Genomic DNA, 56,872 nt, shown 5'->3' with positions numbered 1-56,872 from the left:
TACGTCATCCAGCAGGTCGGCCTCTTCCCCCACCGCACGGTGCTCGACAACACCGCCACCGTCCCCCAGCTGCTCGGCACGGGCCGGGCGCGGGCACGGGCCCGGGCCGCCGAACTCCTCGAACTCGTGGGGCTGGACCCGTCCGTCCACGGCCCGCGCTACCCCGAGCAGCTCTCCGGCGGGCAGCGCCAGCGGGTGGGCGTGGCCCGCGCGCTGGCGGCGGACCCGCCGGTGCTGCTGATGGACGAGCCCTTCGGCGCCGTCGACCCGGTGGTGCGCGAGCGCCTCCAGAACGAGTTCCTCGCCCTGCAGTCGCGGGTGCGCAAGACGGTGCTGTTCGTCACCCACGACATCGAGGAGGCGGTGCGCCTCGGCGACCGCATCGCCGTCTACGGGCAGGGCAGGATCGAGCAGTTCGACGCCCCGGCCACCGTCCTCGGCGCCCCCGCGACGGAGTACGTGGCCGGGTTCGTGGGCGCCGACCGGGGGCTGAAGCGGCTCGCGGTCACCCCGCTCGCACGAGTCGACCTGGAGCACCCGGCGGTGCTCCGTCTCGGCGACCGGCTGCCGGACGGCGCCGAGGGCCCCGCGGTCGTGCTCGACGACGCCGGGCGGCCCTACGGATGGATCCCGGCCGAGGAGGTGCGGCCCGGCGGAGAGGTCCGCGACCGCGTCCGCCGGATGGACGCCCGGGTTCCGCTCGGTTCCCCGCTCAAGCAGGCGCTGTCCCTGATGCTCCGGCACGACGCCGGATGGATCGCGGTGGTCGACCCCGAGGACGGCGACCGCTACGCCGGGGTGCTGACGCCCGCGCGTCTGCACCGGGCGCTCCGGCGGTCGGTCGGCGCCCAGGCGCCGACCGCCGAGGACGGCTCCGCGGGCCCCGCGGCCGGGTCCGGGGCGGCCGGACCGGAAGGTCCGGGCCGGGGCTGATACCGGCCGTTCGCCGGGATTTCCCCCGCGTGCGGATGAACCCTGCCGGGGCGGGTGCCGTCATAGAAGGCGCCATCGCCCGGACCGCACCCCCCGAGGTCCGGGCGCACGACCTCATCGGAGTCACGCGAGCGATGTCCGCAACGGTAGACAGGGACGCCCCACGGCCGGACCCGGGACCACCGAAGGGCGCCCGGCGACGGCTGCGCGGCCCCCGCCCCGAGTCGGCGCCCGCGATCGTCGGTGCCGCCTGCACCTTCGTGGGCCTGGTCGACATCGCCGCCGGGGTGTTCCCCCGGTTCCGGCACAGCCGGGTGCACACCGTCGCCGAGGTGCTGCCCGGGGCGCTCGGCCCGTTCGCCGCGGCGCTCTCGCTCAGCGCGGGCATCCTGCTGCTCCTGCTCGCGCACGGCCTCCGGCGCCGCAAGCACCGGGCGTGGCGGGCCGCGGTGGTCCTGCTGCCGCTGGGCGCCGCCGCCCAGTTCGCCTACCGGCACTCCCCCGTCGGCGTGCTGCTGTCGCTGGCCCTGCTGTGGCTGCTGGTGCGCCATCGCCGGCAGTTCGCGGCCCTCCCCGACCCCCGCAGCCGGTGGCGGGCGCTGGCCAACTTCGTCTCCATGGGCGCGGGGTCGATCCTCCTCGGCCTGGTGATCGTGAGCGCGCACCCGGGCAGGACCCCGGGCAGCCCCGGTCTCGCCGACCGGCTGGAGCACGTCATGTACGGGCTGTTCGGCGTCGAGGGCCCCCTCGCCTACACCTCAGGCGCCTCCGGCACCGTCGCGTACTCGCTCGGCGCCCTGGGACTGCTGACGGCCGTCACCACGGTGTACCTGGCACTGCGGCCCGAGCACCCCGCGGCCCGGCTCACCCCGGAGGACGAGGAGCGCCTGCGCGCCCTGCTCGCCGAGCACGGCGGCCGCGACTCCCTCGGCCACTTCGCGCTCCGCCGCGACAAGGGCGTCGTCTTCTCCCCGAGCGGCAAGGCCGCCGTCTGCTACCGGGTGGTGTCGGGGGTGATGCTCGCCGGGGGCGACCCCATCGGGGACGTGGAGGCGTGGCCCGGCGCCATCGAGCGCTTCATGGACGAGGCCACGGCGCACTCCTGGACCCCGGCGGTGATGGGCTGCTCCGAGACCGGTGCACGGGTCTGGACGCGCGAGACGGGCCTGGACGCGCTGGAACTGGGCGACGAGGCGGTGGTGGACGTCGCGGATTTCTCCCTGGCGGGGCGCGCCATGCGCAACGTGCGCCAGATGGTGGGGCGGATCGAGCGCGCCGGCTACCGCACCCGCGTACGACGCGTCCGTGACGTCCCGGCCGAGGAGCTGGAGCGGATCCGCCGCGCCGCCGCCGACTGGCGCGGTACCGACACCGAGCGCGGGTTCTCCATGGCGCTCGGCCGCATCGGCGACCCGGCGGACGGCGACGCGGTCCTGGCGACCGCGCACAAGCCGGGCGGCGGCGGACCCCACGGCGACCTGAAGGCCGTCATCCACTTCGTCCCCTGGGGGGCCGACGGGATGTCGCTGGAGCTGATGCGCCGGGACCGCGCCGCGGACCCGGGCATGAACGAGCTGCTCATCGTCGCGGCGCTGCGCAGCGCACCCGCGCTGGGCGTGGCGCGGGTCTCGCTCAACTTCGCGATGTTCCGCGCCGCGCTGGCCCGCGGGGAGCGCATCGGCGCGGGACCGGTGCTGCGGACCTGGCGCGCGCTGCTGGTGTTCCTGTCGCGCTGGTTCCAGATCGAGTCGCTGTACCGCTTCAACGCGAAGTTCCGGCCCCGCTGGGAGCCCCGCTTCGTGGTCTTCCGGGGCTCCCGCGACCTGCCCCGGATCGGCCTGGCGGCACTGCGCGCCGAGGGCTTCGTCGACCTCTCCCTCCCGCGGCCCCTCGCCCGGCGGCGGCCCGCCCGGGAGCCTGCCCCCTGCGCACACCTCCCCGTCGCCGCCCGGGCCCCGGGGGACGCCGCCGGGCCCCCGGAGGGCGGGGCGTCCCGGACCAGGGCCGCGTGACGGCGCCGCCCCCGAGGGCGTCCGGCGGCCCCCGCCGGAACCGGCCTCCCGGCCGCCTGACCGGCTCGGCCCCGTCCGAACGGAAGACCTAGGCTGGGAGCATGAAGAGCTCAAGCGGACGGGGTACGGCCGACGGCCTGCCGGAGTGGGACCGCTGCGCGGTCATGGGAGTCGTCAACGTGACACCCGACTCCTTCTCCGACGGAGGCCGCTGGTTCGACACCACGGCCGCGGTCAAGCGCGGCCTGGACCTCGTCGCCCAGGGCGCCGACCTGGTCGACGTCGGCGGGGAGTCCACCCGGCCGGGCGCCACCCGGGTCGACGAGGAGGAGGAGCTTCGCCGGGTCGTCCCGGTGGTGCGGGGGCTGGCGTCCGAGGGTGTCGCCGTCTCGGTGGACACCATGCGCGCCTCGGTGGCCGAGCGGGCGGTGGCCGCCGGGGCCCGGCTGGTCAACGACGTCAGCGGCGGTCTCGCCGACCCGCGGATGGTGCCCGTGGTCGCCGCGGCCGGGGCGCCCTTCGTGGTGATGCACTGGCGCGGCTTCAGCGCCGACATGAACAGCCGCGCCGTCTACCGCGACGTGGTCGCCGAGGTGACGGCCGAGCTGGCGGAGCGGCTGGACGCGGTGGTCTCGGGCGGCATCGCCTTCGAGCGGCTGGTCGTCGACCCCGGTCTCGGCTTCGCCAAGAACGCCGAGCACGATCTCGCGCTCCTCGCCGGTCTCGACGCGCTGCGGGCCCTGGGGCGCCCGGTGCTGGTCGCCGCCTCCCGCAAGCGGTTCCTGGGGCATGTGCTGGCCAAGGAGGGCACCGCCCCGCCCGCCCGGGAGCGCGACGCGGCCACCGCCGCGGTCTCCGCGATCGCCGCGCACCGGGGCGCCTGGGCGGTCCGGGTGCACGAGGTGCGGGCCACCGCGGACGCCGTCCGCGTCGCCCGGGCCGTCGAGGGCGCCGCCCGGTGAGCCGTACCGACGCGGAGCGGGTCGAGTCGGCCAACACCGCCTTCTACGAGGCGATGGAGCGGGGGGACTTCGAGGGGCTGTCGGCGCTGTGGATGGACGACGGCGTCGTCTGCGTCCACCCGGGCTGGCCGGTGCTCTCCGGGCGCGGCGAGGTCCTGCGCTCCTACGCCCTGATCATGGCGAACACGGAGTACATCCAGTTCTTCCTGACCGACGTCACGGTCGACGTGGCCGGCGACACCGCCCTGGTGACCTGCACGGAGAACATCCTCAGCGGGGGGCCGGCGGAGGAGGCGGGCGAGCTCGGGCCGCTGCTGGGGCAGCTCGTCGTCGCCACCAACGTCTTCCGCCGCACGCCGGGCGGCTGGAAGCTCTGGTCCCACCACGGCTCCCCCGTGCTGGCGGACTCCGACGGCGAGGAGGAGGACGGCCCCTCCTGACACCCCGGAGGAGGTTCGTCCCTCCCCTCGGGGGGTAGGCGCCGCTGACCCGGTCTCCTCACGACCGGGCCCGGCGGGACCCCGTGGGCGCGGGCCGTCGGTGCCCGGCGGTAGATTCGACGTCGGGTACCGCGCCACCCGCACGTGGCGCGCACCCGTCCGCCAGCAGAGAAAGCAGGAGTGATTCGCGTGGATCGTGTCGCGCTGCGCGGCCTCAAGGCCCGCGGGCACCATGGCGTCTTCCCCCGTGAACGGGAGGAGGGCCAGACCTTCATCGTGGACCTGGTGCTCGGCCTGGACACCCGCCCGGCGGCGGCCGACGACGACCTGGCGAAGACCGTGCACTACGGCGTGGTGGCGGAGGAGGTCGTCGCGGTCGTCGAGGGCGATCCGGTCGACCTGATCGAGACGCTGGCGGAGCGCATCGCCCGCCAGTGCCTGAAACACGACGGTGTCGAGGAGGTCGAGGTCGTGGTCCACAAACCGGACGCACCGATCACGGTCCCCTTCGACGACGTGACCATCACGATCACCCGGAGCCGAGTATGAACCAGGCAGCGAGCGACCCGACCGTGCAGCCGGTGCCCGCGTCCGTGGTCGAGCAGGTGGACGCCGCGGACGTGACCCTGTCCAACCCGAAGCAGGCCGTGATCTCCCTCGGGTCCAACCTCGGCAACCGTCTGGAGACCCTGCAGGGCGCCGTGGACCTGCTGGAGGACACGCCGGGGCTGCGCGTCAAGGCGGTCTCCCCGGTCTACGAGACCGAGCCCTGGGGCGTGGAGCCCGGCAGCCAGCCCTCCTACTTCAACGCCGTCGTGGTGGTGCGCACCACGCTGCCGCCGTCCTCGCTGCTGGAACGCGGCCAGGCGATCGAGGAGGCCTTCCACCGCGTCCGCGAGGAGCGCTGGGGCCCCCGCACGATCGACGTGGACATCGTGTCCTACGCGGACGTGGTCTCCGACGACCCGGCGCTCACCCTGCCGCACCCCAGGGCCCACGAGCGGGCCTTCGTGCTGGTCCCGTGGCACGACGTGCAGCCGGAGGCGCAGCTTCCGGGCCGCGGCGCGGTGGCCGAGCTGCTCGCCGGGGTCGGCGACGGCACGGTCCACGCCCGTGCCGACCTGGAACTGCGGCTGCCCGAGTAGTCGTTAGGCTCGTACGGGGCGATCACCGTCCCGTACGGGCGCGGCCCGGTACGGGCGAGGCGGACCAGGCCCCGTACGGACGAGGTGGACACGGTGAAGGGCGGCTCGCAGCGGTGAGGCAACTACGGCTCGGAATGCTGGCCGGGATCTTCGTCGCGGCCGGAGTCCTCTCCTGGGGCGGCGCCCGCCTGTGGGACGCGCTCGGCACGCTGCCGAGCGTCCCGCTGGCCGCGCCGATCGTGCTCGCGGTGATCGCCACCGTGCTGGCGGCGACGGCCCTCTCGCTGCGCAACCGCCTGAAGGCGCAGCGCGAACGGCGGCCCGGCGCCGAGGGCGTGGAGCCGCTGATGGCCGCGCGGGCCGTGGTGTTCGCGCAGGCCAGCGCCCTGGTAGCGGCGCTGGTGAGCGGGATGTACGGCGGCGCGGGGGTCTTCCTGCTGGGGTCGCTGGACGTTCCGGCCCGGCGCGACCAGGCGATCTACGCGGGCTTCGCGGTGGTGGCCGGGATCGCGGTCATCGCGACCGCCCTCTGGCTGGAGCGGGTCTGCAAGCTCCCGGAGGACGGCGACGACGACAACGACCCCAAGGCCAGCGCGGCCTGATCCGCCCGGCCCGGACGGGGAAGGGCGAAGGGCGGCGGCCCGGACCTCCCCGCGGCGCGGGAGCCGCCGGCCCGCCCCGGTGTCACGGAACGGGCGGGGCGCCCCGGGGGTCAGCGGGCCATGATCAGGCTCATGGCCTCGTTGCGGGTGGCCACGTCGCGCAGCTGCCCGCGGACCGCCGAGGTGAGGGTCTTGGCGCCGGGCTTGCGGATGCCGCGCATCGACATGCACATGTGCTCGCACTCGACGACCACGATCACGCCGCGGGGCTCCAGGATCTCCATCAGCGAGTCGGCGATCTGGGTGGTGAGCCGCTCCTGCACCTGCGGGCGGCGGGCGTAGACGTCCACCAGGCGGGCCAGCTTGGACAGGCCGGTGATCTTGCCGGTGGTGGAGGGGATGTAGCCGACATGCGCCACGCCCCTGAAGGGGACCAGGTGGTGCTCGCAGGTCGAGTAGACCTCGATGTCCTTCACCAGCACCATCTCGTCGTGGCCCAGGTCGAAGGTGGTGGTGAGCACGTCCTCGGGCTGCTGCCGCAGGCCCGCGAAGATCTCCTTGTAGGCCCGCGCCACGCGCGCCGGCGTCTCGCGCAGGCCCTCGCGGTCCGGGTCCTCCCCGACGGCGAGGAGCAGCTCCCGCACGGCGTTCTCGGCCCGCTTCTCGTCGAACTCGGCGATCGAACGCTCGCCGTCCAGCGTCACCGGGTCGGTCATCTGTGCCTCGTTCCTGTCTGCTCGCAGCGCGGGCATATGAGAATGCCGCGCCCCCCAGGCTAGAGCCCGGGGGGCGCGGCAGTCATTCCGGGGCAGTGCCCTGGCCTGGGGCTCAGGCCTCGGGACGCTCCTCCGCTACCGGCTCGGCCGGTGCCTTGGTGAGGTCCGTCACCGAGGGGGCCGCTCCGTTCGCCGCGCCGTTGGTCAGTGCGAGCTCCTTGGGGGAGAGCACCGGCGGGCGGGTGGAGGGAGTGCGCCGGGAGGAACCGGTCCACGCCGGACGGGCCGGGCGCTTCACGATCGGGGCGAAGATCTCGGCGATCTCCTCCTTGCCCAGCGTCTCCCTCTCCAGCAGCTGGAGCACCAGGTTGTCGAGGACGTCGCGGTTCTCGACGAGGATCTCCCACGCCTCGTTGTGCGCGGACTCGATGAGCTTCTTGACCTCCTCGTCGACCAGTGCGGCGACCTCTTCCGAGTAGTCGCGCTGGTGGGCCATCTCGCGGCCGAGGAAGGGCTCGCTGTTGTCGCCGCCGAACTTGATGGCGCCGAGCCTCTCGGTCATGCCGTACTGCGTGACCATCGCCCGCGCGGTGGCCGTGGCCTTCTCGATGTCGTTCGCCGCGCCGGTGGTCGGGTCGTGGAAGACGAGCTCCTCCGCCGCCCGGCCGCCCAGCATGTAGGCGAGCTGGTCGAGCATCTCGTTGCGCGTGGTCGAGTACTTGTCCTCGTCCGGAAGGACCATGGTGTAGCCCAGCGCCCGTCCGCGCGACAGGATGGTGATCTTGTGGACCGGGTCCGAGTTGGGTGAGGCCGCCGCGACCAGGGCGTGACCGCCCTCGTGGTACGCGGTGATCTTCTTCTCCTTGTCGGACATGATCCGGGTCCGCTTCTGCGGCCCCGCCACCACGCGGTCGATCGCCTCGTCCAGCGACTGGTTGTCGATGAGCTTGCGGTCGCTGCGCGCCGTGAGGAGCGCGGCTTCGTTCAGCACGTTCGACAGGTCGGCACCGGTGAAGCCGGGCGTCCGGCGGGCCACGGCGCCGAGGTCGACGTCCGGGGCGACCGGCTTGCCCTTCTGGTGGACCTTGAGGATCTCCAGCCGCCCCTGCATGTCCGGGCGGTCCACGGCGATCTGCCGGTCGAAGCGGCCCGGTCGCAGCAGCGCCGGGTCGAGGATGTCGGGCCGGTTGGTGGCGGCGATGAGGATCACGCCGCCCTTCACGTCGAAGCCGTCCATCTCGACGAGCAGCTGGTTGAGCGTCTGCTCCCGCTCGTCGTGGCCGCCGCCGAGGCCGGCACCGCGGTGGCGGCCGACGGCGTCGATCTCGTCGACGAAGACGATCGCCGGGGCGTTGGCCTTCGCCTGCTCGAAGAGGTCCCGGACCCGGGAGGCGCCGACACCGACGAACATCTCGACGAAGTCGGAACCCGAGATCGAGTAGAACGGGACGCCCGCCTCGCCGGCGACGGCGCGCGCGAGCAGGGTCTTGCCGGTTCCCGGCGGGCCGTACAGCAGCACGCCCTTGGGGATCTTGGCTCCGACGGCCTGGAACTTCGCCGGCTCCTGGAGGAACTCCTTGATCTCGTGGAGCTCCTCGACCGCCTCGTCCGACCCGGCCACGTCGGCGAAGGTCGTCTTCGGGGTGTCCTTGGTGATGAGCTTGGCCTTCGACTTCCCGAAGTTCATGACGCGGGAGCCGCCGCCCTGCATCTGGTTCATCAGGAAGAGGAAGACCACCACGATGAGCAGCAAGGGCAGCAGGGAGAAGAGCACCGAGACGAAGGGGCTCTGCTTCGAGACCGAGACCGTGTAGCCCTTCTCGATCTCACCCGCCTCGAACTTCTCCTGCAGCTTGTCGGCCAGGTCGACGCCCTGGGTGCCGATGTAGCTGGCCTGCACCTTGGTGCCGCCGTCTACCTTCTGGCCCTCCTTCAGCTCGATCTTGACGAGCTGCTCGTCGCCTGTGGTCAGCTTGGCCTGCTGGACCTGGTTCCTGTCGATCGCCTGGACGACCTTGCCGGTGTCCACCGTCTTGTAGCCGCCGGACGAGCCGACGACCTGCATCAGCACGACCACGGCGAGGACGGCCAGCACGATCCACATGACCGGCCCACGGAAGTATCGCTTCACGTCCATCCATACGGAGCGAGAACGCCCCGTCCCTCCTGCCCGTAGTGAAATGCCGCTGTTGACTCGTTTATGCGACTGCTATGAGAAATGACAACTGTTCTTCGGACGGTACCCCAGCTTCGGCACCGGCGACCGCCTTCCCTTGCACCAACGGCGGAAAGGCGGGCTGGGTTCCCCAGCGTGCCGGCGGCTCAGCCCCCGTAGACGTGCGGGGCGAGTGTGCCCACGAACGGCAGGTTGCGGTACTTCTCGGCGTAGTCCAGGCCGTAGCCGACGACGAACTCGTTCGGGATGTCGAACCCGATCCACTTCACGTCGATGGCGACCTTCGCCGCGTCGGGCTTGCGCAGCAGGGTGCAGACCTCCAGGGAGGCCGGCTCGCGCGACCCCAGGTTGCTCAGCAGCCACGACAGCGTCAGGCCCGAGTCGATGATGTCCTCGACGATCAGGACGTGCCTGCCCTTGATGTCGGTGTCGAGGTCCTTGAGGATCCGCACCACGCCGGAGGACTGCGTGCCCGCGCCGTACGACGACACGGCCATCCAGTCCATCGTGACGGGGGTGGCGAGCGCACGCGCCAGGTCCGCCATCACCATCACCGCGCCCTTGAGGACGCCGACGATGAGCAGGTCCTTGCCCGCGTACTCCGCGTCGATCTTCGCCGCCAGCTCGGCCAGCTTGGCGTCGATCTCTTCCTTGGTGATGAGCACCGACTGGAGGTCGCTGCCCATGTCCTTCTCGTTCACCCGCGTCGCTTTCTGTCTCGGCGGTTCACCCTTGCCGAATGACCAGTCTGCCACCCTGGCGCAGCACCTGGATCCGCCCGGGCAGATTGATGGCCCGCTGGCCCCGCCAACCGGTGATCAGGCGGTCCACCTCCTCGATGTGGCGGGCGAAGAGGGAACCGGCGGGCGACCCCGCCTCGATCACGGCCCGGCGGAGCACCCGGCGGCGCACGGCGGGGGGCAGCGCGTAGAGCTTGGCGCACTCCAGGCCGCCGTCCGCGGTGCGGACCCCGGCGGCCGCCTCGGCCGCCCAGGCGTCGAGGGCGTCGGCGTCGTCGCGGGAGAGCTGGGCGGTCCGGGCAAGCGCCTCCACGACGCCCTTGCCCAGCGCCTTCTCCAGGGCCGGCAGGCCCTCGTGGCGCAGCCGGGAGCGCGTGTAGGCCGGATCGGCGTTGTGGGGGTCCTCCCACACCGGCAGCGACTGGACCATGCACGCCTTGCGGACCGTCTGGCGGTCGATCAGCAGGAACGGGCGCCGGTAGCGGCCCGCCGCCCCCGAGACGGCGGCCATACCGGAGAGCGAGCGGATGCCGGATCCCCGGGCGAGCCCGAGGAGCACGGTCTCGGCCTGGTCGTCCCGGGTGTGCCCGAGGAGCACGGCGGCGGCCCCGAGGCGCTCGGCGGCCGCGTCGAGCGCGGCGTAGCGGGCGTCGCGGGCGGCGGCCTCGGGGCCGCCGGCGCGCCCCACGCGCACGGTGGCGGTCTCGACGGGGTCGAGGCCCAGCGCGGTGAGGCGGGCGGCCACCTCGGCGGCGCGGAGGTCGGAGCCGGCCTGGAGTCCGTGGTCGACGGTGACGGCGCCGGCGCGGACGGAGAGCTTGGGGGCCTCGAAGGCGAGGGCGGAGGCCAGTGCCATGGAGTCGGCCCCGCCGGAGCAGGCGACGAGCACCAGGGGAGGGCCGTCGGCGGGCTCCGGGGCGCGGGAGCCGGCCCCGACGGCGTGCCGGGCGTGCTGGGTGAGGACTTCGTTCAGGACGCGGCGGACCGCCAGGCGTATCGCCGCGACCGCAGGATGGGGACCCATGTCCGGTGCCCTTCGTGGAGTGTCGGGAGGGGTGTCGGCCCGAGGACGGTGCGGGGCCGGCGAACCGGCCGCCCGCATTCGTCACTCAGAGTGCGTCGATGGTGACAGAGCCGAGCCAATACCCGAGCATTGCACGCCTATCCAACGCCTACGGTCCCTCGGACGGGTGATTGGAGGGGCGCTCTCGTGCCCCCGGCGACCCGCCGTTCGCGACCCCGCACCCGCGGTTCACGATTCCGCCCTGCGGTGCACCCGCGCGACCCAGTCCGCCGGTTTGGCGATCTCCGCCTTGGTGGGGAGGGTGTTGGGCGAGGTCCACACGCGGTTGAAGCCGTCCATGCCGACCTCCTCCACGACCGCCCGGACGAAGCGCTCGCCGTCGCGGTACTGGCGGAGCTTGGCGTCGAGGCCGAGGAGCTTGCGCAGGGCCAGGTCGAGACGGCCGGCGCCACGGGCGCGCCGCTGCTGGAACTTCTCCCGGATCTCGGCGACCGAGGGCACCACGGCGGGCCCCACCCCGTCCATCACGAAGTCGGCGTGCCCCTCCAGCAGCGACATCACGGCCGTCAGGCGGCCGAGGATCTCGCGCTGGGCGGGCGTCTGCACCAGCTCGACCAGGGACCTGCCCTCGTCCTCCTCGCCCTCGGGGCGGGCCCCCGCCAGCGACTGGGCGGCCTCCCTCAACCGCTCCAGGACGGTCATCGGGTCCACGTCGGTCTCCGCGAGGAACGACTGGATCTCGCCCTCCAGGTGGTCGCGCAGCCAGGGCACACCGGTGAACTGGGTGCGGTGCGTCTCCTCGTGCAGGCAGACCCAGAGCCGGAAGTCGTGCGGGTCGACGCCGAGCTCCCGCTCGACGTGCACGATGTTCGGGGCCACCAGCAGCAGCCGTCCGCCCCCGTTGCCGCCGGGCCCCGCGGGAGCACCCTCGGGGAGCGAGCGGCTCGCCGGGGCGAAGGTCTCGTACTGGCCGAGGACCCGGGAGGCGAGGAAGGACAGCAGCATTCCGAGTTCCACGCCGGTCACCTTGCCGCCCACGGCACCGAGCACGGCGCCGCCGGCCGTGTCGGAGCGGCGCTCGCGCATCTTGTCCAGCAGGGGGCTGAGCAGTTCCCGGAAGCCCGCGACATTGGCCCTGATCCAGCCCGCCCTGTCCACGACGAGGACCGGTGTGTCCCGTGGCGTCACCCCCTCGGGGACCATGCGGGTGAAGGCGCGCACATGCTCCTCCGACGCCTTGGCGTGCCGCCGCAGCTCCGCGACGACGGCGCGCGCCTCGTCCCGGCTCGCGTCGGGCCCGGGCCGCACGAAGCGGGTGGCCGTCGCCACGGCGAGGTTCCAGTCGACCATCTCGGCACCACCGATGCTCGTCATGCGTCAACCGTACGTTCTCCACCGGTGCCGCGTGGAGGTGTCGGCGGTGCCCACCCACCGGGGCGCGGCGCCCGGTCTCACTCCAGCAGCGCGGCCGCCAGGCGGTCCAGCGCGGGCCGGGCGGCGTAGGGCGAGGGGGTGTCGCCGGCCAGGAAGGCGAAGGCGAGCACGCGGCCGTCCGGGGCGGCCACGGTGCCCGCCAGGGTGTCGACGCCGGTGAGCGTGCCGGTCTTGGCCCGGACCAGCCCGGAGCCCGGGGAGGCGGCCGGGTAGCGGTCGCCGAGGGTGCCGGTGAATCCCGCCACGGGCAGCCCGGTCAGCACCGGGCGCAGCTCCGGGTGCTCCGGGTCGGCCGCCGCGGCGAGCAGGGCCGTGAGCAGTTCGGCGGTGGCCCTGTCCCGCCGGTCGAGGCCGCTGCCGTCGGCGAACCGGGTGCCGGCCAGCGGCAGGCCCAGCCGGCGGAGCTGGTCGGTGACGGCCCGCTCCGCGCCGGCGAAGTCGGCGGGGCGGCCGGCGGCCACGGCGGTCTGCCGGGCCAGCGACTCGGCGATGTCGTTGTCGCTGTGGGTCAGCATCCGCTCGACCACCTGGGCCAGGGGGGCGGAGAGGACCTGGGCCACCGGCACGGCCTCCTCCGGCGCGCGGCCCGGCGCGGGAGTGCCCTCCACCCGTACGCCGTGCTCGCTCAGCCGGTCGGCGAAGACGCGGGCGGCCTCGCCGGCCGGGTCGGCCGAGCGGGTGGCGGGTCCGGTGCTCGCGGGGTCGTTGCGGCCCTGGTCGACCATGAGCGCGCTGACCGGGGCGATGTTGTCGTTGGGGCCGATGGGGTGCAGGCGGGCCCCGGGGTAGAGGGCCGTGTCGTAGGCGATCCGCACCGCCTCGGCGCCCCGGTCGCCGAGGGCGCGGGCGGTGCGGCCGGCGAGGTCGTCCAGGCGGTCCCGGTCCAGGGTGGCGTCGCCGCCGCCGACGAGCGTGACCACCCGCACCTCGCCCGGGACGGCCACGACGGTGGTGGGGACGCGGTGGTCGGGGCCGAGCGCGCCCAGGGCCGCGGCGGCGGTCGCGATCTTGATCGTGGAGGCCGGGACCATCGGCCGGGAGGCCCCCGCTCCGTAGAGGCGGCGGCCGGTGGCGAGGTCGACGACGCTCGCGGTGGGGGCGGAGCCCAGCGCCGGGTCCGCCAGCAGCGGGGCGAGAGCGGTCGCGAGGCCGTCGGCGGCGGCGCCCGGGGCGTCCGCCGGAGCGGCGCGGGTGCCGCCGAGGGGGTCGAGCACCGGGGGTGCGCTCGGAGCGGGCGGCGGGCGGTGGGCGGCGGACGCGTCGTGATGTGCGCCACCCGGGTCGGCGCGGACGGCCGCCCATCGGCGCTCGGCCGTACGCTGGCCCGTGTCCCAGGGTCCGGCCAGGGTCACCGCCCCGACCGACAGGACGAGCCCGACCACGGCGGCACCCGTCGCGAGCTGCCATGTTCCGACCTTCGGCACCCCGCACCAGCCCCTTTCGCGATCACACCTGTGCGTGAGGGACACTTAACCACCAGATTCGCGTCTTGCTATGTCTTGATCATGGAGGAGCCACCCGTGGAGTTCGACGTCACCATCGAGATCCCGAAGGGTTCGCGCAACAAGTACGAGGTGGACCACGAGACCGGTCGGATCCGCCTGGACCGTCGGCTCTTCACCTCGACCAGCTACCCGGCGGACTACGGCTTCGTCGAGAACACCCTCGGTGAGGACGGCGACCCGCTGGACGCCCTCGTCATCCTGGACGAGCCCACCTTCCCGGGCTGCCTGATCACCTGCCGGGCCATCGGCATGTTCCGGATGACCGACGAGGCCGGCGGCGACGACAAGCTGCTGTGCGTCCCGGCGTCGGACCCGCGCGTCGAGCACCTGCGCGACATCCACCACGTCTCCGAGTTCGACCGCCTGGAGATCCAGCACTTCTTCGAGGTCTACAAGGACCTGGAGCCCGGCAAGTCCGTCGAGGGCGCCAACTGGGTCGGCCGCGCCGAGGCCGAGGCCGAGATCGAGGCCAGCTACAAGCGCCTGGAGGCGCAGGGCGGCGCTCACTGACGCTCCGCCGCAAAGCCCCGGTCGCGGGCGGGACACACAGGTGTCCCGCCCGCGACGCGTACCTCCCCTTGTCCGCGCCCATACTGGGCAGGAGTGCCGGGCAGAGGGCAGGAGCGAGAGGGAGCGAGGACGGCGAGTGGTGGCGGAGTCCGAGGGTCCGGAAGACCGGAAGCCTCAGTCCGACGAGGCGCACAGCGCCTTCGCCCCGCCGGTGGGCGTGGAGCACCGGGAGGCCCCGGAGGAGGACCATCCCAGTTCCGAGTTCTCCGTGCCGAAGGGCTTCCTGGCGGACCCCGTGCAGGCCGAGCCGGAGGGTTCGGCCTTCGCCCCGCCGTCCACGTACAGTGCCCGGACCTCTCCTCCGGCGTTCACCCCCGCGCACGGCACGGCCCTGGTCAGGGTGACGCACAACGCCCCCTGGCAGGACCGGATGCGGGCGATGCTGCGGCTGCCGGTCGGGGAGCGCCCGGTGCCGGACACGGTGCCGCGGGCCGACGAGGAGGGGCCGGCGGTGCCCCGCGTGCTCGACCTGACCCTGCGGATCGGCGAGCTGCTGCTCGCGGGCGGAGAGGGCGCCGAGGACGTGGAGGCGGCGATGTTCGCCGTCTCCCGCTCCTACGGGCTGGACCGCTGCGAGCCCACGGTCACCTTCACCCTGCTGTCGATCACCTACCAGCCGTCGCTGGTGGACGACCCGGTGACGGCGAACCGCACCGTGCGCCGCCGCGGCACGGACTACACCCGGCTGGCGGCCGTCTACCGCCTGGTGCACGACATCAGCGTCGAGGAGTCGGACGTCACCCTGGAGGAGGCGTACCGCAGGCTCGCGGAGATCCGCCGGAACCGGCACCCCTTCCCCGGCTGGGCGATCACCCTGGCGGGCGGGCTGCTGGCCGGGTCCGCGGCCGTGCTGGTCGGCGGTAACGTCATCGTCTTCCTGGCCGCGGCGATCAGCGCGATGCTGGGGGACCGCCTGGCGTGGCTGGCGGCGGGGCGGGGCCTGCCGGAGTTCTACCAGTTCGTGGTGGCGGCGATGCCCCCGGCGGCCTTCGGCGTGGGGCTGAGCCTGTCCCCGCTGGACGTCCGGGCCTCCGCGGTGATCACCGGTGGCCTGTTCGCCCTCATCCCGGGGCGGGCGCTGGTCGCGGCCGTGCAGGACGGCCTGACCGGCTTCTACATCACGGCCTCGGCCCGTCTGCTGGAGGTCGGCTACCTGGTCGTCGGCATCGTCGTGGGTGTGCTCAGCGTGCTCTACCTCGGGTTCGCGCTGGACGCCGGGCTGCAGCCGGAGACCGCGCTGCACAGCGTGGACCGCCCGGAGGTGCAGACGCTCGCGGCGATGACGCTGTCGCTGTGCTTCGCGGTCATGCTCCAGCAGGAGCGCCACACGGTGTGGCTCGCGACCCTCAACGGGGGCGTCGCCTGGGTGGTGTACGGGGCGCTGGCGATCCAGGGCGACGTCTCGCCCGTGGCGGCCACCGCGGCGGCGGCGGGACTGGTGGGCCTGTTCGGCCAGATGCTGGCGCGCTACCAGTTCACCTCGGCGATGCCGTACGTGACGGCCTCGATCGGTCCGCTGCTTCCCGGTAGCGCGCTGTACTTCGGGCTGCTGTCCATCGCGCGGGGCGACCTGAACGACGGGCTGGGCTCGCTGAGCAAGGCCGCGGCGCTGGCGCTGGCCATCGCGATCGGGGTCAACCTGGGCTCCGAGGTGACCCGGCTCTTCCTCCGGGTGCCGGGTGCGCCCGGCGAGATCCAGCTGCCCGGCGGGCGCCGCGCGGCCAAGCGGACCCGCGGCTTCTGACGCGCGTGCCGGGCGGTCCGCCCCCGGCACGCGCGCGAGCCCCCGCGGGGCGGGGGCTCGGGCGGCGGTACCGGGTACGGGCGGGCGGTGTCAGCGGCGGGCGTGGCGGCCGCGCTGCGGGAAGGGGGGCGTGTCGTCGTCGCCGTCCGCGGAGCCCTCCGCGGCGGCCTTCCTGTTCTTGGAGCGGGCGCGCAGCAGCTCGACGGCGATCGGGACCACGGAGATCAGCACGATCAGGATGAGGATGGCCTCGATGTTCTGGTGCACGAACTCGACCTTGCCGAGCGCCGCGCCGAGCAGCGTCACCCCGGCGCCCCACAGCACGCCGCCGATGATGTTGAAGGTCACGAAGGAGCGGTAGTTCATCCGGCTCACGCCGGCGATGATCGGCGTGAAGGTGCGCACGATGGGCACGAAACGGGCGAGGACCAGGGACTTGGGGCCGTACTTCTCGAAGAAGTCGTGGGCCTTCTCGACGTTCTCCTGCTTGAAGAAGCGCGAGTCCGGGCGCTTGAAGAGCGCGGGGCCCACTTTCCGGCCGAAGAGGTAGCCCACCTGGTCGCCGATGACCGCGGCCACCACGATGAGGGTGCAGACCAGCCACAGCGGCATGTCGATCTTGCCGGTGGTCACCAGCAGACCGGTGGTGAAGAGCAGGGAGTCGCCCGGCAGGAAGAAGCCGATCAGGAGGCCGGACTCGGCGAAGACGATGACCAGGACCCCGATCAGCCCGAACGTGGTGATCAGGTAGTCCGGGTCGAGCCAGCTCGGTCCGAGCGCAAGGGTGTTCACGAGGTCCGGGCTCCTGTGGTGTAAGTCGTTCGGGACAGTAGGCGGCCCAAAACTATCAACGCACGATGAACGCCTTCGGTTCCACCGGGTACCGGGATGCGGTCCGGGCCGGTGGGCCCGAAGCTGGGCCCATGGGTATCGAGGACTACGGCGGCGGGCAGAGCCCGGGCGTCGACGTGCTGGTGGTCACGACGGACGAGGTGCCCGGGTACCGGGTGGAGCGGGTGGTCGGCGAGGTCTTCGGCCTGACCGTGCGCTCGCGGCACCTGGGGAGCCAGATCGGCGCCGGGCTGAAGTCGATGGTCGGCGGTGAGCTCAGGGGGCTGACGAAGACCCTGGTCGAGACGCGCAACCAGGCCATGGCGCGCCTGGTCGACCAGGCGGCGGCGCGGGGCGCGAACGCCGTGCTGGCCTTCCGCTTCGACGTGACGGAGGCGGCGGACGTGGGGACCGAGGTGTGCGCCTACGGCACGGCGGTGGTGATCGCGCAGGTCTGAGGTCCGTCCGGGGGCGCGGAGGGACTCGCGTTGCGGGCGGTGCCCGCCGAGGCGAGCCTGGGTCCCATGGCACTTCACCAAGGTTCCCCCGGTGCGCGCGGTGAGGACGACCCCCGGCGGCGCCGGCTGGCGCTGAACCCCTTCTTCGGGGAGGCCGACCCCGTCGGCGACATGACCGCGGCTCCGCCCGTCCACCGCCTGCCCGACGGGCCCATGGCGCCGTCGACCGCCTACCAGCTGGTCCACGACGAGCTGATGCTGGACGGCAACTCGCGCCTCAACCTGGCGACCTTCGTCACGACGTGGATGGAGCCCCAGGCCGCGGTGCTGATGAGCGAGTGCCGCGACAAGAACATGATCGACAAGGACGAGTACCCGCGGACCGCGGAGCTGGAGCGCCGGTGCGTGGCGATGCTGGCGGACCTGTGGCACGCCCCCGACCCGACGGCGGCCGTCGGCTGCTCGACGACGGGTTCCAGCGAGGCGTGCATGCTCGCCGGGATGGCGCTGAAGCGGCGCTGGGCGCGGCGGAACGCCGACCGGTACCCGGCGCGGGCGCGGCCGAACCTGGTGATGGGCGTGAACGTCCAGGTGTGCTGGGAGAAGTTCTGCACCTTCTGGGAGGTGGAGCCGCGGCTGGTGCCGATGGAGGGCGACCGCTTCCACCTCGACCCGCAGGCCGCGGCCGAGCTGTGCGACGAGGACACGATCGGCGTGGTCGCCGTCCTGGGCTCGACCTTCGACGGCTCCTACGAGCCCGTGGCGGAGGTCTGCTCGGCGCTGGACGCGCTGCGGGAGCACACCGGGGTGGACGTGCCGGTCCATGTGGACGGGGCTTCGGGGGCGATGGTGGCGCCCTTCCTCGACCCGGACCTGGTCTGGGACTTCCGGCTCCCGCGCGTGGTCTCGATCAACACCTCGGGCCACAAGTACGGGCTGGTCTACCCGGGCGTCGGCTGGGCGCTGTGGAGGTCCTCGGAGGCCCTGCCGGAGGAGCTGGTCTTCCGGGTCAACTACCTGGGCGGCGACATGCCGACCTTCGCGCTGAACTTCTCCCGCCCGGGGGCTCAGGTGGTGGCGCAGTACTACACCTTCCTGCGGCTGGGCCGGGAGGGCTACCGGGCGGTGCAGCAGGCGGCACGGGACGTGGCCTCGGGGCTTGCCGGGCGGATCGGCGGCCTGGAGGACTTCCGGCTGCTCACCCGGGGCGACCAGCTGCCGGTGTTCGCCTTCACCACCGCGGACGGCGTGGGGGCCTTCGACGTCTTCGACGTCTCGCAGCGGCTGCGCGAGCGGGGCTGGCTGGTGCCCGCGTACACCTTCCCGGCGAACCGGGAGGACCTGTCGGTGCTGCGGATCGTGTGCCGCAACGGCTTCTCGGTCGACCTGGCGGACCTGCTGCTGGACGACCTGGACCAGGTGCTTCCCGAGCTGCGGCGGCAGCCGGGGCCGCTGGCCCGGGACCGCTCCGCCGCGACGGCCTTCCACCACTGAGCACGCCGCCGGGGCGCTCAGCGGCCGTCGCCCTCGTGGGGGATCCCGGTGGCGTAGGGGTTCTCCTGCCCCTCGGCCAGCACGCCGACGAACGGCCCGCCCTCCCCGGCGAAGGTGTAGGCGCCGGCCTCGATGCGGGCGATCAGCCCGCGGGTCCAGGCGGAGCCCCCGTCCGCGGAGGCGAGCCAGAAGTCCATGATCTCGCCGATGTGGCCCAGCGAGGCCGTCCCCTCCGGGGGCGTGTAGTACTCCGTGACCGACGAGCGCCACTCCTCGATGGCGCGCACCCGGGTGCGCAGCAGCTCGACGGCCTCGGCGCGGGGCAGGTCGACGATGAAGCCGAGCGCCGCGGACAGCACGTCCGTCCGCTGGTCGTGGGCGGCCAGTGACTCCCGGAGCAGGCCGAAGTACTCCTCGGTGCCCCGGGGGGTGAGCTCGTACTCGGTCCGCGGGGGGCCGCCCGCGTCGGAGGGCGCGGTCTCGTGGGCGCGCAGCAGGCCCTGCTTCGCCATCTGCTTGAGCGCGTGGTAGATCGAGCCGGGCTTGGCGTTGGACCACTCGTGGGCGCCCCAGTACTCCAGGTCGTTGCGCACCTGGTAGCCGTGGGCCCGTCCGTGCTGCCGCACGGCGCCGAGCACCAGGAGCCGGATCGCTGACATCTGCCGGGGTCCCCTTCTCATCACGTGTGACCGGCCCGGCCCGTATGACGGAGAGGACCGTCCCGCTCCCGCCGTGCCGTCCGGCCGGTGGTCGATTTCTACACCGCCCTGGGCTTCGGGACGACCTGCCTCCGGACCGGGCCCTCCCCCACGCCGCGGTCCGCTGCCCGGCCGAAGTCCCCTTCCACGGTATGGCGGGCCGTGAGCCCGCGGCCCGCCGTACTCCGGCCGCTGCGCGGTCACCGGGGGCGTGGACGGCCCGTACGCCGCCTTCCGCGCCGGTCCGGAGACGGCGCACGGTGGTCCCGCGCGGCGGGGTGCCGCGCCCGGGAGCGCTTGAGGACATGCCGTACGGCGGGCGCCAGTCCCCGACGGCAACACCGTCCGGGTCGGTCGGCCCTCGGCGGGGACCCGGACCGGGCCGCCCGGGCCCGAAGGGCCCGGTGCGCCCGCCCTGCGCCTCGCGGGCCTCCTCGCCGACTCCGGGGAGGACCTCCCGGGCGCCGCCCGGGCCGTGGAGCGGACCCTCGCCCGGCGGGATCCCCGGCCCGCCGGCCCGCGGAGCCGCGGCGGCTGCCGGTGCTCCGCGCCCACCGGCCCTGCGCCTCGGTGGCGCGGGCCCCGCCCGGGAGGCACCGGCGCAGGCCGCCGCGATCGAGACGGCCGCCGCGGAGCGCGGAGCGGCGGCGGGCACAGCAGCCCTGCCGGGTGGGCCGGGGGGCCGCGGGCCCGGGGCGGTGCGGGCGCGGCGCCCCGGGCCCTCGCCTCAGCGCCCGGCCTCGGCCAGGTCGATCAGGGCGAAGGCGTCCTTGCCGTCCAGGGACTCGCGGATGATGTCGGCGTGGCCCGCGTGCCGGGCGAACTCCTCGACCAGGTGCAGCAGCAGCGCGCGCAGCGACATCCTGCCGTCCGCCGGGAACCAGGGTGCCTCGGGGAGCGGGAACTCCTGGTCCAGGCTCGGCGCCGAGCGGATGAACTCCTCGGTCTCCTGCGCCACCCCGTCCCAGAACGCCAGGAAGCCGGGCACGGTCTCGTCCCCGACCAGCCGGAAGCCCTCCTCCCAGGTCTCCGGGGTGCGCTGCCGCTCGTTGGGGCGCTGCTGGGCCAGCCGCAGCCAGTTCAGTTCGACCTCGGCGACGTGCTTGAGCAGGCCGGACAGCGACAGCCGGCTCGCGCTCGGCCGGCTGGCGGCCTGCTCCTCCGTCAGCCCGAGCACCGAGCGCCGGATCGCCGCCCGCTGGCCCTCGACGTACGCGAGCAGGGCGCCGCGCTCGTCGCCGGGTGCCTCCGCGGGAATGTGGGTGACCATGGTGGTGCCGCCTTCCGATCAGCGCCGGGGTCCTCTCCCCTGCTGCACCTGCCACGCTACGGAGCATTGCGGACAGGTTCTGTCCGCTAGGGAACCGGGGCGGTCGCGGACGCCCCGAAGGGACGCGCGGCCCGGTGGAGCGGGGGGCGCCGCCCACGGCGAGGCCCCGCCCCCCGGGCAGGACCTGGCGGGGCGGGGCCCGGGGGCTCGCCGACGTGCGGCGGAGCCGGCGCGCCGTGCCGGAAGCGCCTCAGAAGGGGAAGCGCGAGCGGCCGTGCTGCACCGAGATCCACTTCTGCGTCGTGAAGGCGTCCAGCATGGCGTCGCCGTTGAGGCGGCCGAGACCGGAGTGCTTCTCCCCGCCGAACGGGACGATCGGCTCGTCGTGCACGGTGCCGTCGTTGATGTGGATCATGCCCGTGTGGATCCGCTTGGCGATCCGCACACCGCGCTCCACGTCCCCGGTGTGGACGGCGCCGCTCAACCCGTAGGGGGTGTCGTTGGCGATCCGCACCGCCTCGTCCTCTCCCTCGAACGGGATGAGGAGCGCCACGGGGCCGAAGATCTCCTGGCTCAGGACGGGTGCGCCCTCGGGAATGTCGGCGAGCACCGTCGGGGAGACCAGGTTCCCCTCCACCGTGCCGCGCACCAGGGCGGTCGCCCCCGCCGCGACGGTCTGCTCCACGACGGCGGAGACGGCCTCGGCCTGGGAGGCGTTGATCAGCGGGCCGATGTGGGTGGCCGGGTCGGCCGGGTCGCCGACGGCGAGGGTCCGCACCTTGGCGACGAACTTCTCGGTGAACTCCGCCTGGAGCGAGCGGTCGACCAGGATGCGGTTGGCGGCCATGCACACCTGGCCCTGGTGGACGAAACGGCTGAAGACGGCCGCGTCCACCGCGTAGTCGACGTCGGCGTCGTCGAGCACGATCAGGGCGCTGTTGCCGCCCAGTTCGAGGATGGCGTGCTTGAAGTGGGCGGCGCAGACGGTCGCCACGTGGCGGCCCACCCGGTCCGAGCCGGTGAAGGAGATGGCCTTCGGGACGGGGTGCTCCAGCAGCGCGTCACCGATCTCGGCGATGTCGGTGACGACGACGTTGAGCAGGCCGGCGGGCAGGCCGGCGTCCTCGAAGACCTTGGCGACCAGGGTCCCGCCGCAGACGGGCGTGTTCTGGTGCGGCTTGAGCACCACCGCGTTGCCGAGCGCGAGGGCGGGGGCCACCGACTTGACGGACAGCAGGAAGGGGAAGTTGAACGGGCTGATGACGCCCACGACGCCGACCGGGACGCGGTAGACGCGGTTCTCCTTGCCGTCGGCCGGGGAGGGCAGGATGCGCCCCTCGGGCCGCAGGGCCAGCTGGACGGCCTCGCGGAGGAACTCCTTGACGAGGTGGAGTTCGAAGGCGGCCTTGAGGTGGGTGCCGCCGAGCTCCGCGACGATCGCCGCGGCGATCTCCTCCTCGCGGTCCTCGATGATCCGCAGCGCCCTCTCGAAGACCCCCCGGCGGGTGTAGGGGTTGGTCTCGGCCCAGGCGGTCTGCGCCCGCTCGGCCGCCCGGTACGCCTGGTCGACCTCCTCGGCGGTGGCCACCGTGATCGAGGCCAGCTTCCCGCCGTCGTAGGGGTTGAAGTCGATGATGTCCCAGGAACCGCTGCCCGGCTTCCATTCGCCGTCTATGTACTGGAGTGCCAGGTCGCTGAAGAAGGACATGTGATCACTGCTCCATGGGCAGGGGCGGCGGGGGCGCCGGCGCGCGTCAAGGTGTCTGATGCTTCGTCATCGTACGCATGTTTCAGGCGAGTTGAAGGAGACCGCGGAGCAGGTCGCGGGTGCCGGCGGCATCCGGGCTGTCCTCGCACAGACGCTCCATGACCCGGGCGTACTGGGCGACGTCCTCGCGCTTGTCGAGGTAGAGGGCGCTGGTCAGCTGCTCCAGGTAGACCACGTCGGAGAGATCGGACTCGGGGAAGCTCAGCAGGGTGAACGCCCCGCTCTCGCCCGCGTGCCCGCCGAATCCGAAGGGCATCACCTGGAGCGTGATGTTGGACTGCTCGGACACGTGGATCAGGTGCCTCACCTGGTCCTGCATCACTCTCCGGTCACCGTAGGGGCGGCGCAGCGCCGCCTCGTCGAGGACGACGTGCAGCAGGGGGGCGTTCTCCGACACCAGCGCCTTCTGGCGCTCCAGCCGCAGGGCGACCCGCTTGTCGATCTCCGACGTGGAGGCTCCGGGCATCCCGCGGGACACCACCGCGTGGGCGTAGGACTCGGTCTGCAGCAGCCCGTGCACGAACTGGACCTCGTAGATGCGGATCACCGAGGCCGCGCCCTCCAGGCCGATGTAGGTCTGGAACCAGCCCGGCAGCACATCGCCGTAGCTGTGCCACCAGCCGGCGACGTTGGCCTCCCTGGCGAGCCCGAGGAGCGAGGCGCGCTCCGCCTCGTCGCCCACGCCGTAGAGGGTGAGCAGGTCCTCCACGTCGCGCGCCTTGAAGCTCACCCGGCCCAACTCCATGCGGCTGATCTTGGATTCGGAGGCGCGGATGGAGTACCCGGCCGCCTCCCGCGTGATACCCCGGGACTCCCTCAGGCGCCGCAGCTGGGACCCCAGCAGGATGCGCCGGACGACCGACCCTCCACCCGGCCCCTCGCCGCGGGGGTCGCCCCATGCGGGCGACGCCGCCCCTGACACTCCTGCCGTCACGACCCGAACCCTCCCCATCCGTACACCACTTCACTGCGTCCGATCGTCGCCGAGTGCCTCCCGAAACCCAAGAGCCGGATTCTGCCACCAAAAGGCTTCAGCCTGTACTCGTGCGGTTACGGAAAGAGTAGACAGTGCCGCCGGGCCTCCCGACCGGCCTGTGGAAGAAATGAGCAGCAACCGCCACGGGCGCGGACAGGTCCGGCGCGTGCACGTGCATCTGCCCTTGCATCTGCCCTACGCATTGGGAACGATGGTGCTCGCGCACCTGCGTGCTCGTTCGTGTCGTAGCGCCACAGCAGCGAATCCCGGGAGTGCCTCGCATGGGGACGAATCGATCGACCATGCTCGCGCCGTTAAGGCAGGGGCTCTACCCGACCGACCCCTCGACCGCGGCCACCTCCGCCTCCTGCGCCCTGCCGCCCCGCCACGAAGCGGTGCGCGGCGCACGGCAGTTCACCCGGGCGACGCTCGGCCAGTGGGACCTCGCGCACCGCTTCGACGACGTGGCGCTGGTCGTCTCCGAACTCGTCACCAACGCCCTGCGCCACGCGCTGGCCCCCGAGGGCGGGCCGACCCGGCCCGGGTGCGAGGCACACGAGCAGGCCGGCGAGACACCGGTGCGGCTGCACCTGATGCGCTGGACGGGGCGCCTGGTGTGCGCGGTGCGCGACCCCAGCGACGAGGGCCCCACCGCCCGGCAGGCGGAGGAGGACTTCGCCGCCGAGTCGGGGCGCGGGCTGCTGCTGGTGGAGTCCTTCAGCGACGGCTGGGGCTGGCATCCGCTCGCCGGGGCGCTGCGGGGCAAGGTCGTCTGGGCGCTCTTCCGGCTGGGATGAGGCGCACCCCGCCGGACCGCGCCGCGGCCCTGCGGGGCCCCCGGGCGGCACCGGCCGGGCGCCCCGGCGCTCAGGCCACCAGGTGGTCGAACTCGCCGTCCTTGGCCCCGAGGAGCAGCGCCTCTATCTCCGCCGTCGTGTACACGAGTGCGGGACCTTCCGGGTGCCGCGAGTTGCGCATCGCCACATCGCCGCCGGGCAGCTTGGCGAACTCGACGCAGGAGCCCTGGGAGTTGCTGTGTCTGCTCTTCTGCCAGACGACCCCCTGAAGCTCCGTGGCCGCCATGCCGCTGTACACGTGGTGCACAAGTCGCTCCCGGGGTACAAGGTGCAGGTGTCAACTACGCCGGATCATAGCCGCGTTCATATGCCATGTGCAGAAGCCAATGCACGGGTCGATGCACGTGCACAGGGGGTGTTCCCCCGGTTACACGCTCCGCCCGGCCCGCGGCAGGCTCCCCGTTCCTCCCCCGCCCGCGGCCCGGTTGTGGAGATCCGGCGAGGGCCCCCGGAAGCACCCGCGGGGCCCTGGTAGCTTTGCGCGGTCTCTCCGACACCACCCAGGGGGAACCTCCATGCGCACCACCGCTCTTCGCACGGCGGCCGCCACCGCGACCGCCCTCGCGGCCCTCGTCCTGGGCGGCTGCGCAAGCGGCGACGAGGCGGCGGACGGCGAGGACAGGGACGCAGCCCCCACGACGCCCGCCGCCACCGCCTCGCCCGATCCGACCGGCGTCCAGGACGGCGGGGCGGACGGCGCCGCCGGGGGCATCGAAGGCACCTGGGCCGGACTGACCGACGCCAAGCCCGTCGTGCTCTCCCTCACGCGGGGGAAGGTGGCCCTGCTGGCCGAGGGCCGCGCCTGCACGGGCGACGTCACCGGCACCGGCCCCTGGAAGCTGACACTGACCTGCTCGGACGGCAGCACCGACCGGACCTCGGGCACCATCCGGCCCGGGGACGGCACCACGCTGCTCGTCGCCTGGGACGGCGGCACGGAGGACACCCTGCGCAGGAGCGAGGGCGGTTCGCTCCCCGAGGGCCTGCCCACGGCGCTGCCCACCCCCTGAGCCCCGGCGCCGCCGCCCGCCCGGGCCCGCCTGCCGCCCCCGCCCGCGGCGCCCCGCGGCGCCACCGGATCCCGCCGCGTCCCGGGACGCTGTCGGCGGCGGGAGGTACCGTCCCTCCATGGCATCCCGACTGGATCTCACGCTGGACTGCGCGGACGCCGAACGGCTGGCCGCCTTCTGGCGCACCGCGCTGGGCTACGTCGACGAGCCCCCGCCCCCGCCCTTCACCACACGGGAGGAATGGCTGGCCCAGTTCGAGGAGGACGAGGAGGACGGGCTCGGCGGCGCCTGGCTGTGCGACCCCGAGGGCAGGGGCCCCCGGCTGAGCCTGCTGGAGGTCCCCGAGCCGAAGAGCGCCAAGAACAGGCTGCACCTGGACATCCGCCTCCCCGGCCACGGCACCGCCGCGGAGCGCTGGGCCCGCATCCGGGACGAGGCCGGGCGCCTGGCCGCGGCGGGCGGCACCGTCCTGGAGACCTTCGACGGGCACCATGTCGTCATAGCCGATCCCGAGGGCAACGAGTTCTGCGTCGCCGCCGGCCCGGCCTGAACCGCCGTGCGCGTCGGGCTCTTCGCGACCTGCCTCGCGGACACCCTCTTCCCCGAGGCCGCACGGGCCACCGCCCTGCTCCTCGCCCGGCTGGGCCACGAGGTGGTGTTCCCCCCGGAGCAGACCTGCTGCGGCCAGATGCACGTCAACACCGGCTACCAGCGCACCGCCCTCCCTCTCGTGCGGCAGTTCGCCGGACTCTTCCGGGACCCCGCCGTGGACGCGGTGGTCCTGCCTTCCGCCTCGTGCACGGGCTGCGTCCGCCACCAGCACGCCCAGGTCGCCGCACGGTACGGCGACCCGCGCCTGGCCGCCGCGGTGGAGGAGGTGGGCGCCAAGACCTACGAGCTCACCGAGCTGCTCGTCGACGTCCTGGGCACCACCGACGTGGGCGCCTGGTTCCCGCACCGCGTGGCCTACCACCCCACCTGCCACTCCCTGCGGATGCTCCGGTCGGCAGACAGGTCGCTGGCGCTGCTGCGGTCCGTCGAGGGCATCGAGCTCCTCCGGCCGCCCCGGGACGACTCCTGCTGCGGCTTCGGCGGGACCTTCGCCCTGAAGAACGCCGCGACCTCCACCGCGATGCTCGGGGACACCCTGGACCGCATCGCCTCGACCGGCGCCGAGGTCTGCACCGCCGCGGACTCCTCCTGCCTGATGCACATCGGCGGGGGCTTCTCCCGCCTGCGGTCCGGCCCGAGGACCCTCCACCTCGCGCAGATCCTCGCCGCCACCCGCGACGCGCCCCACCCCCTGACCGAGGAGGCCGCCCGATGACCCGCCCCTCCCGCCCCGGCGCCGCCGCCGGGTCCGGGGACGACCCGCCGGAGCGCCCGCTTCCCGGGACACCCGCCCCGCCCCCGCACGCTCCGCCGGGCACCGGCCGCCTGCGCGGCGACACGCCCTTCCCCCGGGCGGCCCGCGCGGCCCTCGGCGACCACACCCTCCGGGACAACCTGCGCCGCGCGACCGGCACCATCCGCGCCAGGCGGCTGGCCGCCACCAGGGAACTGCCGGACTGGGAGCGGCTGCGCGACGCGGGCGCCGCGCTCAAGTCCGAGGCCCTGGACCGCCTGCCCGAGCTGCTGCCGCAGCTGGAGGCCGCGTTCACCGGGCGCGGCGGCACCGTGCACTGGGCCCGCGACGCGGCGGAGGCCAACGCGATCGTCACCCGCCTGGTCCGGGAGACGGGCTCCGAGGAGGTCGTCAAGGTCAAGTCCATGGCCACCCAGGAGATCGGACTCAACGAGCACCTGGCACGGCAGGGCATCACCGCATACGAGACCGACCTGGCCGAGCTGATCGTCCAGCTCTCCGGCGACCGCCCCTCCCACATCCTGGTCCCCGCGATCCACCGCAACCGGGAGGAGATCCGCGGGATCCTCCGCGACGGCATCCCGGATGCCGACCCCCGGCTCGGGTCCGACCCGGCGGAACTCGCCGCCGCGGCACGGGCCCATCTGCGCGAGAGGTTCCTCACGGTGCCCGTCGCCGTCTCCGGAGCGAACTTCGGCATCGCGGAGACGGGCACCCTGTGCGTGGTGGAGTCGGAGGGCAACGGCCGGATGTGCCTGACCCTGCCGCGGACGCTGATCACCGTCATGGGCATCGAGAAGGTGGTCCCGCTCCACCGGGACCTGGAGGTCTTCCTGCAACTGCTGCCCCGGTCCGCCACGGGCGAGCGGATGAACCCCTACACCTCCCTGTGGACCGGGGTCACCCCGGGCGACGGGCCCCAGGAGGTCCATCTGGTCCTCCTCGACAACGGCCGCACCGCGGCGCTCGCCGACCCGCTCGGCCGCGGTGCGCTCGGCTGCATCCGCTGCTCCGCCTGCCTCAACGTCTGCCCGGTGTACGAGCGGGTGGGCGGCCACGCCTACGGCTCCACCTACCCGGGGCCGATCGGGGCGGTGCTGAGCCCGTACCTGGCCGGGATGCACGCCACCGGGGACGATCCGAACCGCACCCTCCCCTACGCCTCGACGCTCTGCGGGGCCTGCCTGGACGCCTGTCCGGTACGGATCGACCTCCCCGCGATGCTGGTCGACCTGCGCCGCCGCCACACGGAGGAGGCCGGGCGCACCCCGGAGGCGCTCGCGATGCGGACCGCCGGGGCCGTCATGCGGCGGCCGCGGCTCTACACGGCCGCCCAGCGGACCGCCGCCCGGCTCGCCCGCGCCGCCGCGAGGCGGGAGGGGCGGATCACCCGGCTGCCACCGCCGCTCGCCGGCTGGACGGAGGCCCGGGACGCACCCGTGCCCGCGCGCGATGCCTTCCGGTCGTGGTTCGCCTCGCCGGAGGGTGCCGCGGCGATGCGCGCCGCGGCACGCGAGGGCGAGCGCCGCCGCGCGGCACACGAGGGGCCGGGCGGCGGCGCCCCGGCGGACGGGCACGACCGGCGCGAGGAGGAGCGGTGAGCGGGCCGACGGCACGGGAGGCGGTGCTCGGGCGCATCCGGGACGCCCTGGCGCTGGCGCCCCCGGGGCGGCAGCCCGTCCCCCGCGCCTACCGCACGGGCCGCACGCTGCCGGACGACGAGCGGCTGGCGCTGTTCACCGGGCGGCTGGCCGACTACCGGGCGGGCGTCCGCGTCTGCACCGCCGCGGCCACGGCCGAGGCCGTGGCGGGGGCCCTGGACGCCCACGGGGCCCGGCGCGTCGGGGTCCCGCCCGGACTGGACCCGGCCTGGCTGGAGCGGTTCGGCGGGGAGGTCCTGGTCGACTCGGCCGCGGTCTCCCCCCGCATGCTCGACGGCCTCGACGCCGTGGTCACGGCCTCCGCAGCGGCCTGCGCCGAGACCGGTACCGTCCTTCTCGACGGCTCCCCCGACCAGGGCCGCCGCGCCCTGTCCCTCGTCCCCGACGTCCACGTCCTGGTCGTCGGCCTCTCGACCGTCGCGGCGGGAGTGCCCGAGGCGCTCGCCCTCCTCGTACCCGGACGGCCGACGACGCTGGTCAGCGGGCCTTCCGCCACCTCCGACATCGAACTGGAGCGGGTGGAGGGCGTCCACGGGCCGCGCGTCCTGGAGGTCGTGCTGCGCACCGACGCCTGAGCGGTGCGGACCGGCACCGGCCGGGCGGTCAGGCCCGGCGCCCGGGCAGGGGCCGCCCGGGGGCGGCCCGGTGCGCACGGTCGGCGGCCGAGGTGCCGTCGCGCCATCCGGCGGCGTCGGTCGCCGCCCGCACCCGCGCGGTGCGCGTCTCGGGGAACATCCGCCGGGTCCGGTCGGCCACGGCCAGGTCACGGGTGGCCAGCACCGGCAGCAGCTCGCCGGGGACGGCCTCCTCGGCGACGGCGGCCAGGTGCTCGCCGATGCGGGAGGCGTACGCCGTCCAGAACGACTGCCGGAAGGTCCTGGTGCGCTTGCGCCCCCCGGCCCGCTGGGCGGACTCGGCGGCCGTCATCGCCCTGGTCCCCTGCACCAGCAGGGACGTGTAGAGCAGCTCCACCGACTCCAGGTCCCCCTCGAAGCCCACCACCGTGGAGAAGCCGAAGGCGCCGTTCCACACGGCCTGGCAGCGGTTGGCGGAGGAGACCACGTCCAGCAGCACCGCCTTGGCCGTCTCGTAGGGCGCGTCCACGCCGATGCGGCGCGCCGACGGCGTGTGCGCGGCGGGGGCACCGTGCGCGAGGACCGCCTCGTCGATGCTGTGGCGGGCCATCAGCTCCTGGGCCTTGGCCGTGAGCGCCTCGGCCTCCTGCGGGTAGCCGGTGGCCTCCGCCTTGGCGAGCAGGGCGCGGACGCGGGTGAGCATCCGCGGCTCCGGGCCGGTCCCCTCCCGGGCGCCCGCCGGTGCGGCACAGGGCCCGGCGCCCGGCGGCGGGGCGACGGCCTCGATGCGCGGCAGCCGGGCCAGCAGCCGGTACAGCTCCAGGACCGCGGTGGCACGGCCGAAGCGGTCGCCGCGCGCCGGTGGCGGGACCTCGCCGGCGAGGTCCCGCAGCTGGGCCTCCCAGCGGTGCGGCAGCCGCGGGCCGTAGTGCGCGGACTCCGCCGCGACCAGCTCCGCGAGCAGCCGGTGGTGCACCTCCCCGAGGTCCCGCCGGACCAGCCGGGCGACGTCCGCGGGCTGCCAGCCGCGCTCCCAGGCGCGGCGCAGCAGCTCCTCGCCGCGCCGCCGCAGCTCCGCGTCGGCTCCGGGGTCGGCGGCGAGCAGGGAGGCGGCCGCGTCGAGGGGGGCGTCGCCCTCCGCGTACAGCGCCGCCGCCAGTGCCTTCTCGACCGTGCTCACCGTGCCCACACACCGGATGGTGTCACGCTGCGGCCGCGCGGGCCCCGCCCGGGCCGGGCCGGGAAGCGGCCGCCGTCGGCCCGGGCGGGTTCACGGTGTGACGTTCTGCTCCGCCCAGACGACCTTGCCGCCCACCGTGCGGCACGAACCCCACCGCCGGCAGAGCATGTTGATCAGCTGGAGTCCCCGTCCGCCCTCGTCGCTGACGTCGGCGTGCTGGATCTGCGGGAGGTCCGGGCCGGTGTCCGAGACCTCGATGGTGAGCCGCTCGCCGCGGAGGAGCCTCAGCTGACCGGGGCCGTTGCCGTAGCGCAGGGCGTTGCCGACGAGCTCGCTGACGACCAGTTCGCTGACGTCCGCCAGCTCCGCGAGCCCCCAGTCGGCGAGCTGCCCGGTGACCAGGCCGCGGGCGACGGAGGCGACGTTGCCCTCCTGGGGGAGCGGCCACACCCGCAGGTCGTCGTCCGGGCCGCCGGTGCTCCCGGCGACCAGCAGCACCGCCTCGTCGATGCGGCGGGCGCCCGGCGCTTCCGCGAGCAGCCCCCCGTCCTCCATCCGCTGCGGCTCCATGGACTTCGCCCGGCCGCGCAGCCCCTCCAGCTGCACGTCGATGTCGTCGGTGCGGTTCTTGACCAGGCCGTCGGTGTACAGCGCGAGACGGGCCCCCTCGCGCACCGAGACCCGCAGCGGGTCGTACGGGATGACCCCGGCGCCCAGCGGCGCGCCGACGGGGACGTCGAGGAGGTCGGCACCGCCCCGGCCGTCGAGCAGCAGCGGCGGGAGGTGCCCTGCGCTGGCGAAGGTGTAGGTGGAGTCCGCGGGGTCGTAGACGGCGCACAGGCACGTGGCGACCTGCTCGTCCTCCAGGTCGCGGGTGGCCAGGTCCAGCCTGGCCAGCACCCGCTCGGGGGCCATGTCGAGGGTCATCAGGGTCCGGCCGACCGCGCGCAGCCGCCCCATGGTGGCCGCCGCCGGCAGCCCGTGGCCCATCACGTCGCCCACCATCAGCGCGGTACGGCCGCCCGGCAGCGCCATCACGTCGTACCAGTCGCCGCCGACGCCCCGTGCCGCGGCGGCCGGTGCGTACTCGGCGCGGACCCTCAGCCCGGGGGTGAGGGGGGTGGCCCGGGGCAGCAGGCTGCGCTGGAGGGAGATCACGTGCTCCCGCTCGCGCCCGTACATCCGGGCGTTGTCCATGAACACGGCCGCCCGGGAGGCGAGTTGCTCGGCGAGCGCCAGATCGGTGGTGGAGAACGGCGGGGTGCCGCCGGCACGGACGAAGTCGGCGGTGCCCAGCAGAACGCCCCGGGCGATCAGCGGTACGGCGAGGTAGCTGTGCACCCCGGCGTCCCGCATCTTCGCGGCGGCGCTGGCGGTGGGTGCGATGCGCACGTAGTCCTCGTCGGCGATCCGCGCCAGCAGCACCGGTTTGCCCTGGCGCAGGCAGTAGCGGTGGAGCAGCGTCTCGTGCGTCGCCTCGCCGACCGTGTTGGTGTCCCCGACCGGGGTGGGTTCCAGCAGGGCCAGTTCGTCGATGGCGCAGACCGCCATCGCGCGGCTCTCCGGGATGCCGACCCCGGTCCAGCGGGAGCCCTCCTCGCCCCGGAGCACCCGCTCCAGCACGTCGACGGCCGCCCCGTCGGCGAACCTCGGCACGGTGAACTCGGCCAGCTCCTGGGCGGTGCGCTCCAGGTCGAGCGTGGTGCCGATCCGGGTGCTCGCGGAGTTGAGCCAGGCCAGGCGGCTGCGGGTGGTGAAGCCGTCGGAGGGCTGGTGCCCCCGCCCGCGGCGGAAGCGGAGGCCGCGGACACCGGAGGACTGCATCGCGGCGGTCCGCGCGGAGAGGCGCTGCGTCAGGCGTCGTTTGCGGCTGCCCCCGTTCACTGTTTCGGCCTCCCGGTCACGTGCACGCGCCTCGATCCCCAGTGTGCCCCGCGCAGGGCGGACACGCCCGCCGGGCGGCGGGGCCGTCCGGTTGGGATCAGAGCGTACGGGGAGCTTGCCCCGTGCGGCAGCGGTCCGGGGACACCGACCGGGGGAAACTCCCGGAACCGGGACGGCGGGGACGCCGCGCGGGCATCCCCCCGGCGCGCCGCGGGGACGCCCGCGGGAGGGCTCGGGAGAGGCGCGGGGCCGCCCGCGGCCGGCCCGCCTCGCGGCGGGGGGCGTCGGCTCGTGCGCGTCGGCCGGCCCAGCGGCCGGGCCGGCCCCGGACGCGCCGCGCGGGCGCTGTCCGAGCCGGATGCCAGACTCGCCCCCGTGGACGAGCGCTGGGCTCTGGCGGCGGCCGACGGGGACGGGGCGCGGCTCGTCCCCCTCGGCCGCGACCACCTGCCCAGCGGCCCCGCGGTCGACGAGCCCGACCTGGTGGCGGCGGTCCGTTCCCGTCCCCGGGTGCGGCGCTGGGTGTGGCGCTCGACCGCCGAGGTGGCCCCCCGGCTGCTCGCCGCCGGGGTCCGCGTGGAGCGCTGCTACGACGTCGAGGCGGCGGAGCGGCTGCTGCTGGGGCACGAGGGCCGCCACGGCGAGCCCCGGTCGGCGGCGGCCGCATGGGCGCGGCTGCGCGACGCGCCCGTCCCGCCCGACCTCCCGCCGCACGGGTCCGGCCCCTCGGCGCAGTCGCCGCTCTTCGAGCCGCAGCGCGCCGACATTCCGCTGGAGGCGCTGCTGGAGGTCTACGCCGAGCAGCAGCGGCGGCACGAGGCGACGGCCCTTCCCGACCGGATGCGGCTGCTGACCGCCGCCGAGTCCGCCGGGACGCTGGTGGCCGCCGAGATGCACCGCGCGGGCCTCCCGTGGCGGGCGGACGTGCACCGCTCCCTCCTCCACGAGTTGCTCGGCGAGCGGTACCCGGGCGGCGGCGAGCCGCGGCGCCTCGCGGAGCTGGCCGAGGAGGTGTCGCGGGCCTTCGGCAGCCGGGTGCGCCCCGACCTGCCCGCGGAGGTCGTCCGGGCCTTCGCGGGGGCCGGGATCCGGGTGCGCTCCACGCGCCGCTGGGAGCTGGAGGGCGTCGACCACCCCGCCGTGGAGCCGCTGCTGCGCTACAAGAAGCTCTACCGCATCTGGACGGCGCACGGCTGGAGCTGGCTCCAGGACTGGGTGCGCGAGGGCCGCTTCCGTCCCGAGTACGTGCCCGGCGGCACCGTGTCCGGGCGGTGGACCACCAACGGAGGGGGCGCGCTCCAGATCCCCAAGGTGATCCGGCGGGCCGTCGTCGCGGACGAGGGCTGGCGGCTGGTCGTCGCGGATGCCGACCAGATGGAACCGCGGGTGCTGGCCGCGATCTCCCGTGATCCGGGCCTGATGGAGGTGGCGGGCCACGAGGGCGACCTCTACACCGCGCTGTCCGACCGGGCGTTCTCCGGCGACCGGGAGCACGCCAAGCTGGCCCTGCTCGGCGCGGTCTACGGCCAGACCTCGGGCGACGGCCTGCGGAACCTGGCGGCCCTGCGGCGCCGCTTCCCCCGGGCGGTGGCCGTGGTGGACGAGGCGGCGCGGGCGGGCGAGGAGGGCCGCCTGGTGCGCACCTGGCTGGGGCGGACCAGCCCGCGGGCCCCGGGGGCGGAGGAGTCCGGCGAGGCGGGCCTGCCGCAGGGGGATTCGGAGGGCGCCGAGCGGGGCGGCGGGGCGGACGCCCGCGCCTGGGGCCGGTTCACCCGCAACTTCGTGGTGCAGGGCAGTGCCGCGGACTGGGCGCTCCTGATGCTCGCGGCGCTGCGGCAGGCCACTGCGGCGATGCGGGCCGAACTGGTGTTCTTCCAGCACGACGAGGTGGTGGTGCACTGCCCGGCGGAGGAGGCGGAGGCGGTGGCGGGGGCGATCCGGGAGGCGGGGGCCGTCGCCGGGCGGCTGGCCTTCGGCGACACCCCCGTGCGCTTCCCGTTCACACTCGCCGCGGTGGAGTGCTACGCGGACGCCAAGTGAGCCGCGGCGCCCGGCGGGGCGCCCCGGCCCGGGCGGACCGCGCCGCCCGGGCCGGGCCGCGTCAGCCCAGCCCGCGCCAGGCCGGGTCGAGCGCGAGGGCGCGCAGCTGCTCCATCGTCAGGGCGGGCGTCGGCCGGACCGCGTCCTGTCCCTGTCCGGGGGCGTTGAAGGCCATGACGACCACCCGGAAGCCGTCCGGGCGCAGGGTGTCGACCGTCCAGCCGACGGCGCCCCGGCCGCCCTTCTGGTCGGGGTCCTCCTCCTGCCGCTCGCTCACCAGCGTGCCGTCGGGCAGGGTCTCCCCGCCGGACAGGTGCCCGCGCAGGTCCTCCATGCCCGACTGCACGTTGACCTGCACCAGGCTCCCGCCCCGGCCGTCGTCGACGACCACGTAGCCGAACCCGCTGTCGCCGCCCTCCTCGACGACCGTCGTCCCCTTCGGCATCAGGCCCTTCAGCGTGGCCTGCACGTCCCCGGACGACGGTCCGGCGGGCGGCCGGGGCTCCTCCGCGGCGTCCGGCGGGGGCCCCTGGTCGGCGAGATCGGCCAGGTAGTCCGCGGCGACGGGCAGCCAGGAGGGGTCCGAGGCGAGGGCGAGCAGCGCCTCGGAGGAGAGCGGGGGGTCCTCGCGGGTGGCCTCGGCGCCCTTCTCCTCGGGCGCGTTGTACTCGCTGACGTCGATCACCGCGCCCGAGGGCGTCACCACCGTGGCGCGCCACTGCTTGGCGCCCCGGTCGCGGCCGTACACGTACCCCTCGACGACCAGGGCGCGGGAGCCGTTGCCGAGGGTGCTCTCGCGGCAGTCGTCGACGTCCGTGTACGCCTTGGCCGGGCAGGTCAGCAGCTGCTCGGCGGTCCCGTCGCCCAGCCCGGTCCGGCCGAGGCCCACCTGGATCAGCGCGGCGCCGCCGCCGTCGTCGTGCACCACGGAGGCGGTCGGCCCGGAGCCTTCGGGGCCGGGGCCGCTGCCGCGGCCGCTCTGCCGGGTCAGCTCGCCCTCGGGCAGCAGCGCCGTGAGGGTGCCGACCATCCGCCGGGCGGAGACCGCGCCGTCCTGCGAGGGCAGCGGCACGGGATTCTCCGCGGCCACGCGGCCGCGCTCCCCGCCGCCCGGCCCGAGCAGCCCGCCCGCGTACCCGCCCAGCAGCCCGGCGGCCGCGAGCGCCAGCACGGTCCCACCGGTGGCCACCCGGCGCAGCACCACCCTGCGGCGGCCGCGGGCGAGCCCGCCCTCCACCAGCACGGCCCGGTCGGAGGGGCCGAGCGTCCCGCCCGTGCGGCGCAGCACGGCCCCGAGCTCCCGCTCGAAGTCCCCGGTGGGGGGTGCGCCTCGCTCTTCTTCCCTGGGTGCGAACGGCATACGGAACCACACTCTCTGATCGTCCGGTACGAAACGACGTCTCTGCGGCGCCCGGGAGGTCCCGGGCCGGTGCCGGGCCCTCAGCCGGCTGCGAACTCCACCAGGCTGCCGCCGCCCAGGTGCTCGCGGAGCTTGGCCAGCGCCCGCACCGTTCTGGTGCGCACGGCGGCCGAGCTGACGTTCATGGCCGCCGCGGTCTCCTCGACGCTGCGGTCCTCCCAGTAGCGCAGCACGACGACCGCGCGGTCCTTCGGCGACAGCCGTCCGAGCGCGCCCAGCAGGGCGAGGCGCAGCTCGGGGTCGTCGTCGGGGGCCCGGGGCGCCTCGGGCAGCTCGCCGACGGGGCGCTCGGTGGCGGAGCGCCGACGCCGGTGGGTGAGGAAGGCCCGGACGAGCACCGTCTGCGCGTAGGCCGCGGGATTGTCGATGCGCGAGGACCTGCCCCACAGGACGTACATCCGGCCCAGCGTCTCCTGGACCAGGTCCTCGGCGAGATGGGTGTCCCCGCTGGTCAGCAGGCAGGCGGAACGGTAGAGGTGCGTGGCGCGGTCCGCCGCGAACTCCCGGTACTCCTCGACACGTGCCGCTCGCATCGCTGCGCCCACTCCCCTTGGCTCCGCCGTCCCCTGCCGCTTCCACCCCCTCGACGCGCCGGGCGGGGGGAAATGTTTCAGGCTCCGTCGGCGAACCTGTGGTCCGGCGGGGGCAGGCGCCGAGGCGGCGGGTCCGTGGGCACGGGGTGCGGCGGGCCGGGGCGCGCGGCAAGGGGCCCCTGGGGCAGCGCCGCGGGCAGGGAGGCCGCGGGCGCGCCGGAGCCGCCCCGGAGCACCTCGGCGTGCGCCTGCCGGACGGCGGGGCCGGGGTCGACGCCCAGCTGCTCGACGAGGGTGCGGCGCAGGGTGCGGTAGGCGTCCAGCGCCTCCGCCTGGCGGCCGGTGCGGTGCAGCACCAGCATCAGTTGGCGGTGGAACGCCTCCCGCAGCGGGAACTCATCGGCGAGGACGGACAGTTCGGGCACGAGGCCGTCGTGGCCCCCGAGCTCCAGCTCGGCGTCGTAGCGCCACTGGAGGAGTTCCAGCCGTACCTCCCGGAGCCGGTGCACCAGCGGGGGCGGCCGCTCGCCCGGGCCGTGGACGCCCTCCAGCGGGCTCCCGCGCCACAGTGCCAGGGCCGCCGAGGCCGCCTCGGCGACGGACGCCCAGTCGCCGGTGCCCCGGACGGCGCGGGTGTAGGCCGCACGGGCGGCCCCGGCACGCTCCTGGAAGACCTCCGTGTCCAGCTCGCCCGGCTCCACCCGCAGCACGTACCCCTGGGCGACGGTGCGCAGTCTGCCCTGCTCCGCGAGGAGGCGCCTGAGCCTGGCCACGTGGTTGTGCAGGGAGGCGCGTGCCGAGGCGGGCGGCTCGGCACCCCAGAGCGCGGCCTGGAGCTCCCGGACCGGGACGACCCGGTTGGGCCGCAGCAGCAGGGCGACGAGCAGGGCGCGGAGTTTGGGGCTGCCGGGGTGGTCCAGGCGCCCGGAGGCGTCGCGGACGGCGGGCACGCCGAGGAGGTTGAAGCGCATGTCCGTTCCTCCCGGTCGTCTCGCGGCCTCCCCCTGTCCCCACGCTCTCTCCGAGCGTTGGCCTTATGTTAGCGATCCGTTGGCGACGGCTGTTTGGATGATGCGTCGGACCCGGCGCGCTGGTGCTCGGCGTGGGACAGCCACACTCGGGGGAGTGTCGCCACCGCGGCCGGTTCCGCGGACGAGGGCCCCGGCGCCGTGGCGCCGGGGCCCTCGTCCGGCCCGCCGCCCGCAGGGCGGGACCGCGGGCCCGGCCGCTCAGGGCAGCAGTTCCAGGGGGTCGTACTGGTGGGGGCGGCCGCCCGTCCACTCCACCCAGGTCGGGTCCTCCAGCCGCACCGGTTCGGGTCCGCCGGCCCGGCGGACCAGCTCGCGCACCTCGTCGTCGGAGTGGGCCAGCCCCATGATCCGCCCGCGCACGGTCACCCGGCGGCCTCCCGTGGGGGAGATCCGGTGCACGACGATCGGCGGGGTGCCGGACATACCTCCAGCCTGCTCCTCGCACCGTCGCCTGCCAAGCCCCGGGCCGCGGGGACCCCCGGACCACGACAGGGGCGTGCAGCCGGCGGCGCGCGCCCCCCGGTCGCCCCGCACACCGCCGACAGCTGCCGCACTCCGTTGACGGCGCCGGACACCGTTGCTTTGATGCGCCGCAAGCGCTTTCCGGACCGGTCCGACCCGCCCCTGGAGCCCCGGTGCACCTCTCCCGCCGCACCCTGCTGTCCGCGCTTCCCGCGGCCGCGCTCACCCCCGCCGCCGCGGCCGCCCCACCGCCCGGCGCGGCGGTCGGGAGTGCGCGGGACCGGGCGACGCTGATCGCCAACGCGCACGCGGTGCTCGCGGGCACCGAGTGGTCCAACACCCGGCCCGAGACCGCCCGCCGACTGGCCGCGATCGAGTCCTCGGCCCGCGCGCGGCTCGCCGACATGGACCGCGCCGCGGCGGGCGAGCTGTTCCGCGGGCTGCCCCTCGGGCAGAGCGACGGCAACCTGACCCGGACCTTCCGCTCGCTCTACGAGATCGCCCTCGCCACCCGCGTGCCCGGCGGCGCACCGGCCGCACAGGCCGCTCCCCTGCGCGGCGACCGGGAGGCCCGGCGCCGCGTCGCCGAGGCCCTGGTGCGCCTCCACGAGGAGTACGTGGGCGACCAGGCGGCCGGCTACTACGGCAACTGGCACACCTGGGAGATCGGCTTCCCCCGGTACGCGGGCCGCACCCTGGCCCTGCTGCACGAGGACCTCTCGGCCGGGTACCCCGGGCTGGCGGCCGCGTACACCGCCACCATGGACGCCTACCTGCGCAACGGCCGGGACGGCGACGTCGACCTCGATTCCCGCTTCCACACCGGCGCCAACCTGGCCGACATCACCACCAACCGCGTCCTCCAAGGCGCCGTCCTCGACGACGACGCCCGGATCCGCAAGGCCCTCGCCGACCAGGCCACCGTGCTCGCCCGGATCGACCCCCACCGGCTCCGCCACGGGGTCACCGACGGCTTCTACGCGGACGGCTCCTTCCTCCAGCACTCCTGCGTGGCCTACACCGGCTCCTACGGCAGGGCACTGCTCACCCGGATCGTGGAGAGCGTGCGGCTCGTCGACGGCACCGCCTACGCGGACTCCTCCCCCGGCACCGCGGCCGAGGGGCCCGCGGCGACCGCGCTGCGGTGGATCGCCGAGGGCTTCGCCCCGCTCGTCTTCGAGGGGTGGCTCATGGAGTGCGTCAAGGGCCGGGCGGTCTCCCGGACGGCCGGCGGCTACACGGACACCGCCGCGGTGGTCGAGGCCGCCGTCGACCTGACCGCGCACCTGCCCCGCCGGGCCGCCCGGCGGCTCGCGGCCTGGGTGAAGCACGTGCACGCGACCTCCGCCGCCCCGCCGGACCCGGCCGGCTTCGCCTCCCCGGTGACCATCGCCCGCCACGCCGGCCTCCTCGCGTCCTCCGACGCCCCGGCCGACCTCGTGCCGCCGGCGCACCACGCGGCCTTCAACGCCATGGACCGGACGGTCCACCGCCGCCCCGGCTACGCCTTCGCGCTCGCCCGCAGCTCGGACCGGGTCGGCCGCTACGAGTACATGAACGGGGAGAACCTCACCCCCTGGTTCCAGGGCGACGGCGCACACCAGCTGTACCTCGCCGGAGCCGACCAGACACGGGCCCACGGCGCCGACCGGCTCACCGTCCTGGAACCGCACCGCCTCCCGGGCACCACCGCGCCCGTGGAGCGGCGGCGGTCCGTCCCGGAGCTGTACGGCACGCTCTGGTACGAGGACCCCGAACACGGCTTCACCGCCTCCTCCGAGGCGCAGAACGCGTACGTCTACTTCCCTCGCGGCACCGGAGCCCACTCCGGCGGCGCCCGGCTCGGCGCCTACGGGACCGCCGCCCATGTGCTCACCGACGACGCGGCCTGTGCGGCGGCCCGCGCGGGGGCGCTGCCCGACGGCCTGGTCACCCACCGGTCTGCGCGCGGCACCCGGTCGTGGTACCTGCTGGACGAGGAGATCGTCGTGCTGGCCGCGGGCGTGTGCGACCCGGAGGGACGCGCGCTCACCACCACCCTCGACGCCCGGGTCGCGGAGCCGGACGCCGCCGTCGCGGTCACCGGCGAACTCCCGGGCGGTGCACCCTGGAACGGCTCCGGCGCCCCCGCGTGGCTGCGCTACGAGGACCCCTCCCAGGGCGCGGCGATCGGCTACCTGCTGCTCTCCGGGCCCGCGCCCACCGTGCTCCGGGAGACGGTGACCCGCAGCCGCCGCCGAATCCGCCTGTCGAACCCGGACACCCCGGTCACCAAGCAGGTGTTCACCCTCGCGGTGGACCGGCCGCCGGGCGCACCGCCGATGGCGCACGCCTACGCGCTGGTCCCGCACGCCACCGCGGAGCGGCTGCGCGCCTACGCCTCCGGTCCGCCGGAGGTGCTGTGCAACACGCCCCGGCTCCAGGCCCTCCACCACCGCGGCCTGGGGCTGACGGCGGTCAACTCCTTCGGGGCGGGGCGCCACCGGGTGGCCGGGCTGACCGTCGAGGGGCCGGCCTCCCTGCTCCTGCGGCGCACCGCGGACGGCCGCGTCCACCTGGCGCTGGCCGACCCCACCACCCGCCGCCGGACCCTGTCCCTCACGCTCCGCGGGCGCCCGCTGCGGCTGCTGTCCGCCGACGACGGTGTCTTCGCCCGCCCCGTGCCGGGCGGTGTCCGCCTGGAGGTGTCCGTGCACCGGAGCCACGGCCGCAGCCTGCGGGCGGTGCTGGGTCCCCTGCGGTGACCCCGCAGCGCGCGGCGGACCCGGCCCGGCGGAAGCCGCGAACCGCTCGTGCCCCCTGCCCCTCCCGTGCCACGATGGGCGCCATGGGATGGCCGACCGAGGAACCCGTCGACCCCGCGTCAGTACTGGACGAGATCAAGGCGGTTCGCCGCGAGGGCCTGACCCGGCTGCGTGAACTCGACGTCCCGCAGCTGCGGCGGGCGGCCTCCGCCACCTCGGAACCCGCCACGCTCGCCTGGCCGATCGCCGTCGAACGGACGCTGCGGGCCGCCCTGGACCTGCTCGGCGAGGGTGACCTGCGGGAGGCGGCCGCATGCTCCCTCGGCCTCTCCCCGGCGCTGCGCGGACGTCCGGCCGCCGACCGGCGCAGACTGGCCGCGGGCGTCTACGGGGTGAGCGTGGAGAGGTTCCGCAAGTCCCAGGAGGCCGAGGTGCTGGGGCAGGTGGCGGAGCAGGTGTGCTGGATCGCCGCCGTGGGCACCGCCGGTGCGCCCCGCGGGACCGCGGGGCGGGAAGCCGGGCTGCCGTCGCCGGAGCTGCAGCACCGGCTCGTCGAGGTGCGCGGCGGGGGCGCCGCCGCGCGGATCGTGCTCCATGTCCACCCGGTGGAACTGGTGCGCGGGGTGGACGTGGTGGTGGCGCCGACCAACACCCATCTGGTGCTTCCGGGCACCTACAAGGCCTCGCTGTCGGCCGGGCTGCGGCGGGCGGCGGCGGTGCGCGGCCCCTCGGGAATCGTCCTGCGGGACCCGCTCCAGGAGGGGCTGGCGGCCTGGCGGGAGACGCACGGGATACCGCACGGCCCGGTCGAACCGGGCACGGTCGTCCCCACGGAGGCCGGAGCCCTGGCGGGGCGGGGTGTGCGCCGGGTCTACCACGCGGCCGTGGCCATTCCGCGTGCCGGGTCGAACGACTACGACGTCCTGCCGCGCGATGTCGCCGCCGCCGCGTCGGGGGTGCTGGCCCTGCTGGCGCAGGAGGCCGCGGCGTCCGGTCCGCCGCTGCGGTCGGTCTGCTTCACGCTGCTGGGCGCCGGGCGGGGCGGGCTTCCGGTGGAGGAGAGCGTGAGCGCGCTGTGGCCCGCCATGGCCGCGGTGGCCGCCGGGGGACGCGAGGTGCACCTGGTGACCCGCCGGCCCGCGGCGGCCGGGGCGGTGCTGCGGGTACTGGGCGGCCGCCGCGTGGAGGAGACCGGGGAGCCGTCCGCGTACCGGTGCGGCAGGGTGGCGGAGGGAGCACGATGAGGGCCTGGGAGGCGCTGGGGGTGCTCGCCTCGCGCTGGGAGCCGTTGGGCCGGCGGCTGCCGCCGTCCGCGCACCGTGAACTCGCCGCGCTGCTGGCCCGCATCCGCGAGGAGGCGCCCGGCGGACCGGAGGCCGAGGTGCTGGCGGAGCGGGCCCTCGCGGCCGTCCTCGGCGCCCTGCCCGAGGACGAGACCCTCGGGCTGCGGAAGGAGGCCGGCGCGTCCCGCCTCGCCGGGTCGCCGGGCCGGGAGGCGGGCGGCTTCGACGCCGGGGACCTGTGCATGCTGGTGATCGACGGCAACCCCATGGTGGGCCCGGTGCTCGGGCCGGTCCGCGAGCGCCTGCTGGGCGCGCCCGCGCTGCCGGAGGACGAGGCCGCCCGCGGCGGTGCCCGCCCCCCGGACCGCGCCCTGCTCGTGCTCACCGATCCCCGAGGGCAACGCCGTTACCCGGCCTTCCAGTTCGACCCCCACGGGCACCCCTGGGAGGTCGTCCTGCGGGTGAACACCCTGCTCGGATCGGCCGAGGACCCGTGGGGGACGGCCGACTGGTGGCTGTCGGAACACGCCTGGTGGGGACGGCCGCCCTCGGAGCTGCCGGGCACCGGGCAGGACGCCGCGCTGTGGGCCGCCGGGCTCGACGCGGCGGGTCTGGGCGAGGGGGACTGATCCGTGCCCAACCAGCCGCCGCCCGCCGCACTGCCCGGCGTCCCGCACCGGGCGTCGCTGCCCGCCGGCACCCTGCTGTACCGGGTGCACTCCTCCCACCGCCCCGCCGCGGGCTTCAACCCCGTCCCGTCGCAGGAGCTGTACGGCGGGGGCCGCTTCGACAGCACCCCGCGCGCGCCCTACCCCTATCTGTACGCCGGCTTCGGCGTGGGCGCGGCGGTGAGCGAGGTGCTGCTGCGCTCGGTGCCCTTCACTCCCGACGGCGGGCTCCGGCTGATCCCCCGGGGCGCCGTGGCCCGGCGCAGCCTGTCCTATCTGCGGCTGGCGGAGGAGGTCGAGGTGCTGTCCCTGATGTCGGGCGCCGACCTCGCGTCGGTCGGCCAGGACTCGTGGCTGATCCACGCCGAGCATCCCGAGTACCCGCAGACCCGGGACTGGGCGCGGTGGCTCAGGGAGCGGACGAGGCCCTGGGCGCAGGGGTTCGTGTGGCCCTCCAAGCGGGAGCCCGCGGACCGGGTGGCCGTGCTCTTCGAGGACCGCTGCCCGGCGAAGCTGCTGGAGGCCGATGCGGCTCCGCCGGTCGACTTCGGGACGCCGGAGGGCGAGCGCTGGCTGAACGGGGTCCTCCTCGGATACGGCGCCCGGGTGGCGCCCGCCGTGCGCTGAGCCGCCCGGGCGAGCGGCCGGGGCGGCGCGCCGTGCCGTTTCGGGGCACCGTGCCGTTCCGGGGCGGCACCTCCCCCAGGGGGAGGGCCTCAGCCCCTCCGCGGACCGGGTACCTGGGTGCGCAGCGCGAGCATCGCGGTCCCCCACGCGCCGGGCTGCCGGGGCGGGCCGCCCACCTTGCGCAGGCGGTCGGGCGCGGCGAACCGCAGCAGCGGAGGCGGCGTGCTCCGGGGGCCCCTCCGGCCGTGCCGCGAGGGCCACGGCGGAAGCAGCAGCGGTGCCGGGTCGAACTCCTCCTCGGCCACCACGAGTTTCAGCCAGTCCCGGACGTACGCGCCCGGTCGCACCGGCCGGTCCTCGGGCAGGTAGAGCCAGACGGGCTCGCCCCGCCGGGCGCGCGCCGTGCGCCCGGGTCCGACGAAGTCCCCCTCGTAGAGCGCGTGCGAGCTGCCGTGGTCGTCCGTCAGGTCCAGCAGCACGCACCAGAGCCTGCGGTCCGCGTGGTTGTGGAGGGTGACCGCCACCTGCGGTTCCCGCCCGTCGGGGGTGTACTCGTGCACCACCTCCCCGGTCACCGAGTGCCGCTGGGCACCGCGCAGCGGTTCCAGGGTGATGCCGACCAGCCCGGACAGCGACGGATCGGGGTTGGCGAGGTCCCGGACGCGGTGCCAGTGGGCGAGGTGCGCCAGGGCGTCGACCGCCTCCACCAGATCTCCGGCGTCCCGCACGGCGAGCGGCGGCAGGGCGCGGGCGCCGCCCCGGACGTACGCGAGGCCGTCCCGCACCTCGACGGCCAGCGGCGTCCCGTCCCCGGTGGTGGAGAGCAGCGGGTGGCCGTCGACCGCGTCGGCGAGCGGACCGGTCCACGCGCGGTCGCCGAGGACGCTGACCGCGGCCGGGGGGAAGGCCAGCGCGGACGGCACCACCGGCGTCAGCCGGGAGGGGTCGAGCCGCGCCGCGAGGCCGTCCACCGGTTCGACCCGGGAGGACTCCGGAAGCACCTCGCGCACGACGAGCGTGCCGGTCCCGCCCGAGGCCGGGCGGGCCGTGAACTCCGATCCCGGGGCGCGCAGTCCGTGCACGGCGCCGCAGTTGACCGTCCAGGCGCCGCGGGCGAAGCCGAGGCGGAACCGGGCCACGGGCACCGGGCCGCCGTGCAGGAAGGCGCGGTCCCCGCGGCCGTAGAGGGTGGGGTGCTGCCGTCCGCCGCCGCCCGTCCTCGCCGCGGCGAGGTCGAGCAGCTCCCGGCAGGACGCCTCGGGCCCCAGTTCGTCCAGGACCCCGAGCAGGGCCTGGCTGAAGGCCCCGCGGACGGGTTCGGCCCGTGTCTCGTAGGCGGGTTCGTCCAGTCGGCTCGCCGCCAGCAGCACGTGCCGGGGCGGGTCGGCACGGCCCGGGAGCGACCCGGCGCCGCGCCCGGGGCGGCGGCCCCAGGACGGCCGCCAGGCCGTGCTGCGGGGCCGCCCGGTCTCACCCCGGCGCTCCTCGCGGGTGGCGCCGCCCGCGTAGCAGCAGTCCAGGACGGCGACGACATGCGCGCCCCGCGCGGCGACGCCGTCGAGCAGGGCGCCCAGCAGGTCGTCGGCCAGGGCCTCCGCGCCGTCGGCCTCGCCGTCGTGGCAGACCAGGGCCTGGGCCCGGCCGGTGGCCTCGCGTGCGTCCCACGTCTCGTCCTCGGAGCCGTGGCCGCTGAACCACAGCAGGGCGGTGTCCCCGGGGCCGGAGGCGCCCAGGTGACCGGTGATCGCCGCGACGACCGCGTCGCGGCGGGCCTGTGCGTCGGCGAGGACGCGGATGTTCGCATCGGTGCCGGGGAGGGAGCGGATCCAGTGCTCCGCCGCGGCTATGTCGTTGAGGCAGCCCGACAGAGGGGAGTCGGCGTAGTCGTCGATCCCCACGAGGAGGCAGTTGACCGTCGGCATGCGGCAAGCCTGACAGATCGGACAGGTCGTCCGTCGGGCGAATCCGGGGCGACTTCCGGGAATGTACGACGAAACGCCTTTTCCAGGGCGCCTGTTGGGGTTCACTGGAGGTCGGCCGCGGTTCGGCGCCCAGCGCCGCCGCCGGCACTCTGACGCACCGTCATGGCGCCGTCGCAGGCGCCCTCCGGCCCGAACTCCGTACCCGTCTCCCGTACCCCCGCCCCCGGCTTCCGTGCGCCCTCGCGCGTGCCCCCGGGAGCGGCCACCAGCGTGCCCCGCCCCGCTGGGCACCCTCGCGCAGGAGGACACGATGACCGGCACGACACCGAACCCGAACCCGCCCGGCGGACCGTACGGGCCCTACGGCCCGGCCCCCGGTCAGGGCCCGGGGTTCCTCCCCGGGCAGGCACCCGGCCCCGTTCCCGGCCACCCCCCGGGCATGCCCCCCGGGCCCCCGCCCGGCCCGCCGCCCGGCTGGGGCAGCCCCTACCAGGACCCCGAGAACTGGGGACCGGGAGGCTCGCCGAGCCCCTCTCCCTCCCACCGCGAGTGGCGCACCGTGCGGGAGTGGGCCCAGCTCTCACCCGGCTGCTTCACCCTCGTGCTGTTCATGCCGCTGGGAATACCCCTGGTCACGCTGTACGCCCTCACCCGCTCGGCCCGCAGCCGGGCGCACACCGTGTTCAGCCACCCGGCGCAGCCGGTCGCCGACGACACCCTGTCCCGGGTGAAGAAGACCCGTGCGGTGCTCGCCCTGCTCGCCTCCACGTCCTTCCTGTTCGCCTACGGCACGCGCACCGACGTGGAGGAGGCCCTGGCGGGCGGCGCGATCCGCCTGATGATCGCCCCGTGGCTGCTGGTGCTCACCGCCCCGCTGCTGGTGTTCCTCCTGATGAGATGGGCCTCCCACGGCGAGCACACCCGGATGCGCTCCGAGCTGAGGCCCCCCCTGGTCACCCTGGCGAAGTACGTGGGCGCGCTCACCGCCGTCCCCCTGCTCGCCCTGGCGGTCTACCCGCTCATGACCGCCACCGAGGACGCCCCGTTCCTGGCCTTCCTCCTCGCCGTCGCCACCCTCCTGGGCCTGTACTGGGCGGCGGTGTTCACGGTCTTCTCCTCCAGCCTCGTCGTACGGAGCGGCTTCGGCACCGGGGGGATCCACAAGGCGCTGCCCGCCCTGCTCACCGCCCTCCTCGTGTGGGAGTTCACGCCGGTCGCCCTGCTGCAGTCCGGCTTCCCGCCCGGCCCCTTCGCCCTCTCCCTGCTGTTCGTGCTGGGCGGTCCGCTGTCCGTCTCGGCCGTGGCGTGGTGGGAGGTCCGCCGGCTGACCACCCGGCACGGCGTGGTGCTGAGGGCCTGACCCGGGCCCCGCCCGCCAGGGGCCGAGCCCCCTCGCCGCCGCCGGGACCGCTCCCCCGCTCCACGACCAGGCGCCTGCACGAGGAGTCGCACCGATGACCGTCTTCCCCGCTCCCGCCTTCGAGCCCGACCACCCGCTGCCGCCCCCGCCGGACGACTCCCCCTACGACGCCTCGCGCTGGGACCGGGACCTGCTGCTGACCCGTGCCCGCCAGACCCCCGCGCACTCCCCCGAGGCCCGCACGGCCTGGCTGGAACTCGGACTGCTCTGCGGCGGGCGCCTGGTGGACGGGCTGGACCCCGCGCAGGCCGAGTACGACCACGCCCTGGCCCGCGCCGCGCTCGAACGGGGCCTGGGCCAGGGCCTCGCCCACGGCGGACCGGCCGTCGACCGGGCGGCCCGGGGCCATCTGGTGCTGGCCGAACTGCTGCTGGAGGCGGACGGCGAGCCGCCGCCGGCCGAGGTGGACCGCGCCGAGGCGCTCGTGGCCGCGGTCGACGGCCTCCCGGCGGGATCCGTGGAGGACGAGGTGGCCTGGGGCGCCCGGCTGCATCTGGCCGACATCGCCGCGCTGCGCTGGCACCGCACCGGTGCGGAGGACCACCGCGCACAGGCGACGGCCCGCTACACCGCCGCCCTGCGCGGCCGACCGCCGCTGCCGCCGCCGCTCGCCGCCGCCACCCACGCGGCACTGGCCGGCCTGGTCGCGGAACGGGCGATGGCCGAGCGCGACGCCCCCCGGCTCGCCGCGGCGGCGGAGCACTTCGCGCAGGCCGTGACTCCGGACGCCGAACCCGGCGAACGGGCCCGGCTCACCGGGGCCCGGGGGATCACGCTGCTGGAGCAGGGGCAGCTCACCGGTGACAGCGCCCTGCTGCGCCGGGCGGAGACCGCCCTGTCCACCGCGGCCGCACTGGCGTGGGAGCTGGCCGGGGACCCGGGCGGGGAGCAGCCGTCCGAGCCGCCCGGCGAGGACGGCTTCTCCTGGACGGAGCGGGCGTGGCGCTCGGACGTCCTGAGCGCGGTCGCGGCCGTGCTGGCCTGGCGGCTGGACGGCGCGGCCGAACCCGCGCACGCACTGGTGCCCGGGGTCCGGTCGCTCGCCGCCTCCCCGGGCCACCTCGCGGAGGCCGAGCCGGACGAGCTGTCCACCCTGGCGGTCTTCCTCCTCGACCACCTCACCCCCGCCGCCGACGACGCGGAGGAACGGGAGCACGCCTTCCGGATGCTCCGGGAGGCCGCCCGGCGCTGGGACCCGGACCGGGACGACGCCCACGTGCCCCGGTTGATGCTCGCGACACGCGCCCTGGACCTCTCCGGCGGCCGCCCGGCCGAGCTCCTGGCGTGCTCCCGGTATGCCGCCCGGGTGCTGGAGCTGACCTCGGAGCCGGGATCGGTGCTTTCGGCGCACCTGCTCCGCGCGGTGGCACACGCCACCCTGCTCGAAGCAGGCGGCAACACCGCGGACCCCGGGGCGGCCGACGTCCGGAAGGCCGCGACCGCGGGCACCGGAGCGACGGCGGACCCGGCGCACTGGGCAGCCACCGTCGAGCGGCTGGCAGGGCCGGCCGAGACCGTCGGGGAACTGTTCCGGCGCTGGCGGCAGGGCGCGGGACGCGACAGCCACCACGCCGGTCATGCCCGGTTCCTCCTCCGCCACGCCTCGGTCCTCGATCCCACCCGGAAGGTGCTGACCGACGACCGGATACGGGCCCTGGTGGACGCCGGGGGGCCGCGCGCGGGTGAACCCTCCCGGCATTCGCACCTGGCACTCGGCGCCGCGCTGGGCCACTACGGGGCCCTGCACACCGGACCGCTGCTGGCCGAGGCCGCGGAGGCCGCGGAAGCCGCTCTCCGGGACGACTCGCCGAGCGGGATGTCCGCCGCCCAGGCCGCGGGCGTCGCGGGCATGGCCGCCACGCTCAGGACGCTGCACGGCCTGATGAACGGCGGATACGACGACATCGACGCGGGCGTGCGCGAGCTGGAGGCCCTGGGGAGACGCCTGGAAGCGATCCCGGCCGCCGACCGGGCCGGTCTCCCGGATCCCTCGGCCCTGCAGCGCCTGATGGACATCGTGCGCCTCTACCGGGCCGAATCCTCACCGCAGGAGCGAGTCGAGGCCATCGCCGCGATGGACCCGCAGGACATCGGCCTCCGTGGCGACCATCCCGCCTGGCAGGCCCTCACCACCGCCCTGAGCCGCAGCGGGTCCCCGCAGGGGGCTCCGCCCTCGCCGGGGGCGGGCCCCCCGGCCCGGGAGATCATCCTCTCCACGGCCGGCATGCCTCCGCTGCAACGGGCCTCGTGGCTCCTGCTGGCAGGCACCGCACGGGTGTCCGAGGCCACCGCGAGCGGTGACCGGGCCGCGCGGCGGGACGCCACGACGCTGATCCTCGCGGCCCGGGAGACCGCCTCCCGCGGTGACGACGTCTGGCTCGCCGGCGGGATGCTCCTCGGCTTCACGGGCTGCCAGGACGCGGTGCTGGGCCGCCCCTGGTCGAGACGACGGCGCCTCGACGAGGCCGTCGGGCACCTGGAGGAGGTGTACCGGGAGTGCCGGGGGCCCGAGCACCCCTGGCGGGGCCGCAGCGGACTGCTGCTCGCCAAGGCCCTGCGCCTGCGCGGCGACCGGGCGCAGGGCGACCGTACGGCCGGCCGCCGCGTCGCCGCCGAGGCGCTGCGGGCCACCGCCTACGCCGTACTGCTCCAGTCCGGGACGGCCGACGCGGCGTCCGCGGCGACCGAGGCCACCGAGGCGGCCCTGACCGTGGCCCGCTGGTGCCTGGCCGACGGTGTCCCGGCCGAGGCGGTCACCGCCCTCGACGCCTGCCGCGGCCTGGCGCTGCACGCCGCGACGACCGCCCGGACGGTGGACCGCCGGCTGTCCGAGGCCGGGCACGGTGCCCTGGCCGACCGCTGGTCGCGGGCGGCGGCCCCCGGCGGCAGCGCCCCGACGGCCCTGCGGCGCGAGGTGCTGGACGTGCTGCTCACCCTGGACGGCAGCGCGGCCGACCGGCTGCTCTCCCCTCCCTCGGTGCCGGAGATCGCCGCCGCGCTCCGGGCCCTGGGGCGGGACGCCCTGGTGTACCTGCTCCCCGCCGCGGCGACCGGGGCCGCCGGGGACGCGGCCGGTGCGGCGATCGCGGTGGCCTCCGACGGCCGGGTGACGGTCGTCCCGCTTCCCGGGCTGCGGGAGGAGGCGGAGCCGCTGCGCGCGTACGTGGAGCACCTGGAGCCGACGGGGGAGGCCCCCTCCCGCGGGCCCGGCTCGCCCGCCGGGCCGGGAGCCCCCGGCCCGATGGGCGTGCCCGGGTCTCCGGCCCCGGCCGCCTTCGACCCGCTCGCGGCGTTCGACACCCTGGCCACCGCGACACGCCGCCCCGTCCCGCAGCGGGATCTCGGCGGTCCGCCCGGCCGGCGGACGGGGACGCTCCCCCAGCGGCTCGACCGCCTGACCGCCTGGGCCTGGGACACGGTGGTCGCCCCCCTGTCGGGCGCGCTGGGACGGAGCCTGCCGACCGGGCGGACGCCCCGTCTGGTGCTCATCCCGATGGGCGAGTTGTCCGCCGTGCCCTGGCACGCCGCCTGGTGCGCCGAGGGCGACGGGCGCCGGTACGCCCTGAGGACGGTGGAGTTCACCTACAGCGCCTCGGCCCGGCTGCTGTGCGAGGTCGCCGCCCGCCCCGCGCGCGCCCGCACCGACGCGGCCCTCGTCGTCGGCGACCCGACCGGGGACCTGCCCTTCGCCGGGCGGGAGGCGCTGGCCGTCCGCGACTCCTACTACCCGCGGGCCGTGTTCCTCGGGCGGGAGGACACGGGCGGGAGCGAGCGCGCGGCACGGCCCGCGGAGCTGCTGCGCTGGATCCGCTCGGGTGCGGGCCGCGGCGGGACCCTGCACCTGGCCTGCCACGCCACGGTGGTCGGCGGCGCCCGCAGCAGCGCCGCGCTGATCCTGCACGGGGGCACCCTCTCCGCCGAGGACCTGACGGAGTCCGTCGGCGGCTCCGACGGGGGCTCCGACGGGGGCACCCATCCCGACCTGGTGCTGCTGGCTGCCTGCCGCAGCCATGTGTCGGGACGCGGCGCCAACGAGGCGTACACCCTCGCCACCGCCTTCCTCACGGCGGGTGCCCGGTCGGTGATCGGCTCGCTGTGGCCGGTGCCGGACGCGGCGACCTCACTGCTGATGTTCATGACCCACCACTACCTGCGGGTGGAGGGCCGGCAGCCCGCCGAGGCCCTGCGGCTGGCACAGCTGTGGATGCTCGACCCGGACCGGGTGCTGCCGACCGGCACACCACCGGGCCTGGCGCGGCTGGTGCCGCGCATCGTTCCCGACGACCTGAGCGCCTGGGCGGGCTTCATCGCCACCGGGCACTGACCGCGCCCGGGGCGGGGTCGCGGGCCTGCCGGACGAGCCCGCCCCGGGCGCTTTCGAACCCGCGGGGAAGCACGTCCCCGCAAGAAACACGAGAGGTCACCGATGGACATCCGCCTCGCCAAAGGCGCCAACGCCCCTCTGCCCGCCGGACCGTGCCGGGTCCACCTCGCCTCGGCCGGTGCGGAGATCGACGTCTGCGCCGTGCTCCTCGGCCCGGACGGCCGGGTGCGCGGGGACGAGGACCTGGTCTTCTTCAACCATCCGGCCGAGGGGGGCGTGAAGCTGGAGGACCGCACCATCACCGCCGACCTGGCGGCGGTGCCCGCCTCCGTGGAGCGCATCGGCGTCGTCGCCGCGCTCGACACGGCGGAGGGCGGAGTCCACCGCTTCGACGCCGCGAGCACACCCCGGGCCTCGGTCGAGTGCGGCGAGGCGCGCATCACCTTCGACCCGCCGCCGCTGGCCGACGGTGAGACGGCGGCGCTGGTGGTCGAGCTCTACCGGCGCGCCGGTACGTGGAAGGTGCGCGCCGTGGGGCAGGGCTGGTCCACGGGACTGGCCGGGCTGGCCACGGACTTCGGCGTGGCCGTCGACGACCCGGGCCCGTCCGCCTCCCCCGCCGCACCGCCCCCGGCACCGCCCGCCACCACGGCGGCACCCCCCGCCCCGGCGCCGGAGCCCCCCGCGGCCCCTCCCGCCGCACCTCCGCGGCCGACCGGCCGGCCCGCGGCACAGCCCGCGGCCGCTGCCGTGCCCCCGCCCTCCCCCGCACCGATCCCGCCGCCCGGACCGCCCGCACCCCGGCACATCGTCCTCACGAAGGCCGGTTCCGACACGCTCTCGCTGCACAAGGACCAGCCCGGTGCCGCCGTCACGGCGACACTGGAATGGGACGGAGGCAGCGCGCGCCGCCGGCGGGCGGGGGCCGACCTCGACCTCTACGCCCTCTCCGTCCCCCGCCACCTGGTCACCGAGCGGGGCAAGCGGCCGAAGGCGACCGACCTTGTCGTGTACTACCGCAACCTCGGCTCGCTCGCCGGTCCGCCGTTCATCGCCCTGGACGGGGACGCCCGGACGCCGGGGCGGGAGACCGTCACCATCACGCGCCCGGACCTCCAGGGCTACGTCCTGCTGTGCGCCTACAGCGCCGTCGAGAACGGCATCGGCTCCTTCCGGTCCTACGGGGCGCGGGTGGTCGTGACGGAGCGCGGCGGCTCCTCCGTCACCGTGCCGCTGTTCAGCACCAAGGCCCTGGCGTACTGGGTGGCCATCGCCATGGTCGACTTCACCGTCGAGGGGGGTGTCCGGATCGAGCACGTGGAGCAGTACAGCGGCCGACGCGTCGAGGCGCGGCCGACCCTCTACTCCAACCGGAAGTTCCGCATGGGGACCGGTCCGGTGGAGTTCAAGACCCGTCCCCACGGGGGCTGATGCGGCCGTACCCGCCCCGCACGGCAGGGGTGTTCCGTGCGGCCGGACACCCTCGGCGTACGCCGGCGGCTGGAGCGGCCTCCCGTCCCGCACCGCTCCGGAACCACTCGTTAGGGTGGTGGCTGATTCTGTGATGTGGGGGAGGGGCGTCCGTGAACGGTGGCGCCCCGGCCGAGTCCACCCGGCACGGCCCCGCCCTCGAAGACCGCCGTGTCGGCAACGGCCCGGCACACCGACGACAGAACACGTCCAGCAGGGGGTCGTCATGACGTGGACCGAGTGGGAGCAGGTCAAGGACGAGGTCGCCCAACGGGGGCCGACGCAGATGCAACTGAACCGGCTGATCGACGAACCGGGCGGCGGCGGGGCCCCGGATCTGGTCGTCCGTGACGACGAGTTGGGCGCACTGGGCAACATGGCCTACGACCTGCGGGAGGGCTTCCGCGTGGCCGCGGACCACGCGCGGCCGAGCACCTTCACCGCGTCCGTGGAGCTCTTCAACGACGGTCTCGACCTGGGCTCGGCACTCACCGAGATGCACGACGCCTGGAACACGCAGCAGCAGGCCCTGAAGGAGGCATGCGCCCACATCTCCAACCACCTGGACTTCACCCGGGCCCAGCATGCAAAGGACGAGGTGGACATCGAGACGGGCATGCGGGACGCGGCGGGAGACCTGCTGACCGTGTCGCGGCTGAACGAACTCCTGAAGTAGAGGAACGGGGACGCACTGATGGCGACCGGCACGATGACCGTGGACGAGTTGAGAAGCCTCCGCCTGGGCTCGCTCGACACCGCGGTCTCCGACTGGAAGACCATGGCCGGCAAGCTGGAACTCCTGGCGACCGGCGGCAACGGCGAGACCAGCGCCGCGGATCTGAGGAAGAAGGCCGACGCGGCCGACTGGAAGGGTGACAACGCCACGGTGTCCCGGGCCTTCGTCACCAAGACCGCGACGCAGTTCTCGGACGCGGCGGCCGAGGCGAAGAGCGTGCTGGCGATCCTCAGCGGGGCCCACACCGCGTTCACCCAGCACAAGGCGGACCTGCAGACGGCCGTCGACGACCTGGCCAAGCGCAACATCTACGTCAACGGCAAGGGCGGCGTGGTGGCTGCGGTGCCCCCACCGGGCGTCGCCGGGGACGCCGAGATCCACAAGCCCACGGACGCGGAACTGGACATCGCGCAGAACAGGATCACGAAGATCCTCGCCGAGGCGGGCGAGACCGACCGCATCGCCGCCCGCGCCCTGCGCCAACTCGCCAAGAACAAGTACGACTTCGCCGGGGAAGGCTCAGACAGCCTGAAGAACGCCGACCGCGAACAGGGCAGGGCCGACGCGGAGTACTGGCGCAGGGAGATCGCCAAGGGGAACGTCGACGAGTGGAGCGAGGAGAAGCTCGCCCGGTTCAACGAGGTCCTCGCGTACCAGAACGACAACCCGGCCTTCACCGAGGCACTGGCGGTCGGCCTGGGAGCCGACGGCACGCTCCAGTTCTGGCGCGACCTCGCCGACCCCGGTCAGGGCAGGACCCCGGAGGGCGACCGGGCCGAGCTCCTCGGCGAGGTCCAGCAGAACCTCAGCATGTCCCTGGCCAACGCCTCGCACAGCCACTCCCCCGAGATGGAGGCGTGGAAGAAGCAGATCATCGCCGCCGGCCCCAAGGACTTCGGCCACGAGGGGATCATGGTCCGGCCCTACGGCTTCCAGATCATGAGCAACCTGATGGTCAAGGGGAACTTCGACAGCGGCTTCCTCGACGACTACGGCAAGGCCCTCCATTCCTTCGAGACGGAGAAGAAGCCCTTCAAGCCGGCGGACGTGTGGGGAAATCCCCTCATCGCGTCCCAGCTCGACTACACGGGCAAGGGTCCGGACGACGACTACGGCGCTCCGGGCAGCGACCCCATGGCCGGCTATCTGAAGGCCGTCTCGCACAACCCGGACTTCGCGACCGAGCTGTTCAACCGCGACGAGATGGCCGACTACCTGCTGACGGAGCGCGAGTTCTACGACGAGGACGACCCCTTCGACCGGGGCGACGGGACGGTGCAGTCCCGCGACGCCCTGGGCAAGGCGCTGCTGGCGGCCGGCACCGGGATCAACCCCGACGAGCCGCACATCATCGACTCCTACGAGCACACCGAGGCCCAGAAGGACGCCTTCACCGGCACTCTGAGACGCCTTGCCGAGCGCGGTGACGACTTCCCGCCCGAACTGCGCGACGACATGGCGCTGCTGATCGGCAACCACGGGGCGGAGGTGCACCAGACGGCGAGCGCCATCAACACGGCTGAAGCGCCCTTGCACTATGAGCACCTGCTCGAAGTGTCGAAGCAGGTGGCGCGCGATCCGGATTCGTACGGCCTCCTCATGGAGGGCGTCAACCAGGCCATCGTCGCCGACATCCACGCCGAGCACAAAGGCGACCCGGTGGAGGAGCTCCAGCGGGCCGGTCAGACCATCGGCTTCATGGAGACGGTGCGCAACCACGCGATCGAGACGGACACGGACGATCCGTCCTGGACCGCGAAGTGGGGCTACCACGTCATCGGCGGTGCGGCCAACTTCATCCCGGTGGTGGGTGATGCGGTCCAGCGCGGGGTGGATGCGGGTGCGTACGCCTGGCAGCTTGAGGAGCAGGCACGCATCGACGGTGAGAAGAAGGAGGACAAGGGCCGGAACTTCTCCGTCCGCCAGGTCCACCTGACGGCCCTCTCCGACGAGTGGGCGAGGGTGAACCCGGACCACGCGTTGTGCCAGGAGGGAGACAAGTATCCGCGTCAGCAGGCCATCGGAACGGCGGCCTTCAACGGCAACGACACGGCGAACGGAGCAGTGGGTGAATGACCCCAGGATGAGCGGACGGCGGGGCGTACTGACGGGGGCCGCGCTGCTCTCCCTCCTCGCCCCGACCACCGCGTGCACAGCCTTCGGCGGGTACGACGTGCCGGACTCCGTGTGCGGTCGGCCGATCGCCCCGGAGGTGCTCGCACCGCTCCTGCCGGAGGGCGAGAATCTGAAGGAGCGGCACAGGTCCGTCGACGAGGACGCCTCGATGTGCACGCTCTCCGTCGACGGGGACGCCGCCCTCGTCGTCGAGGAGTGGCGTGACCAGGAGCCCCGCGACATGCTGGAGCGGGAGAAGGACAAGGACCCGGCCGGTGACCCTGCCAGGTCCGGTGTCCAGGGGGACTCCGTCATCTCGGACGGAACGTTCCACTCCCTGAACCCCTGCCCGGCCCGCGGCGAGAAGAGCAACCACACCCTCACCCTCTACCTCGGGGGAGCGGGAACCGCGGGGAAGCGCGACGAGCTGGAGGCGTTCGCCGCCGCCTACCTTCCCGAAGGCCTCAAGGCCATGGGCTGCACGGAGTGAGCGGCACGTGCGGTCCATGGAGAGCCCGGCTCAGATCTCGTCCGAACCGGGCCTGCCCCGTCAGGGTCGGCTCCCTGGAGCCGGCTCCGGGATCCGGGCCCGGCTCTCTCAGCCGAGAGCTGCCCGGTGCACGCTGACGGCGTAGCCGCCGCCCTCGTAGGGACGGGCGTCCCACGTCGCGAAGCGGTCGGTGAGGGTGAGACCGGCCGCGGCGCAGTAGGCGTCGTAGTCGGCAAGGGTGATCGCGGGGCGAACCGGCAGGTGCGCCTCGTCCAGGCCGAAGCCCGCGACCAGCAGGCCGTCCGGGCGCAGGGTCGCGGCCAGGCGGCTGACCACCTCGGCCTCCGTGCCCGGCGCGAGGAGCTGGAAGATGTTGCCGGCGGCGACGACGAGGCCGAAGGCCGTGGCACCGGGGAGCGCGGCCGCGTCGAGTGCGGCCAGGTCGGCCTGGAGCCACGGCAGCTCCGGCGCCTGCCTGCGCGCCACGGCCAGCATGGAGGGGTCGACGTCGACTCCGACGCAGTCGTACCCGAGCTCCGCAAGGCGGATCATGACCCGGCCGGTACCGCACCCGGCGTCCAGTACCCGCGCCCCGGCGGGCGCCAGCGCGGCGCACAGGCGTGCCTCGCCGTGCATGTCCCTGCCGCTGTCGGCCAGGGCGGCGAACCGGGCGGCGTAGTCCTCTCCCGACGTCCCACCGGTCAGTTCTTCCCAACGGTTCATGAGGCCCAGGATATTGATCGGAAGCCGGGATCGACGACCGGCGCCGGTACGACGGCGGCCGGGACACCGCCGACGCGATCCCGAACGGGCTCGGGGGTGGGCGGGCCCCCACCGTCACGGCAGTCCTGCGGCACTCCCGGACCGGTCGGACTCGGCGGTGTGCGAAGGGCGGATCCCACGTCGCGTAGGACGCGATGCGTCACCGGGGGGAAGGTGTTCACGCCTCTCCCGGAACGCGTGACCGGGACCGGGGGCCGCCGCGCGGCGTCGCCGCCGCATCCACTGAAGAAGAAAAGCCCAGCTCGGAGAAGATCCGAGCTGGGCTTCACACGAGCCGCCTTCGGGATTCGAACCCGAGACCTACGTTACGAGCCCGAGAGTGATCAGGCTGGCTGCTACCGGCATCGATCACTACGTGACGAACCAGCAGGTCAGAGCGGTGCGCCGTGATCCACGATCCCGCCCGAACCGGCACGTGCTCCCCCGTCCGCTCACGCATCGATCACGCGTTCGTTGCCCAGCCCATCCACCAGTCACCAGTCAGCACAAGCTGTTCCGCCGACATACGGAGTTCACTGTGGAAGACCCGCCGGGCGTGTCACTCGCGTTCCGGCTGGCGACCGGCGGCAGGTCAACCTGTGAGCCCATGACCTACCAGCCGACGCGAGCACATGCTGCCTGCCGGACTCGCTTTGGCGACAAAGCGCTGCGAGACGAGCATGCGATGGCCCTCGCCCGGGCCCAGGAAACTCTCGAAGAGCTTGTGGTGCAACGAGCAAGACCCTCGCCCTGGCACTCGTCGCCCGGACGGCCGCCGGGCTCACACCCGCAGA

The 56,872-nt window shown here is 74.8% G+C and carries 48 protein-coding genes (1 of these 48 cut by a window edge); 28 read left to right on the top strand and 20 right to left on the bottom strand.

Annotated features, from left to right (window positions below):
* From NPS70_RS24625 to NPS70_RS24595, 7 genes are all read left to right on the top strand, one after another.
* On the top strand, positions 1-933 hold the 3' portion of the coding sequence (locus tag NPS70_RS24625; RefSeq protein ID WP_256526595.1) for an ABC transporter ATP-binding protein. The gene continues 237 nt to the left of window position 1, outside the view; 933 of the gene's 1,170 nt are visible here — the last part of the coding sequence; its start codon lies beyond the left edge, outside the window; the stop codon is at positions 931-933.
* 134 nt (positions 934-1,067) lie between these two features.
* Complete coding sequence (locus NPS70_RS24620; RefSeq protein ID WP_256526594.1) at positions 1,068-2,945, top strand: phosphatidylglycerol lysyltransferase domain-containing protein; 1,878 nt, start codon at positions 1,068-1,070, stop codon at positions 2,943-2,945.
* Positions 2,946-3,046: 101 nt separating this feature from the next.
* Entirely contained in the window at positions 3,047-3,907 is an 861-nt protein-coding gene (folP, locus tag NPS70_RS24615; protein WP_256526593.1) for a dihydropteroate synthase, read from the top strand.
* Positions 3,904-4,347 (top strand): nuclear transport factor 2 family protein, encoded by a 444-nt coding sequence (locus tag NPS70_RS24610; RefSeq protein WP_308315042.1) that lies wholly within the window; start codon positions 3,904-3,906, stop codon positions 4,345-4,347. Before folP ends, NPS70_RS24610 begins: the two co-directional genes overlap by 4 nt.
* Positions 4,348-4,536: 189 nt before the next feature.
* Positions 4,537-4,896 (top strand): dihydroneopterin aldolase, encoded by a 360-nt coding sequence (gene folB / locus NPS70_RS24605; protein WP_256526592.1) that lies wholly within the window; start codon positions 4,537-4,539, stop codon positions 4,894-4,896.
* Positions 4,893-5,492: a 2-amino-4-hydroxy-6-hydroxymethyldihydropteridine diphosphokinase gene (gene folK, locus NPS70_RS24600; protein WP_256526591.1), complete on the top strand. Its 600-nt coding sequence runs from the start codon at positions 4,893-4,895 to the stop codon at positions 5,490-5,492. The genes folB and folK overlap by 4 nt, the downstream gene beginning before the upstream one ends.
* Positions 5,493-5,605: 113 nt before the next feature.
* On the top strand, positions 5,606-6,094 hold the full coding sequence (locus tag NPS70_RS24595; protein WP_256526590.1) for a DUF3180 domain-containing protein: 489 nt from the start codon (positions 5,606-5,608) through the stop codon (positions 6,092-6,094).
* Between the two features lie 110 nt (positions 6,095-6,204).
* Here the strand turns inward: NPS70_RS24595 and folE are convergent, their stop codons facing one another.
* The 6 genes from folE to dacB all read right to left on the bottom strand — a co-directional run bounded on the left by folE (position 6,205) and on the right by dacB (position 13,608).
* Positions 6,205-6,810 carry a GTP cyclohydrolase I FolE gene (folE, locus tag NPS70_RS24590; RefSeq protein WP_256526589.1) on the bottom strand — a complete coding sequence of 202 codons (606 nt, stop codon included), beginning with the start codon at positions 6,808-6,810 and terminating at the stop codon, positions 6,205-6,207.
* Between the two features lie 112 nt (positions 6,811-6,922).
* Positions 6,923-8,947 (bottom strand): ATP-dependent zinc metalloprotease FtsH, encoded by a 2,025-nt coding sequence (ftsH, locus tag NPS70_RS24585; RefSeq protein ID WP_256526588.1) that lies wholly within the window; start codon positions 8,945-8,947, stop codon positions 6,923-6,925.
* Positions 8,948-9,132: 185 nt separating this feature from the next.
* Positions 9,133-9,672, bottom strand: coding sequence for a hypoxanthine phosphoribosyltransferase (gene hpt / locus NPS70_RS24580; protein ID WP_256526659.1), 540 nt, complete (start codon positions 9,670-9,672; stop codon positions 9,133-9,135).
* A 40-nt stretch (positions 9,673-9,712) separates the two neighbouring features.
* Positions 9,713-10,750 carry a tRNA lysidine(34) synthetase TilS gene (gene tilS, locus NPS70_RS24575; RefSeq protein WP_256526587.1) on the bottom strand — a complete coding sequence of 346 codons (1,038 nt, stop codon included), beginning with the start codon at positions 10,748-10,750 and terminating at the stop codon, positions 9,713-9,715.
* Positions 10,751-10,978: 228 nt separating this feature from the next.
* On the bottom strand, positions 10,979-12,124 hold the full coding sequence (locus NPS70_RS24570) for a zinc-dependent metalloprotease (protein WP_256526586.1): 1,146 nt from the start codon (positions 12,122-12,124) through the stop codon (positions 10,979-10,981).
* A gap of 77 nt (positions 12,125-12,201) precedes the next feature.
* On the bottom strand, positions 12,202-13,608 hold the full coding sequence (dacB, locus tag NPS70_RS24565; RefSeq protein ID WP_256526585.1) for a D-alanyl-D-alanine carboxypeptidase/D-alanyl-D-alanine-endopeptidase: 1,407 nt from the start codon (positions 13,606-13,608) through the stop codon (positions 12,202-12,204).
* Positions 13,609-13,704: 96 nt separating this feature from the next.
* On the opposite strand from dacB, the gene NPS70_RS24560 reads away from it, so the two are divergent.
* Positions 13,705-14,199, top strand: coding sequence for an inorganic diphosphatase (locus NPS70_RS24560; RefSeq protein ID WP_187744513.1), 495 nt, complete (start codon positions 13,705-13,707; stop codon positions 14,197-14,199).
* A gap of 136 nt (positions 14,200-14,335) precedes the next feature.
* A complete protein-coding gene (locus NPS70_RS24555) occupies positions 14,336-16,003 on the top strand; it encodes a threonine/serine exporter family protein (protein WP_256526584.1) in 1,668 nt (555 codons plus the stop codon).
* 90 nt (positions 16,004-16,093) lie between these two features.
* On the opposite strand, the gene NPS70_RS24550 is transcribed toward NPS70_RS24555, so the two are convergent.
* The gene (locus tag NPS70_RS24550; protein WP_256526583.1) at positions 16,094-16,795 is read right to left on the bottom strand and encodes a DedA family protein; all 702 of its coding nucleotides are present in this window, start codon (positions 16,793-16,795) and stop codon (positions 16,094-16,096) included.
* Positions 16,796-16,926: 131 nt separating this feature from the next.
* On the opposite strand from NPS70_RS24550, the gene NPS70_RS24545 reads away from it, so the two are divergent.
* Entirely contained in the window at positions 16,927-17,292 is a 366-nt protein-coding gene (locus tag NPS70_RS24545; RefSeq protein WP_256526582.1) for a YbjQ family protein, read from the top strand.
* A 66-nt stretch (positions 17,293-17,358) separates the two neighbouring features.
* Positions 17,359-18,786 carry a glutamate decarboxylase gene (locus NPS70_RS24540; RefSeq protein WP_256526581.1) on the top strand — a complete coding sequence of 476 codons (1,428 nt, stop codon included), beginning with the start codon at positions 17,359-17,361 and terminating at the stop codon, positions 18,784-18,786.
* 17 nt (positions 18,787-18,803) lie between these two features.
* Here the strand turns inward: NPS70_RS24540 and NPS70_RS24535 are convergent, their stop codons facing one another.
* From NPS70_RS24535 to NPS70_RS24520, 4 genes are all read right to left on the bottom strand, one after another.
* Positions 18,804-19,445, bottom strand: a complete 642-nt coding sequence (locus NPS70_RS24535; protein WP_256526580.1) for a PadR family transcriptional regulator — start codon at positions 19,443-19,445, stop codon at positions 18,804-18,806.
* Between the two features lie 766 nt (positions 19,446-20,211).
* Positions 20,212-20,754, bottom strand: a complete 543-nt coding sequence (locus tag NPS70_RS24530; RefSeq protein WP_256526579.1) for a DinB family protein — start codon at positions 20,752-20,754, stop codon at positions 20,212-20,214.
* A gap of 250 nt (positions 20,755-21,004) precedes the next feature.
* On the bottom strand, positions 21,005-22,462 hold the full coding sequence (locus NPS70_RS24525) for an aldehyde dehydrogenase family protein (RefSeq protein WP_256526578.1): 1,458 nt from the start codon (positions 22,460-22,462) through the stop codon (positions 21,005-21,007).
* An 82-nt stretch (positions 22,463-22,544) separates the two neighbouring features.
* Positions 22,545-23,474, bottom strand: coding sequence for a helix-turn-helix transcriptional regulator (locus NPS70_RS24520; RefSeq protein WP_256526577.1), 930 nt, complete (start codon positions 23,472-23,474; stop codon positions 22,545-22,547).
* Positions 23,475-23,779: 305 nt separating this feature from the next.
* On the opposite strand from NPS70_RS24520, the gene NPS70_RS24515 reads away from it, so the two are divergent.
* Positions 23,780-24,295, top strand: a complete 516-nt coding sequence (locus NPS70_RS24515) for an ATP-binding protein (RefSeq protein WP_256526575.1) — start codon at positions 23,780-23,782, stop codon at positions 24,293-24,295.
* A 70-nt stretch (positions 24,296-24,365) separates the two neighbouring features.
* Here the strand turns inward: NPS70_RS24515 and NPS70_RS24510 are convergent, their stop codons facing one another.
* A complete protein-coding gene (locus NPS70_RS24510; protein WP_256526574.1) occupies positions 24,366-24,602 on the bottom strand; it encodes a DUF397 domain-containing protein in 237 nt (78 codons plus the stop codon).
* 268 nt (positions 24,603-24,870) lie between these two features.
* On the opposite strand from NPS70_RS24510, the gene NPS70_RS24505 reads away from it, so the two are divergent.
* The 5 genes from NPS70_RS24505 to NPS70_RS24485 all read left to right on the top strand — a co-directional run bounded on the left by NPS70_RS24505 (position 24,871) and on the right by NPS70_RS24485 (position 28,967).
* Complete coding sequence (locus tag NPS70_RS24505) at positions 24,871-25,365, top strand: hypothetical protein (protein ID WP_256526573.1); 495 nt, start codon at positions 24,871-24,873, stop codon at positions 25,363-25,365.
* A 118-nt stretch (positions 25,366-25,483) separates the two neighbouring features.
* On the top strand, positions 25,484-25,915 hold the full coding sequence (locus NPS70_RS24500) for a VOC family protein (RefSeq protein WP_256526572.1): 432 nt from the start codon (positions 25,484-25,486) through the stop codon (positions 25,913-25,915).
* 6 nt (positions 25,916-25,921) lie between these two features.
* Complete coding sequence (locus tag NPS70_RS24495; protein WP_256526571.1) at positions 25,922-26,692, top strand: (Fe-S)-binding protein; 771 nt, start codon at positions 25,922-25,924, stop codon at positions 26,690-26,692.
* On the top strand, positions 26,689-28,332 hold the full coding sequence (locus NPS70_RS24490; protein ID WP_256526570.1) for a lactate utilization protein B: 1,644 nt from the start codon (positions 26,689-26,691) through the stop codon (positions 28,330-28,332). Before NPS70_RS24495 ends, NPS70_RS24490 begins: the two co-directional genes overlap by 4 nt.
* Positions 28,329-28,967, top strand: a complete 639-nt coding sequence (locus tag NPS70_RS24485; RefSeq protein ID WP_256526569.1) for an LUD domain-containing protein — start codon at positions 28,329-28,331, stop codon at positions 28,965-28,967. The genes NPS70_RS24490 and NPS70_RS24485 overlap by 4 nt, the downstream gene beginning before the upstream one ends.
* Before the next feature lie 28 nt (positions 28,968-28,995).
* On the opposite strand, the gene NPS70_RS24480 is transcribed toward NPS70_RS24485, so the two are convergent.
* Together NPS70_RS24480 and NPS70_RS24475 are read right to left on the bottom strand one after the other, a co-directional pair.
* Positions 28,996-30,156 (bottom strand): DUF2786 domain-containing protein, encoded by a 1,161-nt coding sequence (locus tag NPS70_RS24480; protein ID WP_256526568.1) that lies wholly within the window; start codon positions 30,154-30,156, stop codon positions 28,996-28,998.
* Positions 30,157-30,237: 81 nt separating this feature from the next.
* Complete coding sequence (locus NPS70_RS24475; RefSeq protein WP_305886310.1) at positions 30,238-31,971, bottom strand: SpoIIE family protein phosphatase; 1,734 nt, start codon at positions 31,969-31,971, stop codon at positions 30,238-30,240.
* A gap of 435 nt (positions 31,972-32,406) precedes the next feature.
* On the opposite strand from NPS70_RS24475, the gene NPS70_RS24470 reads away from it, so the two are divergent.
* A complete protein-coding gene (locus NPS70_RS24470; RefSeq protein WP_256526565.1) occupies positions 32,407-34,071 on the top strand; it encodes a bifunctional 3'-5' exonuclease/DNA polymerase in 1,665 nt (554 codons plus the stop codon).
* Positions 34,072-34,132: 61 nt separating this feature from the next.
* On the opposite strand, the gene NPS70_RS24465 is transcribed toward NPS70_RS24470, so the two are convergent.
* The 4 genes from NPS70_RS24465 to NPS70_RS24450 all read right to left on the bottom strand — a co-directional run bounded on the left by NPS70_RS24465 (position 34,133) and on the right by NPS70_RS24450 (position 37,478).
* Positions 34,133-35,431: a hypothetical protein gene (locus NPS70_RS24465; RefSeq protein WP_256526564.1), complete on the bottom strand. Its 1,299-nt coding sequence runs from the start codon at positions 35,429-35,431 to the stop codon at positions 34,133-34,135.
* 80 nt (positions 35,432-35,511) lie between these two features.
* Positions 35,512-36,024, bottom strand: a complete 513-nt coding sequence (locus tag NPS70_RS24460; protein WP_256526563.1) for a SigE family RNA polymerase sigma factor — start codon at positions 36,022-36,024, stop codon at positions 35,512-35,514.
* Positions 36,025-36,101: 77 nt separating this feature from the next.
* The gene (locus NPS70_RS24455) at positions 36,102-36,995 is read right to left on the bottom strand and encodes an AfsR/SARP family transcriptional regulator (protein WP_256526562.1); all 894 of its coding nucleotides are present in this window, start codon (positions 36,993-36,995) and stop codon (positions 36,102-36,104) included.
* A 258-nt stretch (positions 36,996-37,253) separates the two neighbouring features.
* The gene (locus tag NPS70_RS24450) at positions 37,254-37,478 is read right to left on the bottom strand and encodes a hypothetical protein (protein WP_256526561.1); all 225 of its coding nucleotides are present in this window, start codon (positions 37,476-37,478) and stop codon (positions 37,254-37,256) included.
* Between the two features lie 212 nt (positions 37,479-37,690).
* Here NPS70_RS24450 and NPS70_RS24445 point away from each other — a divergent pair, with 212 nt between their 5' ends.
* The 4 genes from NPS70_RS24445 to NPS70_RS24430 all read left to right on the top strand — a co-directional run bounded on the left by NPS70_RS24445 (position 37,691) and on the right by NPS70_RS24430 (position 42,839).
* Complete coding sequence (locus tag NPS70_RS24445; protein ID WP_256526560.1) at positions 37,691-40,261, top strand: polysaccharide lyase family 8 super-sandwich domain-containing protein; 2,571 nt, start codon at positions 37,691-37,693, stop codon at positions 40,259-40,261.
* Positions 40,262-40,344: 83 nt separating this feature from the next.
* Complete coding sequence (locus NPS70_RS24440; protein ID WP_256526559.1) at positions 40,345-41,505, top strand: hypothetical protein; 1,161 nt, start codon at positions 40,345-40,347, stop codon at positions 41,503-41,505.
* Entirely contained in the window at positions 41,502-42,173 is a 672-nt protein-coding gene (locus NPS70_RS24435) for a hypothetical protein (protein ID WP_256526558.1), read from the top strand. Before NPS70_RS24440 ends, NPS70_RS24435 begins: the two co-directional genes overlap by 4 nt.
* A gap of 3 nt (positions 42,174-42,176) precedes the next feature.
* Positions 42,177-42,839 carry an RES family NAD+ phosphorylase gene (locus NPS70_RS24430; RefSeq protein ID WP_256526557.1) on the top strand — a complete coding sequence of 221 codons (663 nt, stop codon included), beginning with the start codon at positions 42,177-42,179 and terminating at the stop codon, positions 42,837-42,839.
* Positions 42,840-42,928: 89 nt separating this feature from the next.
* Here the strand turns inward: NPS70_RS24430 and NPS70_RS24425 are convergent, their stop codons facing one another.
* On the bottom strand, positions 42,929-44,761 hold the full coding sequence (locus tag NPS70_RS24425) for a caspase family protein (protein ID WP_256526556.1): 1,833 nt from the start codon (positions 44,759-44,761) through the stop codon (positions 42,929-42,931).
* A 310-nt stretch (positions 44,762-45,071) separates the two neighbouring features.
* Between NPS70_RS24425 and NPS70_RS24420 the strand changes: the two genes are divergently transcribed.
* The 6 genes from NPS70_RS24420 to NPS70_RS24395 all read left to right on the top strand — a co-directional run bounded on the left by NPS70_RS24420 (position 45,072) and on the right by NPS70_RS24395 (position 55,316).
* Positions 45,072-46,121: a hypothetical protein gene (locus NPS70_RS24420; RefSeq protein ID WP_256526555.1), complete on the top strand. Its 1,050-nt coding sequence runs from the start codon at positions 45,072-45,074 to the stop codon at positions 46,119-46,121.
* A 94-nt stretch (positions 46,122-46,215) separates the two neighbouring features.
* Positions 46,216-50,505, top strand: a complete 4,290-nt coding sequence (locus tag NPS70_RS24415) for a CHAT domain-containing protein (protein WP_256526554.1) — start codon at positions 46,216-46,218, stop codon at positions 50,503-50,505.
* Positions 50,506-50,607: 102 nt separating this feature from the next.
* Complete coding sequence (locus tag NPS70_RS24410; protein ID WP_256526553.1) at positions 50,608-51,936, top strand: TerD family protein; 1,329 nt, start codon at positions 50,608-50,610, stop codon at positions 51,934-51,936.
* Positions 51,937-52,201: 265 nt separating this feature from the next.
* A complete protein-coding gene (locus tag NPS70_RS24405; RefSeq protein ID WP_256526552.1) occupies positions 52,202-52,651 on the top strand; it encodes a hypothetical protein in 450 nt (149 codons plus the stop codon).
* An 18-nt stretch (positions 52,652-52,669) separates the two neighbouring features.
* Entirely contained in the window at positions 52,670-54,787 is a 2,118-nt protein-coding gene (locus NPS70_RS24400) for a hypothetical protein (RefSeq protein WP_256526551.1), read from the top strand.
* Positions 54,780-55,316: a hypothetical protein gene (locus NPS70_RS24395; RefSeq protein ID WP_256526550.1), complete on the top strand. Its 537-nt coding sequence runs from the start codon at positions 54,780-54,782 to the stop codon at positions 55,314-55,316. The genes NPS70_RS24400 and NPS70_RS24395 overlap by 8 nt, the downstream gene beginning before the upstream one ends.
* Before the next feature lie 108 nt (positions 55,317-55,424).
* On the opposite strand, the gene NPS70_RS24390 is transcribed toward NPS70_RS24395, so the two are convergent.
* On the bottom strand, positions 55,425-56,039 hold the full coding sequence (locus NPS70_RS24390) for a bifunctional 2-polyprenyl-6-hydroxyphenol methylase/3-demethylubiquinol 3-O-methyltransferase UbiG (protein WP_256526549.1): 615 nt from the start codon (positions 56,037-56,039) through the stop codon (positions 55,425-55,427).
* Between the last annotated feature and the right edge of the window lie 833 nt (positions 56,040-56,872).

The sequence above is a fragment of the Streptomyces sp. C10-9-1 genome, assembly GCF_024497955.1.
GTDB classification, from domain to species: domain Bacteria; phylum Actinomycetota; class Actinomycetes; order Streptomycetales; family Streptomycetaceae; genus Streptomyces; species Streptomyces sanyensis.
This window is presented reverse-complemented; position numbering and strand designations above follow the sequence as displayed.

What these genes read in the sequence shown, in the direction of transcription:
- NPS70_RS24425 (WP_256526556.1), bottom strand. Translation starts at nt 44,761, where the DNA reads ATGCCGACGGTCAACTGCCTCCTCGTGGGGATCGACGACTACGCCGAC.
- NPS70_RS24535 (WP_256526580.1), bottom strand. Translation starts at nt 19,445, where the DNA reads ATGTCAGCGATCCGGCTCCTGGTGCTCGGCGCCGTGCGGCAGCACGGA.
- folP (WP_256526593.1), top strand. Translation starts at nt 3,047, where the DNA reads ATGAAGAGCTCAAGCGGACGGGGTACGGCCGACGGCCTGCCGGAGTGG.
- ftsH (WP_256526588.1), bottom strand. Translation starts at nt 8,947, where the DNA reads ATGGACGTGAAGCGATACTTCCGTGGGCCGGTCATGTGGATCGTGCTG.
- tilS (WP_256526587.1), bottom strand. Translation starts at nt 10,750, where the DNA reads ATGGGTCCCCATCCTGCGGTCGCGGCGATACGCCTGGCGGTCCGCCGC.
- NPS70_RS24515 (WP_256526575.1), top strand. Translation starts at nt 23,780, where the DNA reads ATGGGGACGAATCGATCGACCATGCTCGCGCCGTTAAGGCAGGGGCTC.
- NPS70_RS24410 (WP_256526553.1), top strand. Translation starts at nt 50,608, where the DNA reads ATGGACATCCGCCTCGCCAAAGGCGCCAACGCCCCTCTGCCCGCCGGA.
- NPS70_RS24475 (WP_305886310.1), bottom strand. Translation starts at nt 31,971, where the DNA reads ATGCAGTCCTCCGGTGTCCGCGGCCTCCGCTTCCGCCGCGGGCGGGGG.
- hpt (WP_256526659.1), bottom strand. Translation starts at nt 9,672, where the DNA reads ATGGGCAGCGACCTCCAGTCGGTGCTCATCACCAAGGAAGAGATCGAC.
- NPS70_RS24500 (WP_256526572.1), top strand. Translation starts at nt 25,484, where the DNA reads ATGGCATCCCGACTGGATCTCACGCTGGACTGCGCGGACGCCGAACGG.
- NPS70_RS24530 (WP_256526579.1), bottom strand. Translation starts at nt 20,754, where the DNA reads ATGGTCACCCACATTCCCGCGGAGGCACCCGGCGACGAGCGCGGCGCC.
- NPS70_RS24570 (WP_256526586.1), bottom strand. Translation starts at nt 12,124, where the DNA reads ATGACGAGCATCGGTGGTGCCGAGATGGTCGACTGGAACCTCGCCGTG.
- NPS70_RS24540 (WP_256526581.1), top strand. Translation starts at nt 17,359, where the DNA reads ATGGCACTTCACCAAGGTTCCCCCGGTGCGCGCGGTGAGGACGACCCC.
- NPS70_RS24620 (WP_256526594.1), top strand. Translation starts at nt 1,068, where the DNA reads ATGTCCGCAACGGTAGACAGGGACGCCCCACGGCCGGACCCGGGACCA.
- NPS70_RS24415 (WP_256526554.1), top strand. Translation starts at nt 46,216, where the DNA reads ATGACCGTCTTCCCCGCTCCCGCCTTCGAGCCCGACCACCCGCTGCCG.
- NPS70_RS24390 (WP_256526549.1), bottom strand. Translation starts at nt 56,039, where the DNA reads ATGAACCGTTGGGAAGAACTGACCGGTGGGACGTCGGGAGAGGACTAC.
- NPS70_RS24400 (WP_256526551.1), top strand. Translation starts at nt 52,670, where the DNA reads ATGGCGACCGGCACGATGACCGTGGACGAGTTGAGAAGCCTCCGCCTG.
- NPS70_RS24440 (WP_256526559.1), top strand. Translation starts at nt 40,345, where the DNA reads ATGGGATGGCCGACCGAGGAACCCGTCGACCCCGCGTCAGTACTGGAC.
- NPS70_RS24405 (WP_256526552.1), top strand. Translation starts at nt 52,202, where the DNA reads ATGACGTGGACCGAGTGGGAGCAGGTCAAGGACGAGGTCGCCCAACGG.
- NPS70_RS24545 (WP_256526582.1), top strand. Translation starts at nt 16,927, where the DNA reads ATGGGTATCGAGGACTACGGCGGCGGGCAGAGCCCGGGCGTCGACGTG.
- NPS70_RS24455 (WP_256526562.1), bottom strand. Translation starts at nt 36,995, where the DNA reads ATGCGCTTCAACCTCCTCGGCGTGCCCGCCGTCCGCGACGCCTCCGGG.
- NPS70_RS24490 (WP_256526570.1), top strand. Translation starts at nt 26,689, where the DNA reads ATGACCCGCCCCTCCCGCCCCGGCGCCGCCGCCGGGTCCGGGGACGAC.
- NPS70_RS24460 (WP_256526563.1), bottom strand. Translation starts at nt 36,024, where the DNA reads ATGCGAGCGGCACGTGTCGAGGAGTACCGGGAGTTCGCGGCGGACCGC.
- folE (WP_256526589.1), bottom strand. Translation starts at nt 6,810, where the DNA reads ATGACCGACCCGGTGACGCTGGACGGCGAGCGTTCGATCGCCGAGTTC.
- NPS70_RS24520 (WP_256526577.1), bottom strand. Translation starts at nt 23,474, where the DNA reads ATGGGGAGGGTTCGGGTCGTGACGGCAGGAGTGTCAGGGGCGGCGTCG.
- NPS70_RS24465 (WP_256526564.1), bottom strand. Translation starts at nt 35,431, where the DNA reads ATGCCGTTCGCACCCAGGGAAGAAGAGCGAGGCGCACCCCCCACCGGG.
- NPS70_RS24420 (WP_256526555.1), top strand. Translation starts at nt 45,072, where the DNA reads ATGACCGGCACGACACCGAACCCGAACCCGCCCGGCGGACCGTACGGG.
- NPS70_RS24505 (WP_256526573.1), top strand. Translation starts at nt 24,871, where the DNA reads ATGCGCACCACCGCTCTTCGCACGGCGGCCGCCACCGCGACCGCCCTC.
- folK (WP_256526591.1), top strand. Translation starts at nt 4,893, where the DNA reads ATGAACCAGGCAGCGAGCGACCCGACCGTGCAGCCGGTGCCCGCGTCC.
- NPS70_RS24435 (WP_256526558.1), top strand. Translation starts at nt 41,502, where the DNA reads ATGAGGGCCTGGGAGGCGCTGGGGGTGCTCGCCTCGCGCTGGGAGCCG.
- NPS70_RS24525 (WP_256526578.1), bottom strand. Translation starts at nt 22,462, where the DNA reads ATGTCCTTCTTCAGCGACCTGGCACTCCAGTACATAGACGGCGAATGG.
- NPS70_RS24450 (WP_256526561.1), bottom strand. Translation starts at nt 37,478, where the DNA reads ATGTCCGGCACCCCGCCGATCGTCGTGCACCGGATCTCCCCCACGGGA.